We start from the raw sequence: 56,594 nt of genomic DNA, 5'->3' as shown, positions 1-56,594 counted from the left end.
GGGCGCGTACGAGGTCGGGTCGACCTGGATCTCCAGCCAGCCGGACCCGTCCCGGATGTCCTCCTCGGCCGCCTCGCGCACCAGGCGCACGATGTCCTCCGGCTCGCGCAGGCAGGACCGGGCCATGTCGTACAGCCGCTGGAAGCGGAACCAGCCCCGTTCGTCCGTGGCCCGCAGCTTCGGCGGCTCTCCGCCGGTCAGCGCCTCCGGCAGGTGGACGCCGTACTTGTCCGCGAGTTCGAGGAGGGTGGCGGGTCGCATGGACCCGGTGAAGTGCAGGTGCAGATGGGCCTTCGGGAGAAGAGAGAGATCGCGTACGTGCTCCATCGGTAGATCCTGCCTCAGCGGACGCCGGACCGGCAGGGGGTTTCCCCGATCGGGCGCTTGCCCGAACGCACGACGCACCCAGCCGGGACCGCGCGAGAGCCCGGGACCGCGGCCCGGGACCGCGGTCAGGAGCGCGCGGGAGCCCGGGACGTCGCGAGAGCCCGGGAACGTGAGCGGCGCCCGCCCCGGGGACCGGAACGGGCGCCGCCACCACGCGGGGGGCGGACTACGCCTTCGCCTCCGCCAGCAGCTTCTGGATCCGGGAGACGCCTTCCACCAGGTCCTCGTCGCCGAGCGCGTACGACAGGCGCAGATAGCCGGGGGTGCCGAACGCCTCGCCGGGCACGACCGCGACCTCGACCTCGTCCAGGATCAGCGCGGCCAGCTCCACCGAGGTCTTCGGGCGCTGCCCCCGGATCTCCTTGCCCAGCAGGCCCTTCACCGACGGGTAGGCGTAGAACGCGCCCTCCGGGACCGGGCAGACGACGCCGTCGATCTCGTTGAGCATCTTCACGATCGTCCGGCGGCGGCGGTCGAACGCCTTCCGCATCTCCGCCACCGCGTCCAGGTCGCCCGAGACGGCGGCGAGCGCCGCGATCTGAGCCACGTTGGAGACGTTGGAGGTGGCGTGCGACTGGAGGTTGGTCGCGGCCTTGACCACGTCCTTCGGGCCGATGATCCACCCGACGCGCCAGCCGGTCATGGCGTACGTCTTCGCCACGCCGTTGACCACGACGCACTTCTCGCGCAGCGCCGGGACCAGTTGCGGGAGGGAGGTGAAGCTCGCGTCGCCGTAGACCAGGTGCTCGTAGATCTCGTCGGTGAGCACCCACAGACCGTGCTCGGCCGCCCACTCGCCGATGGCCCGGGCGTCGGCCTCGCTGTAGACGGCGCCGGTCGGGTTGGACGGGGAGACGAAGAGGACGACCTTGGTCCGCTCCGTGCGCGCGGCCTCCAGCTGCTCCACCGAGACCCGGTAGCCGGTGGTCTCGTCGGCGACGACCTCGACCGGCACACCGCCCGCGAGGCGGATCGACTCGGGGTAGGTGGTCCAGTACGGGGCGGGGACGACGACCTCGTCGCCCGGGTCGAGGATCGCGGCGAACGCCTCGTAGATGGCCTGCTTGCCGCCGTTGGTCACCAGGATCTGCGCGGGGTCGACCTCGTAGCCGGAGTCCCGCAGGGTCTTCTCGGCGATCGCCTTCTTCAGCTCCGGCAGACCGCCGGCCGGGGTGTAGCGGTGGTACTTCGGGTTGCGGCACGCCTCGACGGCCGCCTCGACGATGTAGTCGGGCGTCGGGAAGTCGGGCTCACCCGCGCCGAAGCCGATCACCGGACGCCCGGCGGCCTTGAGGGCCTTGGCCTTGGCGTCCACGGCGAGGGTCGCGGACTCGGAGATCGCGCCGATGCGGGCGGAGACCCGGCGCTCGGTGGGAGAGGTTGCAGCGCTCATGCGGCCCATGCTCCCAGACCGCGAAGAGGCGCGGCACACAGGATTCGAAGAGCGGACAGGAGTGGTCGGAAGCGGACCCCCGCCCCCGCCGCGCGGGATCGTGTTCGACGCCGGGCCTGCGACCACGTACACTCAACCGTCGTTGGCCTTCACCAGCCACATCCGCACCGGGCACTTAGTGCATCCGGCCGGATGCGGTAGGTTGGGGGACGCAACAAAGGGTCGTAGCTCAATTGGTAGAGCACTGGTCTCCAAAACCAGCGGTTGGGGGTTCAAGTCCCTCCGGCCCTGCTACACACACCTATCGCCAGGATGTGTGCGCATGTACGTACTTCCATGCATCGCCGTGCGGCTCCACCGGGCGCGGCACGGCCACGACCCGGGAATCAGGTGAGAGATCGTGACGGACGCCGTGGGCTCCATCGACATGCCTGATGCCGAGGACGAGTCGCCGGACTCGAAGAAGCCCCGCAAGGGTGGCAAGCGGGGCAAGAAGGGCCCGCTCGGCCGCCTCGGGCTCTTCTACCGCCAGATCGTCGCGGAACTCCGGAAGGTCGTCTGGCCGACGCGCAGTCAGCTCACGACCTACACCACCGTGGTGATCATTTTCGTTGTCATCATGATCGGCTTCGTGCTCTTGATTGACTTTGGCTTCCAGGAAGCAGTCAAGTACGTCTTCGGCTGATCCGCGGAGGGCGCCGGCACTCGGCGCCCCTTTCGCATGTTCCACCCATCTGTATCCAGGAAGAAGCAGCCACCGTGTCTGACCCGAACCTGAACGACGCCGCACAGTCCGGCGAGAGCTTCGAGTCCCGCGAGGACGAGCTCGACATCGTCGAGGCGTCGGACGCGGTGGAGCCGGACCAGGCCGAGGCGGCCGACCTCGCCGCGGGCGAGCCGGCCGAGGAGGCCGCGCTGCACGTCGAGGGCGAGGCCGCCGCGGACACGGAACCCGCCGACGACGAGGCCGCAGAAGCCGAGGCCGTGGAGGCGGAGGGCGCCGCGGCGGACGCGGAGCCCGAGGCTCCGGTCGACCCGGTCGCCGCCCTGCGCGACGAACTGCGGGGCCTGCCCGGCGAGTGGTACGTCATCCACACCTACGCGGGCTACGAGAAGCGCGTGAAGGCCAACCTGGAGCAGCGCGCCGTCTCGCTCAACGTCGAGGACTTCATCTACCAGGCCGAGGTCCCCGAGGAAGAGATCGTCCAGATCAAGAACGGCGAGCGCAAGAACGTCCGGCAGAACAAGCTGCCCGGCTATGTGCTCGTCCGCATGGACCTGACGAACGAGTCCTGGGGCGTCGTCCGCAACACCCCCGGCGTCACCGGCTTCGTGGGCAACGCCTACGACCCGTACCCGCTGACCCTGGACGAGATCGTGAAGATGCTCGCCCCGGAGGCCGAGGAGAAGGCGGCCCGCGAGGCGGCCGAGGCCGAGGGCAAGCCGGCGCCCGCCCGCAAGGTCGAGGTGCAGGTGCTGGACTTCGAGGTCGGTGACTCGGTCACCGTCACCGACGGCCCGTTCGCGACCCTCCAGGCCACGATCAACGAGATCAACGCCGACTCGAAGAAGGTCAAGGGCCTTGTCGAGATCTTCGGCCGCGAGACCCCGGTCGAGCTGAGCTTCGACCAGATCCAGAAGAACTGAGTCTTTCTGGACGCAACGCTTCCGAACAGGTCAGACCTCCTGCTGAAGGCGGTCTGACCTGCTCGGTTTTTGGCCGCGCATCGATACCCGTTATCGTTGTGCGGTATGCCTCCATCCGGATGATCGGTTGGCAGGCGGATCACTCTCACTAGGACCCGGAGAGAGCACATGCCTCCCAAGAAGAAGAAGGTCACGGGGCTCATCAAGCTCCAGATCCAGGCCGGCGCGGCCAACCCGGCTCCGCCGGTCGGCCCCGCGCTCGGTCAGCACGGCGTCAACATCATGGAGTTCTGCAAGGCCTACAACGCCGCGACCGAGTCGCAGCGTGGCATGGTCGTGCCGGTGGAGATCACGGTCTACGAGGACCGTTCCTTCACCTTCGTGACCAAGACTCCGCCGGCCGCCAAGCTGATCCTCAAGGCCGCGGGTGTGAACAAGGGCTCCAGCGAGCCGCACAAGACCAAGGTCGGCAAGCTGACGCGGGACCAGATCCGTGACATCGCCAGCACCAAGATGCCGGACCTGAGCGCCAACGACCTCGACGCCGCCGAGAAGATCATCGCCGGCACCGCCCGTTCCATGGGCATCACGGTCGAGGGCTGACGCTCCCCGTTCACCCCCTCAGTGGCAGGGCCGGCGCGGCCCGGACCACGACTCCACACCTGCCAAGCGGCGACGCCGCCTGGTGTTACTCCACAGGAGAAGCAGTGAAGCGCAGCAAGGCCCTCCGCGGCGCGGACGCCAAGATCGACCGGGAGCGGAACTACGCCCCGCTCGAGGCCGTCCGTCTCGCCAAGGACACCGCCACCACCAAGTTCGACGGCACCGTCGAGGTCGCCTTCCGCCTGGGCGTCGACCCGCGCAAGGCCGACCAGATGGTCCGCGGCACCGTCAACCTTCCGCACGGCACCGGCAAGACCGCCCGGGTCCTGGTCTTCGCGACCGGTGACCGTGCTGCGGCCGCGGAAGCCGCTGGCGCCGACATCGTCGGCTCCGACGAACTGATCGACGAGATCTCCAAGGGCCAGCGCCTGAACGAGTTCGACGCGGTCGTCGCCACCCCGGACCTCATGGGCAAGGTCGGCCGCCTCGGCCGCGTGCTCGGTCCGCGTGGCCTGATGCCGAACCCGAAGACCGGCACCGTCACCATGGACGTCGCCAAGGCCGTCAACGACATCAAGGGCGGCAAGATCGAGTTCCGCGTCGACAAGCACTCGAACCTGCACTTCATCATCGGCAAGGTCTCCTTCGACGAGACGAAGCTGGTCGAGAACTACGCGGCGGCGCTGGAGGAGATCCTCCGTCTGAAGCCGTCCGCCGCCAAGGGCCGCTACATCAAGAAGGCGACCCTGACCACGACGATGGGCCCCGGCATCCCGCTGGACTCCAACCGCACCCGCAACCTCCTCGTCGAGGAGGACCCGGCCGCCGTCTGAGCGTTGACGGCAGCCGCGGGTCACCGCGTCTGAACACACCCGCCCCCACGGCCCGTTCGGGTCGTGGGGGCGGGTTTTTTCCCGACGTGTGGTGTCGGCGGCACGGGTTACCGTTCAAGAGAGAGCAAAAGACGAACAGGGGTGGGATCACGATGTCGGCAATCAGGCGCACAGGTGTCCGGAGGTCGGGGCTCGGGCGGACAGGCGTCGCGGTGGCGGTGCTCGCGGTGGTCGCGGGCGCCGCGGGCTGCCAGGGCGGCGACGAGAACGCGGCGTGGGTCCCGGCGGCCACGGGCAAGCTCCAGTCCCGTGAGGCGGCCACCAAGACCCTCAAGGCGGCCTACGAGCGGACCGCCGAGGCCAAGTCGGCCAAGGTCAGCATGAAGATGAGCATGCCGGCCGGTATCCAGGGCGCCGAGGTGGGCGACATGCGCATCAGCGGCGTCATGGGCTGGGACCCGGCCCTGATGGACATGACGGTCGAGGGGGACGCCTTCGAGGCCGAGCCGGACGGTCCGCAGAAGATGCGGATGGTCATGCGCGACGACGTCATGTACATGGACATGGGGGCGGCCGCCGCGGCCGAGATGGACGGCAAGCGCTGGATGAAGATGGACCTCGGCGCCATCGCGGAGCAGGCCGGGGACGAAGAGCTGAAGAAGCAGATGACCGGCGGCCTGGAGAACATGAACCAGGACCCGGCCCAGCAGCTCGCCCTGCTGCTCGACTCGCCGAACCTCAAGCACGTCGGCCCGCAGAAGGTCAACGGCGTGGACACCCAGCACTACAAGGGCTCGCTGACCCTGCAGGAGATGATCGACGCCAACAAGTCCCTCGTGCTCTCGGACGAGGAGCGCAAGGCGGTCCTGGAGGGCGCCGAGAAGGCCGGCGTCGAGGGCTACGACGTCGAGGTGTGGGTGGACGAGAAGGGCTACCCCTCCCGGATGGACGTGGGCATCGACAGCTCCCAGGGCGAGATCTCCCTGGTGACCGACTACACGGACTACGGCGCCAAGGCCGAGGTCGAGGCCCCGCCGGCGAGCGACACCGTCGACCTGATGGAAATGCTCGGCGATCTGGAGGGCGCGCTCCAGGAGGGCGCCGACGCGAGCGCGGACCCGGCGGTCTGACGCCCGTTCCGTGAGCCGGATCCGGCCCTCCGGGGCCGGATTTGCCTCGCGGGGAACCGTTCCCGTACTCTTCCCGGGAAGCCAAAGACCGCTGGTCGTTGCCGTGCTCTCCTTCCGGAGAACCGGTGGCCGAAGGATCCGCTCAGCAGCGGACGACCCGCGCAGGTGACTGTGGAGAGAGCTCCCGGGCGGTTCCGTCCGGTCGAGCGAAGCCCCGTGCGCCTGCGCCCGGGGCGTTTCGTTTTGTTCAGCCCCTTCTGAGCGGTCCTCATCACCCGGAAGGAGGCCGACGCTCTATGGCAAGGCCCGACAAGGCTGCCGCGGTGGCCGAGCTCGCGGAGCAGTTCCGCAGCTCGAACGCCGCCGTGCTGACCGAGTACCGGGGTCTCACCGTGGCACAGCTCAAGGAGCTGCGCCGTTCCCTCGGTGAGAACACCCAGTACGCCGTGGTGAAGAACACGCTGACCAAGATTGCGGCCCGTGAGGCCGGGATCGACTCGCTCGAGGACCAGCTTTTCGCCGGTCCGACGGCAGTCGCCTTCGTCACCGGTGACCCGGTGGAGTCGGCGAAGGGTCTTCGTGACTTCGCCAAGGACAACCCCAACCTGATCATCAAGGGCGGTGTCCTTGAGGGTAAGGCGCTGTCCGCCGATGACATCAAGAAGCTCGCGGACCTCGAGTCCCGCGAGGTTCTGCTCAGCAAGCTGGCGGGTGCCATGAAGGGCAAGCAGTCCCAGACTGCCGCGCTCTTCCAGGCGCTCCCCTCGAAGTTCGTCCGCACCGCGGAGGCGCTTCGTGCCAAGCAGGCCGAGCAGGGCGGTGCCGAGTAATTCGGCTCGCGCATTGACCGCCGCTCGCTGAGCGACGGTCGCAGCGGGCCGAAAGTACGCCCGCCTCACCAGTACCCCCGGCACCAGCCGAATTAGTGGAAGGACCGCCATCATGGCGAAGCTCTCTCAGGAAGACCTGCTCGCGCAGTTCGAGGAGATGACCCTCATCGAGCTCTCCGAGTTCGTGAAGGCGTTCGAGGAGAAGTTCGACGTCACCGCCGCCGCCCCGGTCGCCGTGGCCGGCGTCGCGGGCCCGGGTGCCCCGGCCGCCGAGGCCGTCGAGGAGAAGGACGAGTTCGACGTCATCCTCACCGGCGCCGGCGACAAGAAGATCCAGGTCATCAAGGTCGTGCGTGAGCTGACCTCCCTGGGCCTGAAGGAGGCCAAGGACCTCGTCGACGGCACCCCGAAGCCGGTCCTCGAGAAGGCCAACAAGGAAGCCGCTGACAAGGCGAAGGAGGCCCTCGAGGCCGCCGGCGCCTCCGTCGAGGTCAAGTGACCTCGCGAGTGAGCTGACGCCCGCGTGTAACGCGCGCGCACCGAAGGGCGATCACCCAATGGGTGGTCGCCCTTCGGCGTGCCCGGGGCGGGTGCCTTGAACCCGGCCCGGCGGCAGGTATGGTGATCTTCGCCGTGCGCCCCTCACGGCGGCCCGCGGGGCTCCCGGAGCAGCAGCTCAGGGACGGGGGGCCTTGACGAACCGCACGCAGCGCGCAATTCTCAGGACGCGTCGTCACAACGATCCGTATCCGAGGCATGGATCGGCGACCGAACGGGCAGTATCGATGTGCGCCTGACGGCGCACGGGGTTCGCGGAGATGAGAACAACGAGGGTCTCGAAAACCCGCACTGGACATCAGTGTGCCAAGTGGCTACACTGACCCTTTGCGCTGCCTGTTAGCTGCCTCCTGCCCGTCACCAGGGGCATGCCCATACCTGAGCATCGGTTGAAGAATCCCCTTTGAGCTGGGATTCCTCCCTCCGTGCACAGGATGGGACCGGTACGCGCGTAGTGAGTCCGAGCCCTCGGAAGGACCCCCTCTTGGCCGCCTCGCGCAACGCCTCGACCGCGAATACGAACAACGGCGCCAGCACCGCCCCGCTGCGCATCTCCTTTGCAAAGATCAAGGAGCCCCTCGAGGTTCCGAACCTCCTTGCGCTCCAGACCGAGAGCTTCGACTGGCTGCTCGGCAATGCCGCATGGAAGGCTCGTGTCGAGGCGGCTCTCGAAAGCGGACAGGACGTCCCCACGAAGTCCGGTCTGGAGGAGATCTTCGAGGAGATCTCCCCGATCGAGGACTTCTCCGGGTCGATGTCGCTGACCTTCCGCGACCACCGCTTCGAGCCCCCGAAGAACTCCATCGACGAGTGCAAGGACCGCGACTTCACGTACGCGGCCCCGCTCTTCGTCACCGCCGAGTTCACGAACAACGAGACCGGCGAGATCAAGTCCCAGACGGTCTTCATGGGCGACTTCCCGCTCATGACCAACAAGGGCACCTTCGTGATCAACGGCACCGAGCGTGTCGTGGTCTCGCAGCTCGTGCGCTCGCCGGGCGTCTACTTCGACTCCTCCATCGACAAGACGTCCGACAAGGACATCTTCACCGCCAAAATCATCCCGTCCCGGGGTGCATGGCTGGAGATGGAGATCGACAAGCGCGACATGGTCGGTGTCCGTATCGACCGCAAGCGCAAGCAGTCCGTCACCGTCCTCCTCAAGGCGCTCGGCTGGACGACCGAGCAGATCCTGGAGGAGTTCGGCGAGTACGAGTCCATGCGCGCCACCCTGGAGAAGGACCACACCCAGGGCCAGGACGACGCGCTGCTCGACATCTACCGCAAGCTCCGCCCGGGTGAGCCGCCGACCCGTGAGGCCGCTCAGACGCTGCTCGAGAACCTCTACTTCAACCCCAAGCGCTACGACCTCGCCAAGGTCGGCCGCTACAAGGTGAACAAGAAGCTCGGCGCGGACGAGCCGCTGGACGCCGGCGTGCTCACCACCGACGACGTCATCGCGACCATCAAGTACCTGGTCAAGCTGCACGCGGGTGAGACCGAGACGGTCGGGGAGAACGGCACCCAGATCGTCGTCGAGACCGACGACATCGACCACTTCGGCAACCGTCGTCTGCGCAACGTCGGCGAGCTCATCCAGAACCAGGTCCGCACGGGTCTGGCGCGGATGGAGCGCGTCGTGCGCGAGCGCATGACCACGCAGGACGTCGAGGCGATCACGCCGCAGACCCTGATCAACATCCGGCCGGTCGTCGCCTCCATCAAGGAGTTCTTCGGCACCAGCCAGCTGTCGCAGTTCATGGACCAGAACAACCCGCTGTCGGGTCTCACCCACAAGCGCCGCCTGTCGGCGCTCGGTCCGGGTGGTCTCTCCCGTGAGCGGGCCGGCTTCGAGGTCCGTGACGTGCACCCCTCGCACTACGGCCGCATGTGCCCGATCGAGACGCCCGAAGGCCCGAACATCGGTCTGATCGGCTCGCTCGCCTCCTACGGCCGGGTCAACGCCTTCGGTTTCGTCGAGACCCCGTACCGCAAGGTCACCGACGGCCAGGTCACCGACGAGGTCGACTACCTGACCGCCGACGAGGAGGACCGCTTCGTCATCGCCCAGGCGAACGCGACCCTCAACGACGACCTGCGCTTCGCCGAGGCCCGCATCCTGGTCCGCCGTCGTGGTGGCGAGGTCGACTACGTGCCCCCGGCCGAGGTCGACTACATGGACGTCTCGCCGCGCCAGATGGTGTCGGTCGCGACCGCCATGATCCCGTTCCTGGAGCACGACGACGCCAACCGTGCCCTCATGGGCGCGAACATGATGCGCCAGGCCGTTCCGCTCATCAAGGCGGAGGCGCCGCTCGTCGGCACCGGCATGGAGTACCGCTGCGCCACCGACGCCGGTGACGTCATCAAGGCGGAGAAGGACGGTGTGATCCAGGAGGTCTCGGCCGACTACATCACCGTCGCCAACGACGACGGCACGTACACCACGTACCGCGTCGCCAAGTTCTCCCGCTCCAACCAGGGCACCTCGGTCAACCAGAAGGTGATCGTCTCCGAGGGCGACCGCGTCATCGAGGGCCAGGTCCTCGCCGACGGGCCCGCCACGGAGAACGGCGAGATGGCGCTCGGCAAGAACCTGCTCGTCGCGTTCATGCCGTGGGAGGGCCACAACTACGAGGACGCGATCATCCTGTCGCAGCGCCTCGTGCAGGACGACGTCCTCTCCTCGATCCACATCGAGGAGCACGAGGTCGACGCCCGTGACACCAAGCTGGGCCCCGAGGAGATCACCCGGGACATCCCGAACGTCTCCGAGGAGGTCCTCGCCGACCTCGACGAGCGCGGCATCATCCGTATCGGTGCCGAGGTCGTCGCCGGCGACATCCTGGTCGGCAAGGTCACGCCCAAGGGCGAGACCGAGCTGACCCCGGAGGAGCGCCTGCTCCGCGCGATCTTCGGTGAGAAGGCCCGCGAGGTCCGCGACACCTCGCTGAAGGTGCCGCACGGTGAGACCGGCAAGGTCATCGGCGTGCGCGTCTTCGACCGCGAGGAGGGCGACGAGCTGCCCCCGGGCGTCAACCAGCTCGTCCGTGTCTACGTGGCCCAGAAGCGCAAGATCACCGACGGTGACAAGCTCGCCGGCCGCCACGGCAACAAGGGCGTCATCTCCAAGATCCTGCCGATCGAGGACATGCCGTTCCTGGAGGACGGCACCCCGGTCGACATCATCCTCAACCCGCTGGGTGTCCCGTCCCGAATGAACCCGGGACAGGTCCTGGAGATCCACCTCGGCTGGCTCGCCAGCCGCGGCTGGGACGTCTCCGGCCTCGCGGACGAGTGGGCGCAGCGCCTCCAGGCGATCGGCGCCGACGACGTCGCCCCCGGCACCAACGTCGCGACCCCGGTCTTCGACGGTGCCCGCGAGGACGAGCTGGCCGGCCTGCTCCAGCACACCATCCCCAACCGGGACGGTGAGCGGATGGTGCTGCCGACCGGTAAGGCCCGGCTCTTCGACGGCCGCTCCGGCGAGCCGTTCCCGGACCCGATCTCCGTCGGGTACATGTACATCCTCAAGCTCCACCACCTGGTCGACGACAAGCTCCACGCCCGTTCGACCGGTCCGTACTCGATGATCACCCAGCAGCCGCTGGGTGGTAAGGCCCAGTTCGGTGGCCAGCGATTCGGTGAGATGGAGGTGTGGGCGCTGGAGGCGTACGGCGCCGCCTACGCGCTCCAGGAGCTGCTGACGATCAAGTCCGACGACGTGACCGGCCGCGTGAAGGTCTACGAGGCCATCGTCAAGGGCGAGAACATCCCCGAGCCCGGCATTCCCGAGTCCTTCAAGGTGCTCATCAAGGAAATGCAGTCGCTCTGCCTCAACGTGGAGGTGCTGTCCTCGGACGGCATGTCCATCGAGATGCGCGACACGGACGAGGACGTCTTCCGCGCTGCGGAGGAGCTCGGTATCGACCTGTCCCGGCGCGAGCCGAGCAGCGTCGAAGAGGTCTGACGGGCCCGGCGGGGGAGCCATCCGGCTCCCCCGCTGTCCCCGGGACCGTACAGACCACTGATACAGAGCCCGTTTTCCGCTGACGCGGAGGGCACAACCCCGAAAGAGGGATTGACGAAAAAGTGCTCGACGTCAACTTCTTCGACGAGCTGCGGATCGGCCTGGCCACCGCGGACGACATCCGGACCTGGTCCCACGGCGAGGTCAAGAAGCCGGAGACCATCAACTACCGCACCCTGAAGCCCGAAAAGGACGGACTCTTCTGCGAGAAGATCTTCGGTCCGACCCGGGACTGGGAGTGCTACTGCGGCAAGTACAAGCGCGTCCGCTTCAAGGGCATCATCTGTGAGCGCTGTGGCGTCGAGGTCACCCGCGCCAAGGTGCGCCGCGAGCGGATGGGCCACATCGAGCTGGCCGCTCCCGTCACCCACATCTGGTACTTCAAGGGCGTCCCGTCCCGGCTGGGCTACCTGCTGGACCTGGCCCCGAAGGACCTCGAGAAGGTCATCTACTTCGCCGCGTACATGATCACGTACGTGGACGAGGAGCGCCGCACGCGCGACCTGCCGTCGCTGGAGGCCCACGTCTCCGTCGAGCGCCAGCAGATCGAGAACCGCCGTGACGCCGACCTGGAGGCCCGCGCCAAGAAGCTCGAGACGGACCTCGCCGAGCTGGAGGCCGAGGGCGCCAAGGCCGACGTGCGCCGCAAGGTGCGCGAGGGCGCCGAGCGCGAGATGAAGCAGCTCCGCGACCGCGCCCAGCGCGAGATCGACCGCCTCGACGAGGTGTGGAACCGCTTCAAGAACCTCAAGGTCCAGGACCTGGAGGGCGACGAGCTGCTCTACCGCGAGCTGCGCGACCGCTTCGGCACCTACTTCGACGGCTCGATGGGCGCCGCCGCGCTGCAGAAGCGCCTGGAGTCCTTCGACCTCGACGAGGAGGCCGAGCGCCTCCGCGAGATCATCCGTACCGGCAAGGGCCAGAAGAAGACCCGTGCGCTCAAGCGCCTCAAGGTCGTCTCCGCCTTCCTGCAGACCAGCAACAGCCCCAAGGGCATGGTGCTGGACTGCGTCCCGGTGATCCCGCCGGACCTGCGTCCGATGGTGCAGCTCGACGGTGGCCGCTTCGCGACCTCCGACCTCAACGACCTGTACCGCCGTGTCATCAACCGCAACAACCGCCTGAAGCGGCTTCTCGACCTCGGCGCGCCCGAGATCATCGTGAACAACGAGAAGCGCATGCTCCAGGAGGCCGTCGACGCGCTCTTCGACAACGGCCGCCGCGGCCGCCCGGTGACGGGCCCCGGCAACCGTCCGCTGAAGTCGCTGTCCGACATGCTCAAGGGCAAGCAGGGCCGCTTCCGTCAGAACCTCCTCGGCAAGCGTGTGGACTACTCCGCGCGTTCCGTGATCGTCGTCGGTCCGCAGCTCAAGCTGCACCAGTGCGGTCTGCCGAAGGCGATGGCGCTGGAGCTGTTCAAGCCGTTCGTGATGAAGCGCCTGGTCGACCTGAACCACGCGCAGAACATCAAGTCGGCCAAGCGCATGGTCGAGCGCGGCCGCACCGTGGTGTACGACGTCCTCGAAGAGGTCATCGCCGAGCACCCGGTGCTGCTGAACCGTGCGCCCACGCTGCACCGCCTCGGCATCCAGGCCTTCGAGCCGCAGCTGGTCGAGGGCAAGGCCATCCAGATCCACCCGCTCGTCTGCACCGCGTTCAACGCGGACTTCGACGGTGACCAGATGGCCGTGCACCTGCCACTCTCGGCGGAGGCGCAGGCCGAGGCCCGCATCCTGATGCTGTCCTCGAACAACATCCTCAAGCCGGCCGACGGCCGTCCGGTCACCATGCCCACCCAGGACATGGTGCTCGGCCTCTTCTTCCTCACCACGGACGAGGAGGAGCGCGAGGTCAAGGGCGAGGGCCGGTCCTTCGGCTCCACCGCCGAGGCGATCATGGCCTTCGACGCCCGCGAGCTGTCGCTCCAGGCGAAGGTCGACATCCGCTTCCCGGTGGGCACCATCCCGCCGCGCGGCTGGACGCCCCCGGCCCCCGAGGACGGTGAAGAGGACAACTGGCAGCCCGGTGACAGCTTCCGGCTGAAGACCACGCTCGGCCGTGCGCTCTTCAACGAGCTGCTGCCCGAGGACTACCCGTTCGTCGACTACTCGGTGGGCAAGAAGCAGCTCTCCGAGATCGTCAACGACCTCGCCGAGCGCTACCCCAAGGTCATCGTGGCGGCGACGCTCGACAACCTGAAGGCGGCCGGCTTCTACTGGGCGACCCGCTCCGGTGTCACCGTCGCCATCTCCGACGTCGTCGTGCCCGAGGCGAAGAAGGAGATCGTCGCGGGCTACGAGGCCCAGGACGAGACGGTCCAGAAGCAGTACGAGCGCGGTCTGATCACCAAGGACGAGCGCACGCAGGAGCTCATCGCGATCTGGACCAAGGCGACCAACGAGGTCGCCGAGGCGATGAACGCGAACTTCCCGAAGACCAACCCCATCTTCATGATGGTCAACTCGGGTGCGCGCGGAAACATGATGCAGATGCGTCAGATCGCCGGTATGCGTGGTCTGGTGTCGAACGCCAAGAACGAGACCATCCCGCGTCCGATCAAGGCGTCCTTCCGCGAGGGCCTGTCCGTGCTGGAGTACTTCATCTCCACGCACGGTGCCCGTAAGGGTCTGGCGGACACCGCCCTGCGTACCGCCGACTCGGGTTACCTGACCCGTCGTCTGGTGGACGTCTCGCAGGACGTGATCATCCGCGAGGAGGACTGCGGCACCGAGCGCGGCCTCAAGCTGCGGATCGCCGCCAAGGACTCCGAGGGCGTCCTGCGCAAGGCGGAGGACGTCGAGACCTCCGTGTACGCGCGGATGCTCGCCGAGGACGTCGTGGTGGACGGCAAGGTCATCGCGCCGGCCAACGTCGACCTCGGTGACGTGCTCATCGACCAGCTGGTCGCGGCCGGTGTCGAGGAGGTCAAGACCCGCTCGGTCCTGACCTGCGAGTCCGCGGTCGGCACGTGTGCCTTCTGCTACGGCCGTTCGCTGGCCACCGGCAAGCTGGTCGACATCGGTGAGGCGGTCGGCATCATCGCCGCCCAGTCCATCGGTGAGCCCGGCACCCAGCTGACGATGCGTACCTTCCACACCGGTGGTGTGGCCGGTGACGACATCACCCAGGGTCTGCCGCGTGTCGTCGAGCTCTTCGAGGCCCGTACCCCGAAGGGTGTCGCCCCGATCTCCGAGGCCGCCGGCCGCGTGCGGATCGAGGAGACCGAGAAGACCAAGAAGATCGTGGTCACGCCGGACGACGGCAGCGACGAGACGGCCTACCCGATCTCGAAGCGCGCCAAGCTCAAGGTCCGCGAGGGCGACCACGTCCAGGTCGGCGAGCCGCTGGCCTTCGGTGCGACCAACCCGCACGACGTGCTGCGCATCCTCGGCCAGCGCGCGGTCCAGGTCCACCTGGTCGGCGAGGTCCAGAAGGTCTACAACTCGCAGGGTGTGTCGATCCACGACAAGCACATCGAGATCATCATCCGGCAGATGCTGCGCCGGGTGACGATCATCGAGTCCGGCGACGCGGAGCTGCTGCCGGGCGAGCTGGTCGAGCGCTCGAAGTTCGAGACCGAGAACCGTCGTGTGGTCACCGAGGGCGGTCACCCCGCCTCCGGCCGTCCGCAGCTGATGGGTATCACCAAGGCGTCGCTGGCCACCGAGTCCTGGCTGTCGGCGGCGTCCTTCCAGGAGACGACCAGGGTCCTGACCGACGCGGCGATCAACGCCAAGTCGGACTCCCTGATCGGCCTCAAGGAGAACGTCATCATCGGTAAGCTCATCCCGGCCGGTACGGGCCTGTCCCGCTACCGCAACATCCGGGTCGAGCCGACCGAGGAGGCCAAGGCCGCGATGTACTCGGCCGTCGGCTACGACGACATCGACTACTCGCCGTTCGGCACCGGCTCCGGCCAGGCCGTCCCGCTGGAGGACTACGACTACGGTCCGTACAACCAGTAAGGCGCAGTGCGGCGAAGGGCGGTCATCCCACGGGGTGGCCGCCCTTCGTTTTGACCGATGTCCGTACGGTAGGTACGCTCAGACCTTGTGCCTGGGGTGTCCCCTGGGCTCGTGTGCGTGTCTACAGCCGCAGCGCGAGTCCCGATTCGGACGCCGTAATCTGCGCCCTCTTCCGCCTTCGGCGGGGGTCCGCAGTATTCGACACACCCGACCGCGTGGGTCGGCGACGTTCCAGGTTAGCTTCACTGACGGCACACAGAAACCGGAGAAGTAGTGCCTACGATCCAGCAGCTGGTCCGCAAGGGCCGGCAGGACAAGGTCGAGAAGAACAAGACGCCCGCACTCGAGGGTTCGCCCCAGCGCCGTGGCGTCTGCACGCGTGTGTTCACGACCACCCCGAAGAAGCCGAACTCGGCCCTCCGCAAGGTCGCGCGTGTGCGTCTGACCTCCGGTATCGAGGTCACGGCCTACATCCCGGGTGAGGGACACAACCTGCAGGAGCACTCCATCGTGCTCGTGCGTGGTGGCCGTGTGAAGGACCTGCCTGGTGTTCGCTACAAGATCATCCGCGGTTCGCTCGACACCCAGGGTGTCAAGAACCGCAAGCAGGCCCGCAGCCGCTACGGCGCCAAGAAGGAGAAGTAAGAATGCCTCGTAAGGGCCCCGCCCCGAAGCGCCCGGTCATCATCGACCCGGTTTACGGTTCTCCTCTGGTGACCTCGCTCATCAACAAGATCCTGCTGAACGGCAAGCGTTCCACCGCCGAGCGGATCGTCTACGGCGCCATGGAGGGGCTTCGTGAGAAGACCGGCGCCGACCCCGTCATCACGCTGAAGCGCGCGCTCGAGAACGTCAAGCCGTCTCTCGAGGTCAAGTCCCGCCGCGTCGGTGGCGCCACCTACCAGGTGCCGATCGAGGTCAAGCCCGGTCGCGCCTCGACCCTCGCCCTCCGCTGGGTCGTCGGTTACTCCCGCGCCCGCCGCGAGAAGACGATGACCGAGCGCCTGATGAACGAGCTGCTCGACGCCTCCAACGGTCTCGGCGCCTCGGTCAAGAAGCGCGAGGACACGCACAAGATGGCCGAGTCCAACAAGGCCTTCGCGCACTACCGCTGGTAGTCGCAACCCACATCGAGACCGAGAGAAGACTGAAGCCTTATGGCTACCACTTCGCTTGACCTGGCCAAGGTGCGCAACATCGGCATCATGGCCCACATCGACGCGGGCAAGACGACGACCACCGAGCGCATCCTGTTCTACACCGGTGTCAGCTACAAGATCGGTGAGGTCCACGACGGCGCCGCCACGATGGACTGGATGGAGCAGGAGCAGGAGCGCGGCATCACGATCACGTCCGCCGCGACGACCTGTCACTGGCCGCTCGAGGACGTCGACCACACCATCAACATCATCGACACCCCGGGTCACGTCGACTTCACCGTCGAGGTGGAGCGTTCGCTCCGCGTCCTCGACGGCGCCGTGACGGTGTTCGACGGTGTGGCCGGTGTGGAGCCGCAGTCCGAGACGGTGTGGCGCCAGGCCGACCGTTACGGTGTGCCCCGCATCTGCTTCGTCAACAAGCTCGACCGCACGGGCGCCGAGTTCCACCGCTGTGTCGACATGATCAAGGACCGCCTCGGCGCGACCCCGATCGTGATGCAGCTCCCGATCGGTGCCGAGGCCGACTTCAAGGGCGTCATCGACCTCGTTCGCATGAAGGCCCTCGTCTGGTCCGCCGAGGCGGCCAAGGGCGAGATGTACGACACCGTCGACATCCCGGCCACGCACGCCGAGGCGGCCGAGGAGTGGCGCGGCAAGCTGCTCGAGGCCGTCGCGGAGAACGACGAGGAGATGATGGAGCTGTACCTCGAGGGCACCGAGCCCACCGAGGAGCAGCTGCACGAGGCGATCCGTCGCATCACCATCGCCTCCGGCGTCTCCACCGGCACCACCGTCACCCCGGTGTTCTGCGGTACCGCGTTCAAGAACAAGGGCGTCCAGCCCCTGCTCGACGCCGTCGTGCGCTACCTCCCCTCGCCGCTCGACGTCGAGGCCATCGAGGGCCACGACGTGAAGGACCCCGAGCTGGTCGTCAAGCGCAAGCCGTCCGACGACGAGCCGCTGTCGGCCCTCGCGTTCAAGATCATGAGCGACCCGCACCTCGGCAAGCTCACCTTCGTCCGGATCTACTCCGGTCGCCTGGAGTCCGGCACCGCGGTGCTGAACTCCGTCAAGGGCAAGAAGGAGCGCATCGGCAAGATCTACCGCATGCACGCCAACAAGCGTGAGGAGATCGAGTCGGTGGGCGCCGGCGACATCGTCGCCGTCATGGGCCTGAAGCAGACCACCACCGGTGAGACGCTCTCCGACGACAAGGCCCCGGTGATCCTGGAGTCCATGGACTTCCCGGCGCCGGTCATCCAGGTCGCGATCGAGCCCAAGTCCAAGGGCGACCAGGAGAAGCTGGGTGTCGCCATCCAGCGGCTCGCGGAGGAGGACCCCTCCTTCCAGGTTCACTCGGACGAGGAGACCGGCCAGACCATCATCGGCGGTATGGGCGAGCTGCACCTCGAGGTGCTGGTCGACCGCATGCGCCGTGAGTTCAAGGTCGAGGCCAACGTCGGCAAGCCGCAGGTGGCCTACCGCGAGACGATCCGCAAGGCCGTCGAGCGCGTGGACTACACGCACAAGAAGCAGACCGGTGGTACGGGCCAGTTCGCCAAGGTCCAGATCGGCATCGAGCCGATCGAGGGCGGCGACGCGTCCTACGAGTTCGTCAACAAGGTCACCGGTGGCCGCATCCCCAAGGAGTACATCCCCTCGGTGGACGCGGGTGCTCAGGAGGCCATGCAGTTCGGCATCCTGGCCGGCTACGAGATGACCGGCGTGCGCATCATCCTCCACGACGGTGCGTACCACGAGGTCGACTCCTCCGAGCTCGCCTTCAAGATCGCCGGTTCGCAGGCCTTCAAGGAGGCCGCCCGCAAGGCCAGCCCCGTGCTGCTCGAGCCGATGATGGCCGTCGAGGTCACCACGCCCGAGGACTACATGGGTGAGGTCATCGGCGACATCAACTCCCGCCGTGGGCAGATCCAGTCCATGGAGGAGCGTCACAGCGCCCGGATCGTCAAGGGTCTGGTGCCGCTCTCGGAGATGTTCGGCTACGTCGGAGACCTCCGCAGCAAGACCTCGGGTCGCGCAAGCTACTCGATGCAGTTCGACTCCTACGCCGAGGTTCCCCGGAACGTCGCCGAGGAGATCATCGCGAAGGCCAAGGGCGAGTAACTCACCCGGGTTCCACGCTTTAGGCTTGACACCGTCCGCCGGGGGTTCGCCCCGATACCTTCAGGGGTGTGAACCCCGGCGGTCGGCTTCCCAGCAAAGATCACCTGGCGCCGATGAGTAAGGCGTACAGAACCACTCCACAGGAGGACCCCAGTGGCGAAGGCGAAGTTCGAGCGGACTAAGCCGCACGTCAACATCGGCACCATCGGTCACATCGACCACGGTAAGACGACCCTCACGGCCGCCATTACCAAGGTGCTGCACGACGCGTACCCGGACCTGAACGAGGCCTCGGCCTTCGACCAGATCGACAAGGCTCCTGAGGAGCGCCAGCGCGGTATCACCATCTCCATCGCGCACGTCGAGTACCAGACCGAGTCGCGTCACTACGCGCACGTCGACTGCCCCGGTCACGCGGACTACATCAAGAACATGATCACGGGTGCGGCGCAGATGGACGGCGCCATCCTCGTGGTCGCCGCCACCGACGGCCCGATGCCGCAGACCAAGGAGCACGTGCTCCTGGCCCGCCAGGTCGGCGTTCCGTACATCGTCGTCGCCCTGAACAAGGCCGACATGGTGGACGACGAGGAGATCCTGGAGCTCGTCGAGCTCGAGGTGCGTGAGCTCCTCTCCGAGTACGAGTTCCCGGGCGACGACGTTCCCGTCGTCAAGGTCTCGGCGCTCAAGGCGCTCGAGGGCGACAAGGAGTGGGGCCAGTCGGTCCTCAACCTCATGTCCGCCGTCGACGAGGCGATCCCGCAGCCCGAGCGTGACGTCGACAAGCCGTTCCTGATGCCGATCGAGGACGTCTTCACGATCACCGGTCGTGGCACCGTCGTCACCGGTCGTATCGAGCGTGGTGTCCTCAAGGTCAACGAGACCGTCGACATCGTCGGCATCAAGACCGAGAAGACCACCACCACGGTCACCGGCATCGAGATGTTCCGCAAGCTGCTCGACGAGGGCCAGGCCGGTGAGAACGTCGGTCTGCTCCTCCGTGGCATCAAGCGCGAGGACGTCGAGCGCGGCCAGGTCATCATCAAGCCCGGTTCGGTCACCCCGCACACCGAGTTCGAGGCCCAGGCCTACATCCTGTCGAAGGACGAGGGTGGCCGTCACACCCCGTTCTTCAACAACTACCGCCCGCAGTTCTACTTCCGTACCACGGACGTGACCGGCGTCGTGACCCTCCCCGAGGGCACCGAGATGGTCATGCCGGGCGACAACACCACCATGACCGTCGAGCTGATCCAGCCCGTCGCCATGGAGGAGGGCCTCAAGTTCGCCATCCGTGAGGGTGGCCGGACCGTGGGCGCCGGCCAGGTCACCAAGATCACCAAGTAAGTCCTGGTGGTTTGACCTGGTAGCTCGCTGAGCTGCACGAAGGGCCCCGCACCACGTGGTGCGGGGCCCTTCGCCATGCTGAGAGGGGGGAGTGGGATGCGGGACGGGGGGACGCCGGGGGGCGGGGCGTCGCGGACGTCGTCCGGCGAGGCGCCCGGCGGGGCGCCCGGCGGGGCGCCGGAGGCGGTGGCCGCAGGGGCGGTGCCGTCGGACATCGGGGTGCTGGTGGTCGAGGACCACGCCGTGGTGCGGTCCGGGCTGGCGGCGCTGCTCGACGGGGAACTGGGGATCCGGGTGGTCGGGGAGGCCGCCGACGGGGCGGCGGCGCTGGCGGAGGCCGGGCGGCTGCGGCCGGAGGTCGTCCTGCTGGACATCGACCTGCCCGTGCTGGACGGGATCTCGGTGGCCGCGCGGCTGACCGCTGGGGGGTACGGCTGCCGGATCCTGATGCTCACCGCGCTGGACCGGCCGGGGCATCTGGCGCGGGCGCTGGCCGCGGGGGCGTCCGGCTATCTGCTGAAGAGCGCCACCCCGGCGGAGACCGCGGACGCGGTGCGCCGGGTCGCCGGGGGTGGCCGGGCGGTCGATCCGCGGATGCGGGAGGGCCCGCGTGGGCGGCCCAGTCCGCTGACCGAGCGGGAGGCGGAGGTGCTGCGGCTGGCCGCGTCGGGCGCGCATGCGCGGGAGGTGGCCGCGGAGCTGTTCCTCAGCGTGGGGACGGTGCGCAACCGGCTCTCGGCGGCGGTGAGCAAGCTGCACGCGCGGACCCTGGTGGACGCGGTGCGGATCGCCGAGCGGTACGGGTGGTTGTAGGCGTTCCCCCGCGGGGGCGCGCGGAGGGGCGCGGAGGGCCCCGCACCGTCGCGCGGTGCGGGGCCCTCGTGTCGCCGGGAGGCGGGTGGTGCGGTGGTGCGCTGGAGCGGGTGCTCCGGAGCGGTCGTCGGCCGGCGGGATCAGACCCCGGCGATCGACCGGATCCAGGAGCGGTACGCCGTGACGTTGGTGTACGCCGTCGTCGTCTGGCGGTCGCTGGTGGAGGCGACGCCGACCTGGACGCCGCCCGCCATCATCGGGCCGCCGGAGTCACCACCGGCGGTGATGCCGTTGCCGCGCCGTGCGCAGATCGCCGAGCCGCCGTAGGCGTCACCGCAGCCGCCGGTGACCGTGACGTTCGCGACCTTCAGGTAGCGGGACTGGCAGTTGGCCTCGGAGCCGCACTGGGAGGTGGCGCCCCAGCCGTAGACCTGGACGCTCTGGCCGACGCGCACCGAGCCGGGCTGGCCGAGGGGGGAGTAGGTGGCCGACACGGAACGGTCGAGACGGACCAGCGCCAGGTCCGAGCTGTGCGTGTAGGTCTGGACGCCGTTGGCCACGGTGCCGCCGCTGTGCTGGTCCAGGCTGCCGATCCGGAAGGACAGCCCGCCGCCGGTGACGCAGTGCCGGGCGGTGAGGATCCAGGTCGGCGCGATGATCGTGGCCGAACAGGTCTCTCTGCCGTTCGAGAACAGCCGGGCCGCCCAGGGGCCGGACGATGCGTAGCCGCCGCCGATGATGGGCTGCGGGGCCTTGGTGGTCGGGGGAGCGGGCGCCGGAGCCGCGGTGGCGGTGGGGGCGAGGAGCGCGAGGACGGAGACCACGGCTGCCAGGAGCGCGGGGATGAGCCTTGATATGCGCAAGGTTCCTCGATTCGAAGGACACGCTGGGTGGGCGTGTGGGTGTGGGGGTTGGCGGCCCCTGAGGGCCGCGTCCGCGCCGAACTCCCTCCCGAGGGGCGGAAGTTCGTCATGGACATGGCCCAGAATTCCCGAGGAACGGTGAACGGGGTACTAACGCTTGGCCATAACACGGTGCTATACCCCCGGTGTTGATGCGCCGTCCCGCCGGGTGGCGGCGGGCACCGGGCCCCGCCACGGGCACTCCCGCGAGGGGCGCCCGCCCCGCCACACGGGCACCCCGGCCAGGGGCACCCGCCCCACGGGCGCACCCCGGCCACGCGCGTCAGCCCAAGGGCAGCGCGGCCGTCAGCGTGAACTCCCGTTCCGCGTGGCCCGTGCGCAGCGTCCCGCCCAGCGCGACCACCCGGCCCCGGAGGCCCGTGATCCCCGTCCCGCGCCGGCCCCCGCCGCCTCCGCCCGCCCCGGCGGTCCCGCCGCCTCCGCCGTCCCCGCCCTCCGCGAGGCCGGTGGGCACGCCGATCGCACCGTCGTTGCGCACGGTGAGCCGGACCTCCCCCTCCCCGGTGCTCAGCTCGATCGCGCAGTGACCGGCACGGCTGTGCTGGAGGACGTTGCCCACCGCCTCCCGCAGCACGGACCGCAGGCAGTCCGCCACCGCCCGGTCCGGCTCCACCCGGGCCGGCAGCGCCGTGCTCACCGCTATCCCGGAGGCCGTCAGCAGCCGCTGGGCGTGGGCGAACTCCTCGTCGAGCCGGACCCCGGACTCGGGCCCGCTGATCCGCCGGACGTCGTCCTGGGTCCGCCGCGCCAGGTCGACCGCCTCGGCCAGCGCGGACCGGGCCGCTTCCGGGGGCGCGCCGGGGCGCAGGGCCGCCTCGCCCTGGACCGCGATCGCGGCCAGCGAGGAGCCGACGAGGTCGTGCAGGTCCTGCCGGATACGCGCCAGGGTCCGCTGCTCGGCCAGCCGTGCCGCCTGCTCCCGGCTGCCGTGCAACCGGGCCGAGAGCAGGGCGAGATGGGCGACCGCGAAGACGGTGCTGGCAGTGATCGCGGTGCTCAGCAGCACGCTCGTCGGCCCGCGCGTGGTGTCGATCACGCCGCTGTGGACGAGGGCGGGCCCGCTCGCCCCGACGGCCAGGGCGAGGGGGACCGAGGTCGTCGGCGGCAGGATCAGCAGCACCGCGCCCGCGAGGAAGCCGAGCAGGCTCAGCCACGGGTAGCGGAAGAGCACCAGCGGGAGGTAGGTGAGCGCGGCCTGCACCAGGAGGAGCGCCCAGCGCCAGCGCTGCGGCAGCCGGTAGGGCGGCGGCGCGTACTGGCCCAGGAGCACGGCGGGCATCAGCACCAGCACGGTCAGCCCGGTGACCATCGTGCGGCGGCCGAGCGGGGAGTCCGCCATGTCGAGCGCGGTCAGCCAGAGCGAACCGACCACCAGGACCACCAGCGCGGCGAGGGCCACGCGGGAGCCCGGGGGCGGTGCCGTCCGCTGCCGTTCCCCGCGCCCCATGTCCGCCTCTCGCTCCCGCCCGACCGCCTGCCTGCCCAGCCGGCCACCTGCCCGCCCGTCCGGCCACCTGCCCGCCGTGCCGTCTCCCCGCCCGGCCGTCCGCCGTTCGCCCGCCCGCACGCACCGCTCGCGGACTCGTCCGCCCGGCCACCCGCCGCGCGGGCTCCGGACCGTTCTGCCGGTCCGTCACATCGCCGCTCCATTGTCCTTCCTGCGCGAAAGCGGAACCGGTACGGGGCGGGTGACCGGTGTGACGAAGATGTGCGTGACCGGTGAAATCTTCACTCCCGCCCCCGGTGGCCGACTGCTTTGATCGCGACCGTTCCATGTCCACGACAACGGAGAGTCACGAAGTGTCAGAGCACATACCCGTCTCCCGGACACCCGAGGAGTGGGAAGGCGAAGCGGTCGCCCTGCAGAGACGCAGACGTCTGCTGCCCCGGATCGCGGTCACGGCGGCCATGGTGCTGGCCGCCGAGTCCGCGCTCGTCGTCGCCACCACGGGCCAGGCCGTCGCCCTCACCCCCGAGCAGCCCCAGAAGGCCGCTGCCGCGCCCGCGGCCAGGGCCGTCACCGAGGCGGCGGACATCCCGTCGGCGAAGGTCGCCGCCCGGCTGTCCGGGAAGCGGGTGGAGGCGCTGTCCGAGCGGACCGAGACGTCCACCACCTGGGTGAACAAGGACGGCTCGCTGACCACCGAACTCGCCTCGGGCCCGGTGCGGTTCGAGGACGGTTCGGGCCGGTGGCGCGAGGTCGACGTCGAACTGCGGGAGAGCGCCGGCGCGGTCGAGGCCGTGGCGCACCCCGAGGGGCTGCGGCTCGCGGGCAAGGGCGGCGCGGTGCCGCGGTCGCTGGGCCAGGCGCGGAAGGCGCCCGCCCGGGACCTGGTCACCCTGGGTGAGGGCGAGGAGCGGATCACCCTCCAGTGGAAGGGCGGTCTGCCCGCTCCGGTGCTGGACGGCACCCGGGCCACCTATCCGGAGGCGCTGCCGGGCGCGGACGTGGTCGTGGAGTCGACCCGTACCGGCTTCGAGCAGTTCGTCGAGATCCGGAAGAAGCCCGCCGAGGGGTACACGTACACCCTCCCGCTGAAGGCGAAGGGCCTGACGGCGAAGGAGCAGCCGGACGGGAGCGTGCTGTTCACCGACCGGAAGAACCGCAAGCGCGCGGTGATGCCCGCGCCGGTGATGTGGGACGCGACCGTCGACAAGGTCTCCGGTGAGCACACCCGCCGGGTGCCGGTGGCGATGAAGGTCGTCCAGCGCAAGGGCACGATCGACCTGGTCGTCACCCCGGACGCGGAGTTCCTCGCCGACCCGGCCACGAAGTACCCGGTGACGGTGGACCCGTCGACCTCGGCGCTGTCGAACGTCTTCGACACCTACGTCCAGCAGGGCGAGACCCGTGACTGGTCGACCGATGTGGAACTGGACCTCGGCAACCCGGGGACCACCAACGGCAACGGGACCCCGCGCACCGCGCGTTCGTTCATCTCCTGGAACACCTCCCCGATCGCGGACGCCCTGGTCTCCAGCGCCAAGCTCTCGCTGTGGAACTTCCACTCCGGCCGGGGCAACTGTGTGGCCCAGCCGTGGGAGGTCTGGTCCACCGGTGCGCCGTCCACGTCCTCCCGCTGGACCTCCCAGCCGTCGTGGATCGCCAAGAAGGCCACGTCGGTGGAGACCAAGGGCGGACCGGGCTGCCCGTCGCATCCTGCAAACTGGATCAACGCCGACGTGACCACCCTGGTGCAGGAGTGGGCCTCCGCCAAGGCGGCGAAGTCCCACATGGGGCTGCGCGCCACGAGTGAGACGACCGTGGCGCAGTGGAAGCGGGTCAACTCCGCCAACGCGGCCACCAACGTGCCCAAGCTGACAGTCACCTACAACTACCGCCCGCGCACCGGGACCAAGCAGGAGGCCGGGCCCCCGTTCTTCTCCTACGGCGGCGCGTACACGGTCAACACCCTGACGCCCACCCTGCGGGACACCTTCGTCGACCCCAACGGCGACATGGTCCAGGGCGCGTACCAGATCTTCGACAGTGCCACCGACACCCAGGTCGGGGAGGTCCTGCGGTCCTCGTTCGTGGCGTCGGGGCAGGCCGCCTCGGTGACCGTGCCGGCCGGGGTGCTGGCCGAGGGGAAGACGTACAAGTTCCGCACCTCGCCCTACGACGGCACGCACTACAACACCGGCTGGTCGGCGTGGAAGACCTTCACCGTCGACACCAAGGCGCCCTCCGCCCCGACGAAGATCGTCTCCACCGACTACCCGACCGGGCAGTGGGTCAAGGGCGAGGGCCAGCCGGGCACCTTCACCGTGACCCCGCCGGCCGGGACCGACCACAACTGGCTGGAGTGGTCCCTCGACGGCGTGACCTGGACCAAGGTCGCCACCGGCGGTGCGTCCGCGGCGAAGGCCCTCTCCGTCACCCCGCCCAGGAACGGCAGCCACACCCTCCAGGTGCGGTCCGTGGACAAGGCGGACAACAAGTCGGAGGCGGCCGAGTACGTCTTCCACGCCGGTTCGGGCGGCTTCGTCCAGCCCGCGGAGGGTGAGCGCACCGCGCGGCGGCTGCCGCTGGTCGCCGAGGCCGAGGCCGGCACGTACGACGCCGTGTCCTTCTCCTGGCGCCGTTCCGAGGCGGACCCCTGGACGCGGATACCGGCCGGCGACGTCACCTCCGGCGGCACCCCGCTCACGGCCTGGCCCGTTCCGCTGACCGACGGCAAGAACGCCCCGCTCGTGTGGAACGCGACGAGCACCGTCGACCCCGACGGCACCGTCCAGATCAAGGCCGACTTCACCGGGCCCGACAATGCCTCCGGCAGCACCGTGCCCCTGACCGTCGTGGTCGATCGCAACGCCTCCGGCGCGGCGACGGACGAGGCCGGACCCGGCAGCGTGAACCTGCTGACCGGCGACTTCACACTGTCGGCCACGGACGCCTCCGCCTTCGGCATGTCCGTCACCCGCACCGCTTCCTCGCGGACCCCGACCGAGGGAGCGGCCCAGGAGGGCCAGGCGCCGATCTTCGGCAAGGAATGGGTCGCGGGCACGGCCGCCCAACTGACCGAGTCCGACTGGTCCCACGTCCGCCGGATCACCGACACCGCTGTCGCCGTGATCGACTCCGAGGGGGGAGAGACCCACTTCACCGCGAACGCGGCGCAGACCGGGTGGACCGCCGAGCCCGGGGCCGAGGACCTGACCCTCAAGGGCGCGGTCACCGGCTCGTTCACCCTGACCGACACCGAGGGCACGGTCACCACGTTCACCAAGCCCGACCCGCAGGTCCCGACCTGGCAGGTCTCCAGCACCCTCCTCGACGGCCTCACCAACTCCACCACCACCGTGGTGTCGCACAAGACCACATACGCCGGTCAACCCGTCGCCCGCCCGAAGTACATCATCGCGCCCACGTCCGCCGCGACGGCTGCCGAGTGCGCAGCCGACCCCGCGACCAAGGGCTGCCGGGTCCTGGAATTCCTCTACCCGCTCTCCACCACCGCCACCGAAGACACCTTCGGCGACAAGGTCGGACAGGTGAAGTCCATCCGCCTCTGGGCCACCGATCCCGGCGCCGCCAACTCGAAGGTCCTCTCGGTCAACTCCTACGCATACGACGCCCAGGGCCGACTGCGCGAATCCTGGAACCCACGCACCAGCCCGGTGCTCAAGACCGAATACACCTACGACACGGCGGGCCGGGTCACCGGACTGACCCCGCCCGGCGAGCTGCCGTGGACGTTCACCTATGGCAAGGCCGGCGACGCCGCCACCGCCGGTGACGGCATGCTGCTGAAGGCGTCCCGCCCCGGCCTGAAGCAGGGCACCCCCGACACCGTCGAGGGCACCGCCGCCACCAGCATCGTCTACGACGTCCCGCTGACCGGCTCGGCCGCCCCGTACAAGATGGGCACCGCGGACGTGAAGGCATGGGGCCAGCTCGACGCCCCGACCGACGCCACGGCCGTCTTCCCGGCAGACTCCGTCCCCGCTTCGCACTCAGGTCCCGCCCTCGCCGCGAACGCCTACCAGCGGGCCGGGCTGCACTACCTGGGCGTGTCCGGCCGCGAGGTCAACGCGGCCACCCCCGGCGGACACATCACCACCACCGAGTACGACCGCTTCGGCAACACGATTCGCGAGCTCTCCGCAAGCAACCGGGCCGTTGCGCTCGGCCTGAGCGCCGCCGACCGGGCCGTCCAGGCGGACCTGGGCATCGCCCAGCTCCCCTCCGCCGAGCGCGCAGATCTGCTCACCACGCGCGCCGACTACAACGACAACGGCACCAGAAAGCTGGAGGAGCGAGGGCCACTGCGCCGGGCCGAAATCACTGCTGACCTGAAGACAGGTACCACTGTCCTGGTCTCTGCTGGTTCGTCAGTAGCCGCTCGTGCATGGGCAACTTACGAGTACGACGCAGGTCGCCCAACTGATGGCACGGCAAGTGTCAAGGACCAGATCACCAAAGCGGCCACAGGGGCCGAAGTTCGTGAGCACCCAACTGCAATGGCTGACGCCCGCGTGGAGCAGTCGCTCTACGACTGGACCAAGGGGCTCCCGATCAAGATCGTTCAGGACCCAGACGGGCTGGACATCACCACGGCCGTGGAGTACGACAGTCAGGGACGCGTTGTTAAGCAGCAACGTCCAGGTGCCTCCGGCACTGACGCTGCGACCCGCGTGACAACGTACTGGACTGCAACCGGAACCGGCGCCTGCGCTGGCCGCCCGGAGTGGGCTGGCCTCGTTTGCTCAACCGGCCCCGCCGGTGCGATTACCGGCGGCGGCAACCAGCCATCAGCGCTCCCAACGACTACCACCGAGTACAACTGGTGGGGCACCCCGGCCAAGGTCACCGAAACCGCAAACGGGGTAACACGCACAACGGTCATGACGCACGACGGTGCAGGTCGCTCGACCAACGTGAAGATGACTGGAGGACAGGGCCAGGTAGTTCCCGAGTCCTCAACGCAGTACGACTCGAAGACTGGTCGTATTCTGAAGTCGGTTTCGGCGACAGGGGGCACAATTAGCCGAGCCTACGACCAGCTCGGCCGTCTTGTGTCGTACGTCGATGCTGATGGCGGAACGACGACGACTGAGTACGACTTGCATAACCGCCCTGTACAGGTCCAAGATTCGGCGCCATCTATGGTCAACTACTTCTACGACCACGCGGTTGAGCCGCGAGGCCTGGCCACAAAGACCACTGACTCCGTCGCTGGCACCTTCCAGGCCACGTACGATGCTGATGGCTCGGTCGCATCCGAGAAGTTGCCCGGGGGCTACACACTCAATGTCTCGCAGGGCACAACGGGTTCGATCACTGAACGCATATATACCCGGGAAAGTGATGGAGCCCTTGTCTACGCGGACACGGCGACTGAATCTGTTCATGGCCAGACCATCCGCCGTGCAGGCTGGTCTGCCCAGGCCTATCGCTATGATGCAATAGGCCGCCTGGCTACCGTCGAGGACACGTACGACACTGTCTGCACGAAGCGCGCCTACACCTTCGACTCTCGGACCAACCGCAAGTCTCTGACCACGGCGGCAGGTACGCCGGGAGCCGACTGCCCCACGACTGGAGGCACCACCACCAACCACACCTATGACAGTGCTGACCGCCTCGTAGACGAAGGGTATTCGTACGATGCGTTCAGCCGAACCGTAACCACACCAGGTCGTACATTCGCCTACTACGCGAACGACCTCGCATATCAGCAAACAGAGAACGGTAAGCGTCAAACATGGCAGCTTGACGCCATCCAGCGCTTCCGCTCCTGGAAGGTTGAGACGAGCAGCGGCGCGACCTGGACTCAGGCTGCATCAAAGGTCAACCACTACGACGGTGACGGCGACAGTCCTCGTTGGATCGTCGAAGATACGGCAACCGGCTCCCTAACCCGCAACGTGAGTTCCGCATCTGGTCTCTTGGCTGCCACAACAAGCAAGGTCGGGGACACTGTCCTCCAACTCACCACGATCCATGGTGATGTGGCGCTCCAATTGCCATTGGACACTATCAAGCCCCCGACGGCGCTGGACGTAGATGAATACGGCAGGAATCGGACTGAGCAGGAGTCCCCTCGATACAGCTGGCTTGGCGGCCATCAACGTTCCTCTGAAACTCCGAGCTCCGTCATGCTGATGGGGGTACGCCTCTACGATCCGAACTCCGGGCGATTCCTATCCAGTGACCCAGTTTATGGCGGAAATGCCAACGCTTATGAATACTGCGTCGGGGACCCGGTCGGATGCACGGACCTGACCGGCAAGGTCGGCGTGAGCTGGTGGCGACCCTGGTGGTCCCCCAATACGTACATGGTCAAGCTGAACCTCAATAAGCGTGAAACTAAATGGGTGGCATTCGGAACTGCGGCGGCCGGCGGATTCTTGAGCTGGGCCAAGGACCTGAAGTTCATTCCGAAGAGGTATCAAATCGCCATTCTTGCAGCTCGCGGGTATCTTTGGTACTTCGCGGTAGTAGCTGGATATGCCGTGGCGCGCGGAAAGTGCGTCTCCATAATCACGGGCGCGGTACAGTACGGAATAGGCTGGTATCCTATTCCGCCAACCATCTGGTCGCGCCGGTGCTAAGATGCCCCGCGGTAATCAGCAAGACGCGGCTTGACAATTGAAAATTGCGGGGCGCTCCAAGATACCTCGGAGCGCCCCGATCCAATAGTGGTATGGACTCCGGAGAGGCGTGCCCTGTCGCTTATGCTTTCGCGTGGGCTCCCCAGCAGGCCTACCGCTGGAGCCTATCCTGGTTCATACTGGATGCGTGAAGAATCATATCAGCACTCTGACCTCGGCTTTGGGTGTTGCCGCAGGCCTCCTCCTTCTCTATATCGCCATCACCGAGTATCGGGCAGGCGCTTCGATTGCTTGGATCGCGTTGGCAGGCTTCGTGTTGCTGAGCGCAGGCGTCGCACTCATACGAGACACCTTCCTGCTTGCACGTAAACGGCGAAGCGTGCGTGGAGATGTCAAGCGTTGACGGGTTTCAAACTTGAGCTGTCGGTGATGCCCTCGATCAGCCGTGAGAAGTCCGGCGAGCTGGATCGAGTTGATCGTGTCCGGACACCCAGCTCCTTCAGGATCAGGTCGCTCTCCAGCGAGCACACCGCGACCATCAGCGCCTGATGGCCCACCAGACGCCACGCCTGGGCCGCCCGCACCAGCAGGTCCAGGGTCGGGACGGTGAGGATCCTGCTATCGGGGAAGCAGTCTCGTGCTGTCCAGGCGGCGGTGTGGTCTTGCCGTCCGGTGGCCGAGGCGAGGGTGCCGCCGGCGCCCGGGGGGGGCGAATGGGGGTGCGTTCGGGGTGGCCGCCCGTGTGGCCACCCCGAACCGTTCCGTCGCGGACCTTCTCTCAGAAATGGCTGTAGCCGTATGTTCCTTGCCGTGCTGTACATCGTGGTCGGGCTGTCCCTCATAGCCCTCTATCTCTTCGATGTGATCTCCGCCGTTCCCTACCTGGTGTTCGCGATCGTCCTGGGCACCGGTCTTCTGGTCGCCGGCGTACGCCGCGCGGCGGGACGGGGGCGGGAGCGGTGAAGCCGGCCCGGCACCGAGGCTGAGCCGCGCTCCGGACTCCACCCGGGAAGGCAGGAATCAGGTGAACGAGAGTCGCAGCAACGCCAGGACCCTGCCGGTCCTGGCGGCCCTGGCCTTCGCGGCAGGGATCGCGTTCTGGGTGTTGGAGGGGGTGAGAGAGAGCACCGCGATGTTCGCCTGCTCGGCGGTCGTCTTCGCGGCCTCGTGGTTCTTCGCGGTACGCGCCGTCCGCGACCAGGACCGGGACTGACCGGTCGTTCCATGCGGATGATCCGCCCCCGTGCCCTCCCGGCACGGGGGCGGACGCGTCCGCCGGCCCGGCCCGCCCCACCCCCCGCCGCCGCACGGGTGGCAACTGCGCCCCGCCGCACCGGTGCTGAGAGCGCTGAGAACGCTCTCACGTACGATGCCGCCGTTGATCTTTTGATTCGACGTCATGTTCGACCAACAGGGGTGGGGAACCAGACGTGAGACGACCGGTACGGGTACGCAGAGCGGCGACGGCCGTGGCACTCGGGGCCGTGGTGGCCCTGAGCGCGCAGGGGGTGGCGGCCGGCGGGCCGCTGACGGAGACGGTACGCGCCGCCGCGGTGGCCGGACCGGGTGAGAAGGCGCGACACCAGGGGGGTGCCGACGTGTCGGACGGCCCGGTCCCAAGCCGGGTGCAGCGGCTCGCGCTGGCCGGGACCGGTGACGGCCGGGCCGCCCTCTCGCGGCGCGCCACCGGGGAGTTCGGTCTCCTCGGCGTCTCGTGGAACGAGGACCGCGCCGAGCTGGACGGACTGATCCAGGCCCGTACCCGCAGCGCGGAGACGGGCGCCTGGTCCGACTGGATCGAACTGGAGCCGTACAAGCCGGGCCTCGACGGAGACCGCCCCGGCGCGCGCGGTGCGACCGAGCCCGTGTGGGTCGGGCCTTCCGACGGCGCCGAGGTGCGGGTGAACGACCCGTCCGGCGAACTGCCCGCCGGGCTCCGGCTGGACCTGGTCGACCCGGGGAAGGCCACGGCGGAAGCCGCCACCGCCCGGGCCACGGCGGAAGGCGCCACCGCCCGGACGGCGGCCACGGCCACCGCCGGCGCCGCGGGAACCCCCGTTGCCGCCGAAGCCCCCGTTGCCGCGGCCGACGCCGTCGACCCCGGCCCGCCCTCCACCGTCCCCCAGCCGCCCGTGGTGACCCGGGCCGAGTGGGGCGCCGACGAGAGCCTCAACGACGAGGGCCCCGTCTACCTGCCGGACGCCACGGTCAAGGCCGTCTTCGTGCACCACACCACGAACGGCGTCTACGACTGCGCGCAGTCCGCCGAGATCGTCCGGTCGCTGCACGTCTACCACGTCAAGACCAACGGCTGGCGCGACCTCGGCTACAACTTCCTCGTCGACAAGTGCGGCACGATCTTCGAGGGACGGCAGGGCGGCATCGACCAGCCGGTCATGGGCGCCCACACCTACGGCTTCAACTCCGAGTCCAGCAGCGTCGCGATCATCGGTGACCACACCTCGGTCGAGGCGTCGAACGCCGCGCTGACCGCGTCCGCCCGGATGGCCGCGTACAAGCTGGGCCAGTACGGCGGCGACCCGGCCGGGACCGTGTCGCTGGTCGCGGGCGTCACGCAGAAGAGCTACACGGGACGGCAGTTCACCGCCGGCCAGCCGTACACCTTCGACCGGATCTCCGGCCACCGGGACGGCTACAACACCGAGTGCCCGGGCGCGAAGCTCTACCCGCAGCTCCCCGCGCTGCGCACACTGGCCGCCGGCCCCGTGCAGAACCTCGCGATCACCTCGGTCGGCGGCGCGGCGGTACCGGCCGAGGGCGGGTACGAGAGCCCCGGCCCGGTGACCCTCAGCTGGTCCACGAGCACGCCCACGTCGCTGATCAGCCGGTTCGAGGTGCTGGTGGACGGAGTCCCGGCGGCCACCGCGGCGGCCGGCGCACGCAGCGCCACGGCGGTCGTCCCGTCCGGCACCCACCAGGTCGCCCTGCGGGCCGTGCACCAGTCGGGACGCACGGCGGACACCGCCGCCGTCACCGTCACCGTCCCCCACCCGAAGACCTTCGTCCCGGTCACCCCGCAGCGGCTGATGGACACCCGGTCCGGGCTCGGCGTGCCCAAGGCGAAGATCGGGCCGAAGGGCACGGTCACCCTCCAGGTCACCGGCAAGGGCGGCGTCCCGGCCACCGGTGTGGGCGCCGTCGTCCTGAACGTGACGGCGACCCGGGTCACGGGCGGCAGCAGTTACGTCTCGGTCTACCCGAACGGCACCACCCGTACCGCCGCCTCGAACCTCAACGTGGCGGAGGGGGTGAGCGTCGCCAACCTCGTCGTCGTGCCGGTGGTCAACGGGAAGGTGGACTTCTACAACAACGCGAACAGCATCGACCTGCTGGCCGACATCACGGGCTACTACACGACCGGCGACCACGGCTCCCGGCACGTCAACACCGGCCCGGAGCGCGTGATGGACAGCCGCAGCGGACTCGGCGTGCCGAAGGCGAAGATCGGCGCCGCCGGGGTCGCCACCCTGCAGGTCGCCGGGGTGAACGGCGTCCCGGCCGAGGGTGTCACCGCCGTCGTGCTGAACGTGACGGCGACCGGAGCGACGGGAAGCAGCTACGTCTCGGTCTACCCGAACGGCACCACCCGCACGTCCGCCTCCACCCTCAACGTGATCGCCGGCCGTTCGGTGCCGAACCTCGTGATCGTGCCGGTGGTCAACGGGAAGGTCGACTTCTACAACAACGCGGGCAGCGTCGACCTCCTCGCGGACATCACCGGCTACTACTCCGTGGCCGGCGACGGCGCCCGGCACTACAACGCGGGCCCGAAGCGCCTGATGGACAGCCGGCTCGGCCTCGGCGTCCCGAAGGCACAGGTCGGCCCGCGCGGGGTGGTCACCCTCCAGGTCGCGGGTGTGGAGGGCGTGCCGGCCGACGCCAGCGCCGTGGTGCTGAACGTGACGGCCACGCGGGCCACGGACGCCACCTACATCTCGGTCTATCCGGACGGGACGACGCGCACCGCCGCGTCGAACCTGAACGTGGCCGCGGGGGTCACGGTGCCGAACCTGGTGATCGTGCCCGTCGTCAACGGCCGGGTCAGCTTCTACAACAACGCGGGCAGCGTCGACCTCCTCGCGGACATCACGGGGTACTTCGCCCCGTGACCGCGGCGGTGACCGACGCGGTGTGAGACGGCGGCGGGGCCCGTCCTGCTCTGCGCAGGACCGGGACCTCGCCGCCGTCCGCGTACGCCAGCGACACACCGGGCAGCCCCCGCAGCCGCTCCCGGCCCACCCGGGCGACGACCGCCGGACCCGGCGGCGACTGGCCGAGGCCGACCGCCCAGCGCCTGACCGGGCCGGACGCGTAGGGGCGCGGCCAGCCGGGCGCTCCGCACCGCCACAGCCGCCGACCGCAGCAGCACCCGGTCCAGCCGGCCAGTCCGGCCGGTCAGCGAGGCGACGGCCGCCAGCGGGTTGACGCGCGGGTCGCAGGTCGGGTTCGCGTGGTGCGCGGCGGGCGGCGCTTCGAGGGATTTACGGGTGTGCGCCACCGGGGTGAGGCGGGGTCGGTGGTCACGGCCGGGCGCCGGGGCGGCCCCTATCGTCCCGGTATGAAACCCAGGCCCGGACCGCTGCTGACCTCCGTGATGGTGTTGCTCACGCTGGCCACCGGAATGATCGAGGCGGTGTCCTTCCTGGCCCTCGGCCCCGTCTTCGCGGCCGTGCAGACGGGCAGCCTGCTGCTCCTGGGGTTCGCGATCGCGGGTGCGCCGGGCATCTCGGCGGTGGTCTCGGGGGCCTCCCTCGCCGGGTTCGCCTTCGGCGCGATCGCCGGCTCGCACCTCCAGTCGGCGATCGACGCACGTGGCAGACGCTGGTTCGACACCGCCCTGGTGGTGGAGGGGGTCCTGCTGGGGGTGGCGGCCCTGGTGATCTGGCGGGCGGGCATCGAGGGACCGGGCGGACCCGTGGACGGCCGGCACCTTGCGGCGATCGCGATGGTGGCGTGTGCCATGGGGGTGCGCAATGTGACCTCCCTGCGCGTCCAGGTGCCGGGCCTGCCGACGACCGTGGCGACCCGGGCCCTCACCGGTCTGCTGGTCGCACTGCCCCCGCTGGCAGCCGACACCAGGGTGGGTGGCGGTCTGGGCACGGAGGTCCGCCGGGTGGCCTCGATCGCCGCGATGCTGTCCGGCGCGCTCCTCGGGGCCTGGCTCCTGGAACGCGCCGTCCCCCCGGCCCTCGTCCTCGCCTTCCCGGCGGGCCTGGTCCTGGCCCTCGGCCTCGCCATCCTCGCGATCCCCCGCGACCGCACCTCCATCCCGGGCTGACGGCCTCAGCCCGCGTCGGGCACCGGCTCCGTGAAGATCGCCTCGGCGGTCGGGGCGGTCACGGCGTTGCGAAGCCAGTGCCGCAGCAGTTCGGGATCGGTGCAGCCGGTGATGCGCTCACGTGCGCCGTCCGGCACGTCGATGCCGCGCTGCTCCAGCACGAGCAGGACATCCTCGGCCCGGCTGCTGATCTGGCCTGCGGCCCGGATCTCCCCGGGGTGAGCTCCCCCGGGGCGCACCCCGGCATCACATGATCATCACGGTCTGCCGCGCCGCTTGTCCGGATGGCCGTGGATGCTATGAAATGTGCACATCATCAGTGCAGTCGACAGGGTGGGGAACGGGCGTGAGCACGGACAGACCGCAGCGCGGGCGGGGCCGCGGGCGCGGGGCGGCGGCGTGGGGGCGGGGGGTGGCAGCGGCGGTCGCCGTGGTGCTGCTCGCCGGATGTCAGCAACTGGCGGGCGGGGCCGGGGCGACGGAGCCGCTGGCGCCGGAGACCGCGCGGCCGAGCAGTGCGCCGCCCGAGGAGCTGTTCCCCGACCGGCCGACGCTGAAGGAGCCCTTCCGGGGGTCGCCCGCGGTGCGCTGGGCGGACGGGGCCGAGGGGATCCTGGCGCCCGAGGCGAAGGCCGTCGGCGGGATGACGAAGAAGCAGGTCGCGCACGCCCTGAGCAGTGCCCGGGAGTTCCTGGTCCTCGCCAACACCGACCCGGCCACCCTGCGCGGCGAGCGCCCCGAGAAGGCGCTCGCGCTGCTCGACCCGCTTCAGAAGGACGGGCGCGGGCGGCTTGCCGCGGCGCTGGCGAAGCCCACCGAGAAGAACGACCCGACCTACGCGATCAGCCGCTTCGACCCGGAGCACGTGCGCCTCGCGGGGGACACGGTCAAGACCCGCGGGCGGATGACCTTCGAGAAGGGGGACGCGCCCGGCCAGGTCCTGGTGCACGCGGACTACACCTTCGTCTACCCCGTCGTGCGGGCCGCCGCGGGGTCCACCGAGGTGGCCCGGACCGTGGTGCGGCGCGAGATGACCTTCGCGCTCTACGACCCCGCGAAGTTCGTCGCGACGGCCGGCCGCCTCAACGTCGTGTCGTGGATGTCGGACGTCGGCAACGACGACTGCGACAAGAAGGGCTACGGGTACTTCCGCCCGAAGTTCGACTCCGAACTCCTCGCCGACCCCGGTTCGGCCGCCCCCACGGGCCCCGAGGTGGACCCCTACGACCGCAGCGGCGGTCTGGACGGGCGTGGGGAGGAGTGCGGCACGGTCACCCGCACCTGAGCGGCGGACCAGCCCCGGCCGAGAGGCAGACCGGCCCCGGCCTGCGGCCCCCGGACCGGCCCCGGCCCGGGGCCCACGGCCTGGGCCGCGGCGGCGCTCCCGGGCCGGGGGACCCGCGCCTCAGCGCACACCCCCCGCGCGCCGGGGTTTGACACGCAACCCCCGCGGGGTAATCTCTTCGGCTCGATTGGCCAGGCGGCCGGGCCGTATGGCAGACTATCGGGGTTGCTCGGTTGAGTGCCGATGCTGCGCGCCTCCCGCCGGGGGGACCGGAAGCGAGTCCCACAGTACTCGTCGCCCCATGCTGTGCACCGCGAGGTGCAGGGGCGGACGTACGGGAATCTTCCGGGAAGTGTCAGCGGGGTACCGGCCAGGCGCCCGGTGGGAGCTCTTCCCCTGGTTCCGCGGTCCTCGGGCCCGCACCCCCTTGGTTGGGAAATCCTTCGGGAGATCTTCGTAGAGGGGCTGCGACACGCCCGACCGCGTGGGTCGGAGAAGAGAGCATCACCCTCCGGGTTCCAGAGCGTTGACGAGAGACAGGACTACGAAGTAGCCATGGCGGGACAGAAGATCCGCATCCGGCTCAAGGCCTACGACCACGAGGTCATCGACTCCTCGGCGAAGAAGATCGTCGAGACGGTGACCCGCACTGGTGCGTCGGTCGCGGGCCCGGTGCCGCTGCCCACTGAGAAGAACGTGTACTGCGTCATCAAGTCGCCGCACAAGTACAAGGACTCGCGCGAGCACTTCGAGATGCGCACGCACAAGCGCCTGATCGACATCCTCGACCCGACGCCCAAGACCGTTGACTCGCTGATGCGCCTGGACCTTCCGGCCGGCGTCGACATCGAGATCAAGCTCTGAGAGGCGCGGAAGAGATGGCAAAGCAGATCAAGGGCGTCCTGGGCGAGAAGCTCGGCATGACCCAGGTCTGGGACGAGAACAACCGTGTCGTCCCGGTGACCGTCGTCAAGGCCGGGCCCTGTGTCGTTACCCAGGTCCGTACGAACGACAACGACGGCTACGAGTCGGTCCAGATCGCCTTCGGCGAGATCGACCCGCGCAAGGTGAACAAGCCCCTCAAGGGCCACTTCGCCAAGGCCGACGTGACCCCGCGCCGCCACCTGGTGGAGCTCCGTACCTCCGACGCGAGCGAGTACACGCTCGGCCAGGAGATCACCGCCGAGGTGTTCGAGTCCGGCGTCAAGGTCGACGTCACGGGCAAGAGCAAGGGCAAGGGCTTCGCCGGTGTCATGAAGCGTCACAACTTCAAGGGCCTCGGCGCCGGTCACGGCACCCAGCGCAAGCACCGCTCCCCCGGTTCCATCGGTGGCTGCGCCACCCCGGGCCGTGTGTTCAAGGGCCTCCGCATGGCGGGCCGCATGGGCAACGAGCGGGTCACCACCCAGAACCTGACCGTTCACGCCGTTGACGCGGAGAAGGGCCTGCTGCTCATCAAGGGCGCGGTTCCTGGTCCGAACGGCGGCCTCGTCCTGGTCCGTACCGCGGCCAAGGGGGCCTGAGGTAACCGATGAGCACCATTGACATCCTTTCGCCGGCAGGCGACAAGGCCGGGACCGTCGAGCTCCCCGCGGAGATCTTCGACGCCAAGGTCAGCGTTCCGCTGATCCACCAGGTCGTCGTCGCGCAGCTGGCCGCTGCCCGTCAGGGCACGCACAAGACCAAGACCCGCGGCGAGGTCCGTGGTGGCGGCAAGAAGCCGTACCGCCAGAAGGGCACCGGCCGCGCCCGTCAGGGTTCGACCCGTGCGCCGCAGTTTGCCGGCGGTGGCGTCGTCCACGGCCCCGTGCCGCGTGACTACTCGCAGCGGACCCCGAAGAAGATGAAGGCCGCCGCCCTGCGCGGTGCCCTCACCGACCGGGCCCGTCACTCGCGCATCCACGTCGTCTCCGGCGTGGTCGAGGGCACGGCCTCCACGAAGGCCGCCAAGTCCCTGCTGGGCAAGATCTCGGAGCGCAAGAACCTGCTCCTGGTCGCCGAGCGCTCGGACGAGGCCGCGTGGCTGTCCGCCCGCAACCTGCCCCAGGTCCACATCCTGGAGCCGGGCCAGCTGAACACGTACGACGTGCTCGTCTCCGACGACGTGGTCTTCACCCAGGCCGCCTTCGAGTCCTTCGTGTCCGGCCCCAAGGCCGCCAACGACACCGAAGGGAGCGAGGCCTGATGTCCGAGGCCACGATCACCAGCAAGACCTTCTCCGACCCGCGCGACATCCTCGTGAAGCCGGTCGTGTCGGAGAAGAGCTACGCGCTGCTGGACGAGAACAAGTACACGTTCGTCGTCGACCCGCGTGCCAACAAGACCCAGATCCGGCAGGCCGTCGAGGCGGTCTTCCAGGTCAAGGTCACCGGGGTCAACACGATCAACCGCCAGGGCAAGCGCAAGCGCACCCGCACCGGTTTCGGCAAGCGTGCCAACACCAAGCGCGCCATCGTGACCCTTGCCGAGGGCGACCGTATCGACATCTTCGGCGGTCCGACCGCCTGACGGGCGGTCTGGATCGTCCGAATATCGGACGAGGACTGAGAAATGGGTATCCGCAAGTACAAGCCGACGACTCCGGGCCGTCGTGGCTCCAGCGTCGCCGACTTCGTCGAGATCACGCGGTCCACGCCGGAGAAGTCGCTGGTCCGCCCCCTGCACAGCAAGGGCGGCCGTAACAACACCGGTCGTGTGACCGTCCGTCACCAGGGCGGTGGCCACAAGCGCGCCTACCGCGTGATCGACTTCCGTCGTCACGACAAGGACGGCGTGCCGGCCAAGGTCGCTCACATCGAGTACGACCCCAACCGCACCGCGCGCATCGCGCTGCTCCACTACGTGGACGGCGAGAAGCGCTACATCATCGCGCCGCGTGGCCTGAACCAGGGCGACCGCGTCGAGAACGGCCCCGGGGCCGACATCAAGCCCGGCAACAACCTGGCGCTGCGCAACATCCCGGTCGGTACGACCATCCACGCCATCGAGCTGCGGCCCGGCGGCGGCGCGAAGTTCGCCCGCTCCGCGGGTGCCTCCGTGCAGCTGCTGGCGAAGGAGGGCCAGATGGCCCACCTGCGCATGCCGTCCGGTGAGATCCGCCTGGTCGACGTCCGCTGCCGCGCCACCATCGGCGAGGTCGGCAACGCCGAGCAGTCGAACATCAACTGGGGCAAGGCCGGCCGCAAGCGCTGGCTGGGCGTCCGCCCGACCGTTCGCGGTGTGGCGATGAACCCGGTTGACCACCCGCACGGTGGTGGTGAGGGCAAGACCTCCGGTGGTCGCCACCCGGTCTCCCCGTGGGGTCAGAAGGAGGGTCGTACTCGTTCTCCCAAGAAGGCGAGCAACAAGTACATCGTCCGCCGCCGCAAGACGAACAAGAAGCGCTAGGAGCGGGTTCAGATGCCGCGCAGTCTCAAGAAGGGGCCCTTCGTCGACGACCACCTGATCAAGAAGGTGGACGCCCAGAACGAAGCCGGCACCAAGAACGTCATCAAGACCTGGTCCCGTCGCTCGATGATCGTCCCGGCCATGCTGGGCCACACGATCGCGGTGCACAACGGCAAGACCCATGTCCCGGTGTTCGTCACCGAGTCCATGGTCGGCCACAAGCTCGGCGAGTTCTCGCCGACTCGCACCTTCCGCGGCCACGTCAAGGACGACCGGAAGTCGAAGCGCCGCTAACGCGGGGTGGAACGACTCATGACTTACATCGAAGGGACAACCATGGAAGCCAGGGCCCAGGCGCGGTACATCCGCGTCACGCCCATGAAGGCCCGCCGCGTGGTGGACCTCATCCGTGGCATGGACGCCACGGAGGCTCAGGCGGTCCTGCGTTTCGCCCCGCAGGCCGCGAGCGTGCCGGTGAAGAAGGTGCTGGACAGCGCCATCGCCAACGCCGCGCACAACTACGACCACACGGACGCCTCCTCGCTGGTGATCAGCGAGGCGTACGTGGACGAGGGCCCGACCCTGAAGCGGTTCCGTCCGCGTGCCCAGGGCCGTGCCTACCGGATCCGTAAGCGGACCAGCCACATCACCGTGGTCGTCAGCAGCAAGGAAGGAACCCGGTAATGGGCCAGAAGGTAAACCCGCACGGGTTCCGGCTCGGTATCACCACGGACTTCAAGTCCCGCTGGTACGCCGACAAGCTGTACAAGGACTACGTCAAGGAAGACGTCGCCATCCGTCGGATGATGACGTCCGGCATGGAGCGCGCCGGCATCTCCAAGGTCGAGATCGAGCGCACCCGTGACCGTGTGCGGGTGGACATCCACACCGCGCGTCCGGGCATCGTCATCGGCCGCCGTGGCGCCGAGGCCGACCGCATCCGCGGCGACCTCGAGAAGCTCACCGGCAAGCAGGTGCAGCTCAACATCCTCGAGGTCAAGAACCCCGAGGTCGACGCTCAGCTCGTGGCCCAGGCCGTGGCCGAGCAGCTGTCCTCCCGCGTCTCCTTCCGCCGTGCCATGCGCAAGAGCATGCAGTCGGCGATGAAGGCCGGCGCCAAGGGCATCAAGATCCAGTGCGGTGGCCGTCTCGGCGGCGCCGAGATGTCCCGCTCGGAGTTCTACCGCGAGGGCCGTGTGCCGCTGCACACGCTCCGCGCGAACGTCGAGTACGGCTTCTTCGAGGCCAAGACGACCTTCGGCCGCATCGGCGTGAAGGTCTGGATCTACAAGGGCGACGTCAAGAACATCGCCGAGGTCCGCGCCGAGAACGCTGCTGCCCGCGCCGGCAACCGCCCGGCCCGTGGCGGCGCCGACCGTCCGGCCGGCCGCGGCCGCGGTGGCGAGCGTGGCGGTCGCGGTCGCAAGCCGCAGCAGGCTCAGGCTGCCGAGGCCCCCAAGGCCGAGGCTCCCGCCGCCGCTCCGGCTGCTGAGAGCACCGGAACGGAGGCCTGACCGACATGCTGATCCCCCGTAGGGTCAAGCACCGCAAGCAGCACCACCCCAAGCGCCGCGGTATGGCCAAGGGTGGCACCACGGTCGCGTTCGGCGAGTACGGCATCCAGGCCATGACTCCGGCGTACGTGACCAACCGCCAGATCGAGGCGGCTCGTATCGCGATGACCCGCCACATCAAGCGTGGCGGCAAGGTCTGGATCAACATCTACCCGGACCGTCCGCTGACGAAGAAGCCCGCCGAGACCCGCATGGGTTCCGGTAAGGGTTCGCCCGAGTGGTGGGTGGCGAACGTGCACCCGGGCCGGGTCATGTTCGAGCTGTCCTACCCGAACGAGAAGATTGCGCGTGAGGCTCTGACTCGTGCGGCGCACAAGCTGCCGATGAAGTGCCGGATCGTCAAGCGCGAGGCAGGTGAAGCGTGATGTCGGCCGGTACCAAGGCGTCCGAGCTGCGCGAGCTGGGCAACGAGGAGCTTGTTGCCAAGCTCCGCGAGGCCAAGGAAGAGCTGTTCAACCTCCGCTTCCAGGCGGCGACGGGCCAGCTCGAGAACCACGGCCGGCTGAAGGCCGTCCGCAAGGACATCGCCCGGATCTACACCCTGATGCGTGAGCGTGAGCTGGGCATCGAGACGGTGGAGAGCGCCTGATGAGCGAGAACAACGTGACCGAGAACAAGACCGCGCGCAACGCCCGCAAGACCCGTGAGGGTCTGGTCGTCAGCGACAAGATGGACAAGACCGTCGTCGTCGCCGTCGAGGACCGCGTCAAGCACGCGCTGTACGGCAAGGTCATCCGCCGTACCAACAAGCTCAAGGCCCACGACGAGCAGAACGCTGCCGGCATCGGCGACCGCGTCCTCCTGATGGAGACGCGGAAGCTGTCCGCCACCAAGCACTGGCGCGTCGTCGAGATCCTCGAGAAGGCCAAGTAATCGCTCGAAGGGGTAACCCTTCGAGTTCGTTCCGCCAGGCTCGGCGGGGGTGCGCTCCACGAGGAGCGGCCCCCGCCGGGAACCGGCAGACAATCAGGAGATAGACGTGATCCAGCAGGAGTCGCGGCTGCGCGTCGCCGACAACACTGGTGCCAAGGAGATCCTTTGCATCCGTGTTCTCGGTGGTTCCGGCCGCCGCTACGCGGGCATCGGTGACGTCATCGTCGCCACCGTCAAGGACGCGATCCCCGGTGGCAACGTGAAGAAGGGTGACGTCGTCAAGGCGGTCATCGTTCGCACCGTCAAGGAGCGCCGCCGCCAGGACGGCTCGTACATCCGCTTCGACGAGAACGCCGCCGTCATTCTGAAGAACGACGGCGACCCTCGCGGCACCCGTATCTTCGGCCCGGTCGGCCGTGAGCTGCGCGAGAAGAAGTTCATGAAGATCATCTCGCTCGCGCCGGAGGTGCTGTAAGCATGAAGATCAAGAAGGGCGACCTGGTCCAGGTCATCACCGGTAAGGACAAGGGCAAGCAGGGCAAGGTCATCGCGGCCTTCCCCCGCGAGGACCGTGTCCTGGTCGAGGGTGTCAACCGGGTCAAGAAGCACACCAAGGCCGGTCAGACCGCTCGCGGTTCGCAGACCGGCGGGATCGTGACGACCGAGGCCCCCGTCCACGTGAGCAACGTTCAGCTCGTCGTGGAGAAGGACGGCAAGAAGGTCGTGACCCGCGTCGGTTACCGCTTCGACGACGAGGGCAACAAGATCCGCGTTGCCAAGCGGACGGGTGAGGACATCTGATGGCGACCACCACCACTCCGCGTCTGAAGACGAAGTACCGCGAGGAGATCGCGGGCAAGCTGCGTGAGGAGTTCTCCTACGAGAACGTCATGCAGGTTCCCGGCCTCGTCAAGATCGTGGTCAACATGGGTGTGGGCGACGCCGCCCGCGACTCCAAGCTGATCGACGGCGCGATTCGCGACCTCACCACGATCACCGGTCAGAAGCCGGCCGTCACCAAGGCCCGCAAGTCCATCGCGCAGTTCAAGCTGCGTGAGGGTCAGCCGATCGGTGCCCACGTCACGCTCCGTGGCGACCGCATGTGGGAGTTCCTGGACCGCACCCTGTCGCTCGCGCTCCCGCGCATCCGCGACTTCCGCGGTCTGTCCCCCAAGCAGTTCGACGGCCGTGGCAACTACACCTTCGGTCTCACGGAGCAGGTCATGTTCCACGAGATCGACCAGGACAAGATCGACCGCGTCCGGGGTATGGACATCACCGTGGTCACCACGGCGACCAACGACGACGAGGGCCGTGCCCTTCTGCGTCACCTCGGCTTCCCGTTCAAGGAGGCGTGAGCGAGATGGCGAAGAAGGCTCTGATTGCCAAGGCTGCTCGTAAGCCCAAGTTCGGTGTGCGTGCCTACACCCGCTGCCAGCGCTGTGGCCGCCCGCACTCCGTGTACCGCAAGTTCGGCCTGTGCCGCGTGTGCCTCCGTGAGATGGCTCACCGTGGCGAGCTGCCGGGCGTGACCAAGAGCTCCTGGTAATCCCCTCGTTGGGATGACCGGAGTCTCTCGGTAAGCAGTGGGTCGGCGGAAGGCCCTCCCTCACATGCCGTAGGCTTGTGGGGTTGGGCGTCCGCCGCCCGTCACGACTTACTACGCCGTAGGTCCCCGCGCCGCACCCGTCCCGCCCCTGTGTGGGGAGAGGGATGGCGCATACAGGAAACCCCGGCGAGAGAGGCCGAAGGCCAATTCATGACCATGACTGATCCGATCGCAGACATGCTGACGCGTCTGCGTAACGCGAACTCGGCGTACCACGACTCCGTGGCCATGCCGCACAGCAAGATCAAGTCGCACATCGCCGAGATCCTCCAGCAGGAGGGTTTCATCACCGGCTGGAAGGTCGAGGACGCCGAGGTCGGCAAGAACCTCGTCCTGGAGCTGAAGTTCGGCCCGAACCGTGAGCGTTCGATCGCCGGCATCAAGCGCATCTCCAAGCCGGGTCTGCGTGTTTACGCGAAGTCCACCAACCTGCCGAAGGTCCTCGGCGGCCTGGGCGTGGCGATCATCTCCACGTCCCACGGTCTCCTGACCGGCCAGCAGGCGCAGAAGAAGGGCGTGGGTGGGGAAGTCCTCGCCTACGTCTGGTAGTCGGGAACGGAGGAAAAGCTCATGTCGCGTATCGGCAAGCTCCCCATCCAGGTTCCCGCCGGTGTGGACGTCACCATCGACGGCCGTACGGTCACCGTGAAGGGCTCCAAGGGCACCCTCACGCACACCGTTGCCGCGCCGATCGAGATTGTGAAGGGCGAGGACGGCGTTCTCAACGTCACCCGTCCCAACGACGAGCGTCAGAACAAGGCCCTGCACGGCCTGTCCCGCACGCTGGTGGCGAACATGATCACCGGCGTGACCCAGGGTTACACCAAGGCGCTCGAGATCAGCGGTGTCGGTTACCGCGTCGCCGCGAAGGGCTCCAACCTGGAGTTCCAGCTCGGTTACAGCCACCCGATCCTGGTGGAGGCCCCCGACGGGATCTCCTTCAAGGTCGAGTCGCCGACCAAGTTCTCGGTCGAGGGCATCGACAAGCAGAAGGTCGGCGAGGTCGCCGCGAACATCCGCAAGCTGCGTAAGCCCGACCCGTACAAGGCCAAGGGCGTCAAGTACGCGGGCGAGGTCATCCGCCGCAAGGTCGGAAAGGCGGGTAAGTAAGCCATGGCATACGGCACGAAGATCGCTAAGGGCGACGCCTACAAGCGCGCCGCGAAGCAGCGCCGTCACATCCGCATCCGCAAGAACGTGTCGGGTACGGCGGAGCGTCCGCGCCTCGTCGTGACGCGCTCGAACCGGAACATCGTCGCCCAGGTCATCGACGACCTGAAGGGTCACACCCTGGCGTCGGCGTCCACCCTGGACGCTTCGATCCGCGGTGGCGAGGGCGACAAGTCCGCGCAGGCCAAGCAGGTCGGCGCCCTGGTCGCCGAGCGCGCCAAGGCCGCCGGTGTCGAGGCCGTCGTGTTCGACCGTGGTGGCAACAGGTACGCCGGGCGCATTGCCGCTCTGGCTGACGCCGCCCGCGAGGCCGGGCTGAAGTTCTGAGCCCCGGTTCCGGGACTAACGGACGTAACAGAGAGAGGTAATCCAATGGCTGGACCCCAGCGCCGCGGAAGCGGTGCCGGTGGCGGCGAGCGGCGGGACCGGAAGGGTCGCGACGGTGGCGCCGCCGCCGCCGAGAAGACCGCGTACGTTGAGCGCGTTGTCGCGATCAACCGCGTCGCCAAGGTTGTGAAGGGTGGTCGTCGCTTCAGCTTCACCGCGCTGGTCGTGGTGGGCGACGGTGACGGCACCGTGGGTGTCGGTTACGGCAAGGCCAAGGAGGTGCCGGCCGCCATCGCCAAGGGTGTTGAGGAGGCCAAGAAGCACTTCTTCAAGGTCCCCCGTATCCAGGGCACCATCCCGCACCCGATCCAGGGTGAGAAGGCTGCCGGCGTCGTCCTGCTCAAGCCCGCCGCCCCCGGTACCGGTGTTATCGCCGGTGGCCCGGTGCGTGCCGTGCTGGAGTGCGCGGGCGTGCACGACATCCTGTCGAAGTCGCTCGGCTCGGACAACGCGATCAACATCGTTCACGCGACCGTGGCGGCCCTCAAGGGCCTGCAGCGTCCCGAGGAGATCGCGGCCCGCCGTGGTCTGCCCCTCGAGGACGTCGCCCCCGCGGCTCTGCTGCGTGCGCGTGCGGGAGCGGGTGCGTGATGGCCCGTCTCAAGATCACGCAGACCAAGTCGTACATCGGCAGCAAGCAGAACCACCGTGACACCCTGCGTTCGCTCGGGCTCAAGCGCCTGAACGACGTGGTCGTCAAGGAGGACCGCCCCGAGTTCCGCGGCATGGTGCACACCGTCCGCCACCTCGTGACGGTCGAGGAGGTCGACTGACATGGCGGAGCAGAACCCGCTGAAGGTCCACAACCTCCGTCCTGCCCCGGGCGCCAAGACCGCCAAGACCCGTGTGGGTCGTGGTGAGGCGTCGAAGGGTAAGACGGCCGGTCGTGGTACCAAGGGCACCAAGGCCCGTTACCAGGTTCCGGAGCGCTTCGAGGGTGGGCAGATGCCCCTCCACATGCGCCTCCCGAAGCTCAAGGGCTTCAAGAACCCGTTCCGCACCGAGTTCCAGGTCGTGAACCTGGACAAGCTCGCGGCCCTGTACCCGCAGGGTGGCGAGGTCACCGTGGCCGACCTGGTCGCCAAGGGTGCCGTGCGCAAGAACCAGCTCGTCAAGGTCCTGGGCCAGGGCGAGATCTCCGTGGCGCTGCAGGTGACGGTCGACGCCGTCTCCGGCTCGGCCAAGGAGAAGATCACCGCCGCCGGCGGTACCGTCACCGAGCTCGTCTGAGACGAGTCGATGGCCTGAAACGCGACCGGGGATGCCTCCCAAATGGGGCATCCCCGGTTGGTCGTTCCTAGGGGGGCACGGTCGCCGGTAAGGTGGCGTGCACTGTTAACTTCAGTCCGGTGTGCCTCGGGAGGCCCACCGGGCGCGTTTGCCCTGATTCGTATTCGTCGAACCTCAAGACCGTCACCTCTGACGCAGTAGCGCGGGGGTCGCAGGAGGCACCGTGCTCACCGCGTTCGCCCGGGCGTTCAAGACGCCCGACCTGCGCAAGAAGCTGCTCTTTACTCTTGGCATCATCGTGCTGTACCGGCTCGGCGCGCACATCCCCGTGCCCGGTGTCAGCTATCAGAACGTCCAGATCTGTGTGGAACAGGCGTCAAAGAACGGCGGCAGTCTGCTGGGTCTCGTCGATCTGTTCAGCGGCGGCGCTCTCCTCCAGATCACCATCTTCGCGCTCGGTGTGATGCCGTACATCACGGCGAGCATCATCCTCCAGCTCCTGACCGTGGTGATTCCGCGGCTCGAAGCGCTCAAGAAGGAGGGGCAGTCCGGTACCGCGAAGATCACGCAGTACACGCGTTACCTGACGATCGCCCTCGCCGTCCTCCAGGGCACCGGCCTGGTGGCCACCGCCCGCAGCGGCGCCCTCTTCAGCGGCTGCCGGGTGGCCAACGAGATCGTGCCCGACCGCTCGATCTTCACCACGGTCATCATGGTCGTCACCATGACCGCGGGAACCGCCGTCGTGATGTGGCTCGGTGAGCTCGTCACCGACCGCGGTATCGGCAACGGCATGTCGATCCTCATGTTCATCTCGATCGCCGCCGGCTTCCCGGGCGCCCTGTGGGCCATCAAGGAGAGCGGCAAGCTGGCGAACGGCTGGATCGAGTTCGGCACGGTGATCCTGATCGGCTTCGCCATGGTGGGCCTCGTCGTCTTCGTCGAACAGGCCCAGCGCCGTATCCCGGTGCAGTACGCGAAGCGCATGATCGGCCGCAGGTCCTACGGCGGTACGTCCACGTACATCCCGCTGAAGGTGAACCAGGCGGGTGTGATTCCCGTCATCTTCGCTTCCTCGCTGCTCTACATCCCGGCCCTCGTCGCCCAGTTCTCCAGCGGCCAGTCCGGCTGGAAGACCTGGATCGAAGCCAACCTGGTGCAGCCCGACGGCCCGTTGTACATCTCGTTGTACTTCGTGCTGATCGTGTTCTTCGCGTTCTTCTACGTGGCGATCTCGTTCAACCCCGACGAAGTTGCCGACAACATGAAGAAGTATGGTGGGTTCATCCCGGGCATCCGGGCCGGTCGTCCCACTGCCGAGTACCTGAGCTACGTGCTCAACAGGATCACTTGGCCGGGCTCGCTGTACCTGGGTCTGATCGCTCTCGTGCCGACAGTGGCGTTGGCAGGCTTCGGCGGTGCCAATGCCAACTTCCCGTTCGGCGGCACCAGCATCCTCATCATCGTGGGTGTGGGTCTTGAGACCGTGAAGCAGATCGAGAGCCAGCTCCAGCAGCGTAATTACGAAGGGTTCCTCCGCTGATGCGAATCGTCCTCGTCGGACCGCCCGGTGCCGGGAAGGGAACGCAGGCTGCCTTCCTCGCGAAGAACCTGTCCATTCCGCACATCTCCACGGGCGACCTGTTCCGCGCCAACATCTCCCAGGGCACCGAGCTCGGCAAGCAGGCCAAGGCGTACATGGACGCCGGCAACCTGGTGCCGGACGAGGTGACCATCGGGATGGCCAGGGACCGCATGGGTCAGTCCGACGCGGCGAACGGCTTCCTGCTGGACGGCTTCCCGCGCAACGTGGGCCAGGCCGAGGCGCTCGACGAGATGCTGAAGGGCGAGGGCGTCGAGCTGGACGCCGTCCTCGACCTGGAGGTCCCCGAGGACGAGGTGGTCAAGCGCATCGCCGGCCGCCGGGTGTGCCGCAACAACAGCGCGCACGTCTTCCACGTCGTCTACACCCCGCCGAAGTCCGAGGGCGTGTGCGACGAGTGCGGGGGCGAGCTGTACCAGCGCGACGACGACTCCGAGGAGACCGTCCGCAAGCGGCTGGAGGTCTACCACACCCAGACCGAGCCGATCATCGACTACTACCGGGCCCAGGGCCTGGTCGTCACGATCTCGGCGCTCGGCCAGGTCGCCGATGTGACCGCCCGTGCCATGGAGGCCCTCCAGCCCGGCAAGGCCGCCTGAGCCTCCCGCGCGAACCCCGATTCGGCCGCGGTGTCCCGAGGACGCCGCGGCCTTATCGTTGAGCCAGTTCCCCCTCAGCCCCGCCCCCTCCGGAAAGGCCCCCGCCGCAATGGTGCAGATCAAGACCCCCGAGCAGATCGCGAAGATGCGCGAGGCGGGACTGGTCGTCGCCGCCATCCACGCGGCGACCCGTGAGGCTGCCGTCCCCGGTGCGACCACCCGCGACCTCGACGAGGCCGCCCGCAAGGTGATCTCCGACCACGGCGCCAAGTCGAACTTCCTCGGCTACGGCGGCTTCCCCGCCACGATCTGCACCTCGGTCAACGAGGTCGTCGTCCACGGCATCCCGGACGAGAAGACGGTCCTCAAGGACGGGGACATCATCTCGATCGACGCGGGCGCCATCGTGGACGGCTGGCACGGGGACGCGGCCTACACGGCCTTCGTCGGCACCGGTCACGCCCCGGAGCTGATCGAGCTCTCCCGGGTGACCGAGGAGTCGATGTGGGCCGGCATCGCGGCGATGAAGAACGGCAACCGGCTGGTCGACGTCTCCCGCGCGATCGAGACCTACATCCGCCGCCAGCCCCGACCGGCGACCGGCAAGTACGGGATCATCGAGGACTACGGCGGCCACGGCATCGGCACCGAGATGCACATGGACCCGCACCTGCTGAACTACGTCTCCCGCAAGCGCGGCCGCGGCCCCAAGCTGGTCCCCGGCTTCTGCCTGGCGATCGAGCCGATGGTCTCCCTCGGCACCCCGCACACCGAGGTCCTTTCCGACGACTGGACCGTCGTCACCACCGACGGCACCTGGTCCTCCCACTGGGAGCACTCCGTGGCCCTGACGGAGGAGGGTCCCCTGGTGCTGACGTCCCCCGACGGCGGCCGGGCCAAGCTGGCCGAGCTGGGCGTCACCGCCGCCCCGGACCCAGCGGGCCGCGGCTGACCTCCCGGGCTCCCGGGCCGCGACGGGCCTTTGGGCCCCGGGCCGGGACGCGAGGGCTGCCGACCCGGACGCGCGGGCCCCGGGCCGGGACGTACGGGCCCGCCCGCCCCGGCCGCGTAACGATCACCGGCGGTGGGCATGCTTGACGGATTCGTCTTTTCGAAGGCCCTGACGTAGACTGATGCGTCGGCTCTCGTGTATCCGTGTGTCCGCACCCGGAACGAGGGTCGATCAAGGTAGCCGATTCGAAGGGCGTAGCGTGGCCAAGAAGCAAGGTGCCATCGAAATCGAGGGCACCGTGATCGAGTCCCTCCCGAACGCCATGTTCAAGGTGGAGCTCCAGAACGGTCACAAGGTCCTCGCGCACATCTCCGGCAAGATGCGCATGCACTACATCCGCATCCTTCCGGACGACCGGGTCGTGGTGGAGCTCTCTCCCTACGACCTGACGCGTGGCCGGATCGTCTACCGCTACAAGTAGATCTTGTCGCACCCCCTCTCGCGGGGTGGCGGCACTGACCCGGAGAACCTCACATCCCATGAAGGTCAAGCCGAGCGTCAAGAAGATCTGCGACAAGTGCAAGGTGATCCGCCGTCACGGCCGGGTCATGGTCATCTGCGACAACCTGCGCCACAAGCAGCGCCAGGGCTGACGCACGACCACCTGCAGCACACTCGCAGTTTTCGCGCGACGCACGTAACACCATGTACATACGCAGGGTCCGCCTGGCTTCGGCCGGCGACACCTCCGGTGGAGGCCGGAGACCTGGTCGTACCACCCCGCTCGCGGGGTCGGCGGCCACGGAACGACCTTGCGGAAGACCTCCGACTACATCAGGAGCCATGAATGGCACGCCTTGAAGGCGTTGACCTTCCGCGCGACAAGCGCATCGAGGTCGCCCTCACCTACGTCTTCGGCATCGGGCGCACGCGGTCCCAGGAGACCCTCGCCGCCACCGGTGTCGACCCGAACACCCGCGTTCGTGACCTCGCCGAAGAGGACCTGGTCAAGATCCGCGAGTACGTGGACGTCAACTTCCAGACCGAAGGTGACCTCCGCCGCGACATCCAGGCCAACATCCGCCGCAAGGTCGAGATCGGCTGCTACCAGGGTCTGCGCCACCGCCGCGGCCTGCCGGTCCACGGCCAGCGCACCAGCACGAACGCGCGTACCCGCAAGGGCCCGCGTCGCGCGATCGCCGGCAAGAAGAAGCCGGGCAAGAAGTAGTCCTCAGCGGACATCTGTCCACGGTCTTCGCTGCAGGACCGACCACCTCCCGTAGGAGTTAAGAGATGCCCCCCAAGGGACGTCAGGGCGCAGTCAAGAAGGTGCGCCGCAAGGAAAAGAAGAACGTCGCTCACGGCCACGCGCACATCAAGAGCACGTTCAACAACACGATCGTCTCGATCACCGACCCCTCGGGCAACGTGATCTCCTGGGCCTCCGCCGGCCACGTCGGCTTCAAGGGCTCGCGCAAGTCCACCCCCTTCGCCGCGCAGATGGCCGCCGAGTCGGCCGCCCGCCGCGCGCAGGAGCACGGCATGCGCAAGGTCGACGTCTTCGTCAAGGGTCCCGGCTCCGGCCGTGAGACCGCGATCCGCTCGCTCCAGGCCACCGGCCTGGAGGTCGGCTCGATCCAGGACGTCACCCCCACCCCGCACAACGGCTGCCGTCCGCCGAAGCGCCGCCGCGTCTGACGCACGGCGCGGGCCTCGCGGCCCGGCTGCTGGACCAGGGTGTTCCGGGCGGTACGTCCCTTTCGGGGCGTGCCGCCCGTACCCTGTATCAGAGGACGTCAAATAGCGGGCGTCCACGACTGAAGGAAGTCACACCATGCTGATCGCTCAGCGTCCCTCGCTGACCGAAGAGGTCGTCGACGAGTACCGCTCGCGGTTCGTCATCGAGCCCCTGGAGCCGGGCTTCGGCTACACGCTCGGCAACAGCCTCCGTCGCACCCTCCTCTCCTCGATCCCGGGTGCGGCCGTCACGTCCATCCGCATCGACGGTGTCCTGCACGAGTTCACCACCGTGCCGGGCGTCAAGGAGGACGTCACCGACCTCATCCTCAACATCAAGCAGCTGGTCGTCTCCTCGGAGCACGACGAGCCGGTCGTGATGTACCTGCGCAAGCAGGGCCCCGGCCTGGTCACCGCCGCGGACATCGCGCCGCCGGCCGGTGTCGAGGTGCACAACCCCGATCTGGTCCTCGCCACCCTGAACGGCAAGGGCAAGCTGGAGATGGAGCTGACCGTCGAGCGCGGTCGCGGCTACGTCTCCGCCGTCCAGAACAAGCAGGTGGGCCAGGAGATCGGCCGTATCCCGGTCGACTCCATCTACTCGCCGGTTCTCAAGGTCACCTACAAGGTCGAGGCGACCCGTGTCGAGCAGCGCACCGACTTCGACAAGCTGATCGTCGACGTCGAGACCAAGCAGGCCATGCGCCCGCGTGACGCCATGGCGTCCGCCGGCAAGACCCTGGTCGAGCTGTTCGGTCTGGCGCGCGAGCTCAACATCGACGCCGAGGGCATCGACATGGGCCCGTCCCCGACGGACGCCGCCCTCGCCGCGGACCTGGCGCTGCCGATCGAGGAGCTGGAGCTCACGGTCCGCTCCTACAACTGCCTCAAGCGTGAGGGCATCCACTCCGTGGGTGAGCTCGTGGCGCGCTCCGAGGCGGACCTGCTCGACATCCGCAACTTCGGCGCGAAGTCGATCGACGAGGTCAAGGCGAAGCTGGCCGGCATGGGCCTGGCGCTCAAGGACAGCCCGCCCGGATTCGACCCGACCGCCGCCGCCGACGCCTTCGGGGCGGACGACGACGCGGACGCCGGGTTCGTCGAGACCGAGCAGTACTGATCTCCGTCCCGAGACGGTACTGCCGCCGCGGTCGGCCGTGGCCGACCGCGCCCACGCGGCGCAGCCGCACAGGCAGCACCGCCCCGCGCCCCTGACGGTGCGCCCTTCCGGGGGCGCACCCTGACGGGGGGCGCGGGTCTCCGACAGGTAACCGCCTGCTCGGATACTGACACCGGTACCTGGTACGGCCGGTGCAGACACCAAGGAGAAACACCATGCCGCGTCCCACCAAGGGAGCCCGTTTCGGTGGCAGCGCCGCTCACGAGAAGCTGCTTCTCGCGAACCTGGCGAAGTCGCTGTTCGAGCACGGCCGCATCACCACGACCGAGGCGAAGGCCCGCCGCCTGCGTCCGGTCGCCGAGCGCCTGATCACCAAGGCGAAGAAGGGCGACATCCACAACCGTCGCCTGGTGCTGCAGAGCATCACGGACAAGGGTGTCGTGCACACCCTGTTCACCGAGATCGCTCCGCGTTACGCCGAGCGTCCCGGCGGTTACACCCGCATCACCAAGATCGGCAACCGTCGTGGCGACAACGCCCCGATGGCCGTGATCGAGCTGGTCGAGGGTGAGATCGCCAAGAAGGCGACCGTCGCCGAGGCCGAGGCCGCCACCAAGCGTGCGGTCAAGGAAGACGCCCTCAAGAAGGACGAGGCCGCCGAGGCCACGACCGACGAGGCCGTCGAGGCGAAGTCCGAGGACGCCGCCGAGGAGTCCAAGGACGCCTGAACCCGGCTCCGGGCCCCCGCGGCCCGGTCCCGGTTCGCCGAACGGGTCCGTCCCCTCACGGGGGCGGGCCCGTTCCGCATGGTGCGCGGGGTGCGGCGCGCCGTACGCGAGTTGAGAGGATGGTCGCGTGAGCGACGAGGTGGAGCCCGGGTTCGTCCGGGTGCGGCTGGATCTTTCGTACGACGGCACGGACTTCTCGGGCTGGGCCAAGCAGGCCGGCGGCCGGCGCACGGTGCAGGGGGACATCGAGGACGCCCTGCGCACGGTGACCCGCTCGGGCACCACGTTCGAGCTGACCGTGGCCGGGCGGACGGACGCCGGGGTGCACGCGCGCGGCCAGGTCGCGCACGTCGACCTGCCGGTGGAGCTGTGGGCCGAGCACCGGGAGAAGCTGCTGAAGCGGCTGGCCGGGCGGCTGTCCCGGGATGTGCGTGTCTGGCGGGCCGAGGAGGCCCCGGCGGGGTTCAACGCCCGCTTCTCGGCGATCTGGCGCCGCTACGCGTACCGGGTCACCGACCACCCCGGCGGGGTGGACCCCCTGCTGCGCCAACATGTCCTGTGGCACGACTGGCCGTTGGACGTGGACGCCATGAACGAGGCCGCCGCCCGGCTGGTGGGGGAGCACGACTTCGCGGCGTACTGCAAGAAGCGCGAGGGCGCCACGACCATCCGCACCCTCCAGCGGCTCGACTGGGAGCGGGACGCCTCGGGGGTGCTCACCGCGACCGTGCGGGCGGACGCCTTCTGCCACAACATGGTGCGCTCCCTGGTGGGCGCACTGCTCTTCGTCGGCGACGGGCACCGGCCGGTGGACTGGCCCGCGAAGGTGCTGGCCGCCGGGGTGCGGGACTCGGCCGTCCATGTGGTGCGCCCCCATGGGCTGACCCTGGAGGAAGTGGGCTACCCGGCGGACGAGTTGCTGGCCGAGCGGAACAGGGAGGCGCGCAACAAGCGTTCTCTGCCCGGGAGTTCCGCCGCCGCGCCGGCCGCACGCGGCTGCGCCGGCTGCGACTGAGGGCGCTGCGCCTGAGCGGGCCGCGAGCCGGGGGTGCCGTGTAACGGGGTGTCGGGTGCAGGGGTGCCGTGTGCCGGGGTGCCGGGTTCAGGGGGCGCCGGGCGGAGGGCGCCGGCTACCCGGCCGGTGCGGTCGCTGCGGCCGACGCCTGGGCCTCGCCGCGCCGGACGATCTGCCGGAACGCGAACTCCCCGATGTCGTCCCCGGTCCGGTACGCGGCGGTGTCCTTGGTGGTCACCGACTTGGCCGTGGTGTACCCGGTGAGGGTGAAGTAGGCGTACCGGCCATAGGAGTTGTAGGTGTTGCGGCAGACCGGGCCGCCCTTGCAGAAGCCGGAGACGCCCTTGCCGGGCAGCGGGGCGACCCCGCCCCGGGCCTCCTGGACGACCTTCTTCGCGGTCTTCTCGTTCTCGAAGGTGGCGACGCCGACCGTGACCGCGATGCCGTCCCGGAGGTAGGTCGCGCGGAACACCTGCTCGCAGCCGTTGCGTTCCAGCACCCCGCCGAGGGCGCCGGTGGTGACGGAGGCGCAGGTGCCGGTGCGGGTGGTGAGGCCCTTGGTGTAGACGCGCTCCCCGTTGCCCATGGTGAGCTTCGCGCCCGGGAAGAGGGTGTCGGCGCTGAGCGGGGCCGTGTCCTTCTTGCGGTCGGAGACGAAGTCCTTCGGGTTCGGCGGGGGGAGCGGGGCGACCGAGGAGAAGGACGGCTGGGGCTGGGTGGTGTCCTGCGGGAGCGTGGGGGCGGTCGGCAGGGTGCTGTTCTCGCCGGAGGCCGTCGCGCCGCCGTTGTCCTTGTTGGAGGAGACGATCGCGGTCGCGACGGCGCCCGCTATCAGGGCCGTCGCGAGCCCTCCGCCGCCCACCATCAGCCAGCGCCGGCGGCGGGTGCGCGCGGCGGAGGCGTCGGCGAGGGCGGCCCAGTCGGGGGTGCCCGGGTCGGAGCCGTACCGCCCCTGCGAGCCCCCGTACCGGCTCCGGTCGTCGTCGTAGGAGCCCTGCCCGTAGGAGTCGGGACCCTGCCCGTAGTCGGGACCCTGGCCGTAGGGGTCGGGGCCCTGGCCGTAAGGGTCCTGCTGCTGTCCGCCGGAACCCCACTGAGGTCCCCCCTGCCCAAAGCTCATGCCGCGCATCCTAAACCTGTTGGGCCGAGTGGGCCGGGGCGGTGACAATCGGTCGCATGGGACATGTGGAGGCGGCACATCTGGAGTACTACCTTCCGGACGGGCGGGTGCTCCTCGGGGACGCGTCGTTCCGGGTCGGCGAGGGCGCGGTCGCGGCCCTGGTCGGCGCCAACGGCGCGGGCAAGACGACCCTGCTGCGCATCCTCTCCGGTGAACTCCGGCCGCACGGCGGCTCGGTGACGGTGACCGGGGGGCTCGGTGTGATGCCGCAGTTCGTCGGCTCGGTGCGGGACGAGCGGACCGTACGGGACCTGCTGGTCTCCGTCGCCCAGCCGCGTGTCCGCCAGGCCGCCGCCGCGGTGGACGCGGCCGAGCACGCCGTGATGACCGTCGACGACGAGCGGGCGCAGATGGCGTACGCGCAGGCGCTGAGCGACTGGGCGGAGGCACGCGGCTACGAGGCGGAGACCGTCTGGGACATGTGCACGACGGCCGCGCTGGGCGTCCCGTACGAGAAGGCGCAGTGGCGGCAGGTGCGCACCCTCTCCGGCGGTGAGCAGAAGCGGCTGGTGCTGGAGGCCCTGCTCCGCGGCCCGGACGAGGTGCTGCTGCTGGACGAGCCGGACAACTACCTCGACGTCCCCGGCAAGCGGTGGCTGGAGGACCGCCTGAAGGAGACCCGCAAGACCGTCCTCTTCGTCTCCCACGACCGGGAGCTGCTCTCCCGGGCGGCCGAGCGGATCGTCAGCGTGGAGCCCGGCCCGGCCGGCTCGGACGTGTGGGTGCACGGCGGCGGCTTCGCCACCTTCCCCGAGGCGCGCCGGGAGCGGTTCGCCCGCTTCGAGGAGCTGAAGCGCCGCTGGGAGGAGGAGCACGCGCGGCTGAAGGCCCTGGTGCTGCGGCTGCGGCAGCAGGCGGCGAACAGCCCCGACATGGCCTCCCGCTACCGGGCGATGCAGACCCGGCTGCGCAGGTTCGAGGACGCGGGCCCGCCGCCGGAGCCGCCGCGCGAGCAGGACATCCGGATGCGGCTGCGCGGCGGGCGCACCGGGGTGCGGGCCCTGACCTGCGAGAACCTGGAGCTGACCGGTCTGATGAAGCCCTT

The 56,594-nt window shown here is 68.7% G+C and carries 60 protein-coding genes and 1 tRNA gene (2 of these 61 only partly in view); 54 read left to right on the top strand and 7 right to left on the bottom strand.

Features of this window, described 5'->3' with window-relative positions; translation table 11 throughout:
- Window positions 1-327 carry the beginning of an adenosine deaminase gene (locus C593_RS0111960; protein ID WP_018847527.1) on the bottom strand. 717 nt of this gene lie to the left of the window's left edge, so the window shows 327 of its 1,044 coding nt (coding positions 1-327); the start codon lies at window positions 325-327; the stop codon falls past the left edge of the window.
- Between the two features lie 226 nt (window positions 328-553).
- Entirely contained in the window at window positions 554-1,780 is a 1,227-nt protein-coding gene (locus tag C593_RS0111955; RefSeq protein WP_018847526.1) for a pyridoxal phosphate-dependent aminotransferase, read from the bottom strand.
- A 218-nt stretch (window positions 1,781-1,998) separates the two neighbouring features.
- On the opposite strand from C593_RS0111955, the gene C593_RS0111950 reads away from it, so the two are divergent.
- From C593_RS0111950 to C593_RS0111880, 15 genes are all read left to right on the top strand, one after another.
- Window positions 1,999-2,071: transfer RNA gene (locus C593_RS0111950), tRNA-Trp, on the top strand.
- 109 nt (window positions 2,072-2,180) lie between these two features.
- The gene (gene secE / locus C593_RS0111945; protein WP_018847525.1) at window positions 2,181-2,465 is read left to right on the top strand and encodes a preprotein translocase subunit SecE; all 285 of its coding nucleotides are present in this window, start codon (window positions 2,181-2,183) and stop codon (window positions 2,463-2,465) included.
- A gap of 74 nt (window positions 2,466-2,539) precedes the next feature.
- Window positions 2,540-3,427 (top strand): transcription termination/antitermination protein NusG, encoded by an 888-nt coding sequence (gene nusG / locus C593_RS0111940; protein WP_018847524.1) that lies wholly within the window; start codon window positions 2,540-2,542, stop codon window positions 3,425-3,427.
- Window positions 3,428-3,595: 168 nt separating this feature from the next.
- Window positions 3,596-4,030 carry a 50S ribosomal protein L11 gene (rplK, locus tag C593_RS0111935; protein WP_018847523.1) on the top strand — a complete coding sequence of 145 codons (435 nt, stop codon included), beginning with the start codon at window positions 3,596-3,598 and terminating at the stop codon, window positions 4,028-4,030.
- A 104-nt stretch (window positions 4,031-4,134) separates the two neighbouring features.
- On the top strand, window positions 4,135-4,863 hold the full coding sequence (gene rplA / locus C593_RS0111930) for a 50S ribosomal protein L1 (RefSeq protein WP_018847522.1): 729 nt from the start codon (window positions 4,135-4,137) through the stop codon (window positions 4,861-4,863).
- 152 nt (window positions 4,864-5,015) lie between these two features.
- On the top strand, window positions 5,016-5,993 hold the full coding sequence (locus C593_RS0111925) for an SCO4651 family lipoprotein (protein WP_051093670.1): 978 nt from the start codon (window positions 5,016-5,018) through the stop codon (window positions 5,991-5,993).
- A 296-nt stretch (window positions 5,994-6,289) separates the two neighbouring features.
- Window positions 6,290-6,823: a 50S ribosomal protein L10 gene (gene rplJ / locus C593_RS0111920; RefSeq protein WP_018847520.1), complete on the top strand. Its 534-nt coding sequence runs from the start codon at window positions 6,290-6,292 to the stop codon at window positions 6,821-6,823.
- A 112-nt stretch (window positions 6,824-6,935) separates the two neighbouring features.
- The gene (rplL, locus tag C593_RS0111915) at window positions 6,936-7,322 is read left to right on the top strand and encodes a 50S ribosomal protein L7/L12 (RefSeq protein ID WP_018847519.1); all 387 of its coding nucleotides are present in this window, start codon (window positions 6,936-6,938) and stop codon (window positions 7,320-7,322) included.
- A gap of 543 nt (window positions 7,323-7,865) precedes the next feature.
- The gene (gene rpoB, locus C593_RS0111910; protein WP_018847518.1) at window positions 7,866-11,351 is read left to right on the top strand and encodes a DNA-directed RNA polymerase subunit beta; all 3,486 of its coding nucleotides are present in this window, start codon (window positions 7,866-7,868) and stop codon (window positions 11,349-11,351) included.
- A 122-nt stretch (window positions 11,352-11,473) separates the two neighbouring features.
- Complete coding sequence (locus C593_RS0111905) at window positions 11,474-15,376, top strand: DNA-directed RNA polymerase subunit beta' (RefSeq protein WP_018847517.1); 3,903 nt, start codon at window positions 11,474-11,476, stop codon at window positions 15,374-15,376.
- Window positions 15,377-15,649: 273 nt separating this feature from the next.
- Entirely contained in the window at window positions 15,650-16,021 is a 372-nt protein-coding gene (rpsL, locus tag C593_RS0111900; protein WP_003948652.1) for a 30S ribosomal protein S12, read from the top strand.
- A 2-nt stretch (window positions 16,022-16,023) separates the two neighbouring features.
- Complete coding sequence (gene rpsG, locus C593_RS0111895; protein ID WP_006347241.1) at window positions 16,024-16,494, top strand: 30S ribosomal protein S7; 471 nt, start codon at window positions 16,024-16,026, stop codon at window positions 16,492-16,494.
- A gap of 39 nt (window positions 16,495-16,533) precedes the next feature.
- The gene (fusA, locus tag C593_RS0111890; RefSeq protein WP_018847516.1) at window positions 16,534-18,660 is read left to right on the top strand and encodes an elongation factor G; all 2,127 of its coding nucleotides are present in this window, start codon (window positions 16,534-16,536) and stop codon (window positions 18,658-18,660) included.
- A 153-nt stretch (window positions 18,661-18,813) separates the two neighbouring features.
- The gene (gene tuf / locus C593_RS0111885) at window positions 18,814-20,007 is read left to right on the top strand and encodes an elongation factor Tu (protein ID WP_018847515.1); all 1,194 of its coding nucleotides are present in this window, start codon (window positions 18,814-18,816) and stop codon (window positions 20,005-20,007) included.
- A 96-nt stretch (window positions 20,008-20,103) separates the two neighbouring features.
- Window positions 20,104-20,820: a response regulator transcription factor gene (locus C593_RS0111880; protein ID WP_018847514.1), complete on the top strand. Its 717-nt coding sequence runs from the start codon at window positions 20,104-20,106 to the stop codon at window positions 20,818-20,820.
- 140 nt (window positions 20,821-20,960) lie between these two features.
- Here the strand turns inward: C593_RS0111880 and C593_RS0111875 are convergent, their stop codons facing one another.
- Window positions 20,961-21,683: a trypsin-like serine protease gene (locus tag C593_RS0111875; RefSeq protein ID WP_026277602.1), complete on the bottom strand. Its 723-nt coding sequence runs from the start codon at window positions 21,681-21,683 to the stop codon at window positions 20,961-20,963.
- Window positions 21,684-22,005: 322 nt separating this feature from the next.
- On the bottom strand, window positions 22,006-23,190 hold the full coding sequence (locus C593_RS0111870; RefSeq protein ID WP_018847512.1) for a histidine kinase: 1,185 nt from the start codon (window positions 23,188-23,190) through the stop codon (window positions 22,006-22,008).
- 461 nt (window positions 23,191-23,651) lie between these two features.
- Between C593_RS0111870 and C593_RS0111865 the strand changes: the two genes are divergently transcribed.
- Both C593_RS0111865 and C593_RS31600 read left to right on the top strand, forming a co-directional pair.
- A complete protein-coding gene (locus C593_RS0111865; protein ID WP_106434632.1) occupies window positions 23,652-29,801 on the top strand; it encodes a DNRLRE domain-containing protein in 6,150 nt (2,049 codons plus the stop codon).
- Window positions 29,802-29,988: 187 nt separating this feature from the next.
- The gene (locus C593_RS31600; RefSeq protein WP_078521411.1) at window positions 29,989-30,204 is read left to right on the top strand and encodes a hypothetical protein; all 216 of its coding nucleotides are present in this window, start codon (window positions 29,989-29,991) and stop codon (window positions 30,202-30,204) included.
- Here C593_RS31600 and C593_RS33705 read toward each other — a convergent pair.
- Window positions 30,194-30,358, bottom strand: coding sequence for a hypothetical protein (locus C593_RS33705; protein WP_486591116.1), 165 nt, complete (start codon window positions 30,356-30,358; stop codon window positions 30,194-30,196). The two genes, C593_RS31600 and C593_RS33705, sit on opposite strands and share 11 nt — an antisense overlap.
- A 253-nt stretch (window positions 30,359-30,611) precedes the next feature.
- Between C593_RS33705 and C593_RS32995 the strand changes: the two genes are divergently transcribed.
- The 4 genes from C593_RS32995 (at window position 30,612) to C593_RS0111840 (ending at window position 35,100) form a co-directional block, all read left to right on the top strand.
- Window positions 30,612-30,764 carry a hypothetical protein gene (locus C593_RS32995; protein ID WP_158686829.1) on the top strand — a complete coding sequence of 51 codons (153 nt, stop codon included), beginning with the start codon at window positions 30,612-30,614 and terminating at the stop codon, window positions 30,762-30,764.
- A gap of 61 nt (window positions 30,765-30,825) precedes the next feature.
- A complete protein-coding gene (locus C593_RS0111850) occupies window positions 30,826-31,014 on the top strand; it encodes a hypothetical protein (RefSeq protein WP_018847509.1) in 189 nt (62 codons plus the stop codon).
- A 217-nt stretch (window positions 31,015-31,231) separates the two neighbouring features.
- Window positions 31,232-33,931, top strand: a complete 2,700-nt coding sequence (locus C593_RS30985) for an N-acetylmuramoyl-L-alanine amidase (protein ID WP_078521409.1) — start codon at window positions 31,232-31,234, stop codon at window positions 33,929-33,931.
- Between the two features lie 449 nt (window positions 33,932-34,380).
- Window positions 34,381-35,100 carry a YoaK family protein gene (locus C593_RS0111840; RefSeq protein WP_037745596.1) on the top strand — a complete coding sequence of 240 codons (720 nt, stop codon included), beginning with the start codon at window positions 34,381-34,383 and terminating at the stop codon, window positions 35,098-35,100.
- 5 nt (window positions 35,101-35,105) lie between these two features.
- On the opposite strand, the gene C593_RS0111835 is transcribed toward C593_RS0111840, so the two are convergent.
- Window positions 35,106-35,339: a hypothetical protein gene (locus C593_RS0111835; RefSeq protein ID WP_018847507.1), complete on the bottom strand. Its 234-nt coding sequence runs from the start codon at window positions 35,337-35,339 to the stop codon at window positions 35,106-35,108.
- A 107-nt stretch (window positions 35,340-35,446) separates the two neighbouring features.
- On the opposite strand from C593_RS0111835, the gene C593_RS0111830 reads away from it, so the two are divergent.
- The 32 genes from C593_RS0111830 to truA all read left to right on the top strand — a co-directional run bounded on the left by C593_RS0111830 (window position 35,447) and on the right by truA (window position 54,369).
- Window positions 35,447-36,385 (top strand): hypothetical protein, encoded by a 939-nt coding sequence (locus tag C593_RS0111830; RefSeq protein WP_158686828.1) that lies wholly within the window; start codon window positions 35,447-35,449, stop codon window positions 36,383-36,385.
- Window positions 36,386-36,940: 555 nt separating this feature from the next.
- The gene (gene rpsJ, locus C593_RS0111825) at window positions 36,941-37,249 is read left to right on the top strand and encodes a 30S ribosomal protein S10 (RefSeq protein ID WP_003948644.1); all 309 of its coding nucleotides are present in this window, start codon (window positions 36,941-36,943) and stop codon (window positions 37,247-37,249) included.
- 14 nt (window positions 37,250-37,263) lie between these two features.
- On the top strand, window positions 37,264-37,908 hold the full coding sequence (gene rplC / locus C593_RS0111820; RefSeq protein ID WP_018847505.1) for a 50S ribosomal protein L3: 645 nt from the start codon (window positions 37,264-37,266) through the stop codon (window positions 37,906-37,908).
- Window positions 37,909-37,916: 8 nt separating this feature from the next.
- Entirely contained in the window at window positions 37,917-38,570 is a 654-nt protein-coding gene (gene rplD / locus C593_RS0111815) for a 50S ribosomal protein L4 (protein ID WP_018847504.1), read from the top strand.
- Window positions 38,570-38,893 (top strand): 50S ribosomal protein L23, encoded by a 324-nt coding sequence (rplW, locus tag C593_RS0111810; RefSeq protein WP_018847503.1) that lies wholly within the window; start codon window positions 38,570-38,572, stop codon window positions 38,891-38,893. The genes rplD and rplW overlap by 1 nt, the downstream gene beginning before the upstream one ends.
- 42 nt (window positions 38,894-38,935) lie before the next feature.
- Window positions 38,936-39,772, top strand: coding sequence for a 50S ribosomal protein L2 (gene rplB, locus C593_RS0111805; RefSeq protein WP_018847502.1), 837 nt, complete (start codon window positions 38,936-38,938; stop codon window positions 39,770-39,772).
- Between the two features lie 12 nt (window positions 39,773-39,784).
- Window positions 39,785-40,066: a 30S ribosomal protein S19 gene (gene rpsS / locus C593_RS29475; RefSeq protein WP_017949661.1), complete on the top strand. Its 282-nt coding sequence runs from the start codon at window positions 39,785-39,787 to the stop codon at window positions 40,064-40,066.
- Between the two features lie 42 nt (window positions 40,067-40,108).
- Window positions 40,109-40,456, top strand: a complete 348-nt coding sequence (gene rplV, locus C593_RS0111790) for a 50S ribosomal protein L22 (RefSeq protein ID WP_026277599.1) — start codon at window positions 40,109-40,111, stop codon at window positions 40,454-40,456.
- On the top strand, window positions 40,456-41,286 hold the full coding sequence (gene rpsC / locus C593_RS0111785) for a 30S ribosomal protein S3 (RefSeq protein ID WP_018847500.1): 831 nt from the start codon (window positions 40,456-40,458) through the stop codon (window positions 41,284-41,286). Before rplV ends, rpsC begins: the two co-directional genes overlap by 1 nt.
- Window positions 41,287-41,291: 5 nt before the next feature.
- A complete protein-coding gene (rplP, locus tag C593_RS0111780; RefSeq protein WP_005313579.1) occupies window positions 41,292-41,711 on the top strand; it encodes a 50S ribosomal protein L16 in 420 nt (139 codons plus the stop codon).
- Window positions 41,711-41,935: a 50S ribosomal protein L29 gene (gene rpmC / locus C593_RS0111775; RefSeq protein ID WP_017949657.1), complete on the top strand. Its 225-nt coding sequence runs from the start codon at window positions 41,711-41,713 to the stop codon at window positions 41,933-41,935. The genes rplP and rpmC overlap by 1 nt, the downstream gene beginning before the upstream one ends.
- Window positions 41,935-42,219 carry a 30S ribosomal protein S17 gene (rpsQ, locus tag C593_RS0111770; RefSeq protein ID WP_018847499.1) on the top strand — a complete coding sequence of 95 codons (285 nt, stop codon included), beginning with the start codon at window positions 41,935-41,937 and terminating at the stop codon, window positions 42,217-42,219. The genes rpmC and rpsQ overlap by 1 nt, the downstream gene beginning before the upstream one ends.
- A gap of 106 nt (window positions 42,220-42,325) precedes the next feature.
- On the top strand, window positions 42,326-42,694 hold the full coding sequence (rplN, locus tag C593_RS0111765) for a 50S ribosomal protein L14 (protein ID WP_003956455.1): 369 nt from the start codon (window positions 42,326-42,328) through the stop codon (window positions 42,692-42,694).
- A gap of 2 nt (window positions 42,695-42,696) precedes the next feature.
- Entirely contained in the window at window positions 42,697-43,020 is a 324-nt protein-coding gene (rplX, locus tag C593_RS0111760; RefSeq protein ID WP_018847498.1) for a 50S ribosomal protein L24, read from the top strand.
- The gene (gene rplE / locus C593_RS0111755) at window positions 43,020-43,577 is read left to right on the top strand and encodes a 50S ribosomal protein L5 (protein WP_018847497.1); all 558 of its coding nucleotides are present in this window, start codon (window positions 43,020-43,022) and stop codon (window positions 43,575-43,577) included. Before rplX ends, rplE begins: the two co-directional genes overlap by 1 nt.
- A gap of 5 nt (window positions 43,578-43,582) precedes the next feature.
- Window positions 43,583-43,768, top strand: a complete 186-nt coding sequence (locus C593_RS0111750) for a type Z 30S ribosomal protein S14 (RefSeq protein ID WP_003956452.1) — start codon at window positions 43,583-43,585, stop codon at window positions 43,766-43,768.
- Between the two features lie 210 nt (window positions 43,769-43,978).
- On the top strand, window positions 43,979-44,377 hold the full coding sequence (rpsH, locus tag C593_RS0111745) for a 30S ribosomal protein S8 (RefSeq protein WP_018847496.1): 399 nt from the start codon (window positions 43,979-43,981) through the stop codon (window positions 44,375-44,377).
- 21 nt (window positions 44,378-44,398) lie between these two features.
- Window positions 44,399-44,938 (top strand): 50S ribosomal protein L6, encoded by a 540-nt coding sequence (rplF, locus tag C593_RS0111740; protein ID WP_018847495.1) that lies wholly within the window; start codon window positions 44,399-44,401, stop codon window positions 44,936-44,938.
- A gap of 3 nt (window positions 44,939-44,941) precedes the next feature.
- Entirely contained in the window at window positions 44,942-45,325 is a 384-nt protein-coding gene (gene rplR, locus C593_RS0111735) for a 50S ribosomal protein L18 (RefSeq protein WP_018847494.1), read from the top strand.
- Window positions 45,326-45,370: 45 nt separating this feature from the next.
- Window positions 45,371-45,976 (top strand): 30S ribosomal protein S5, encoded by a 606-nt coding sequence (gene rpsE, locus C593_RS0111730; protein ID WP_018847493.1) that lies wholly within the window; start codon window positions 45,371-45,373, stop codon window positions 45,974-45,976.
- Window positions 45,976-46,158 carry a 50S ribosomal protein L30 gene (gene rpmD, locus C593_RS0111725; RefSeq protein WP_005313525.1) on the top strand — a complete coding sequence of 61 codons (183 nt, stop codon included), beginning with the start codon at window positions 45,976-45,978 and terminating at the stop codon, window positions 46,156-46,158. The genes rpsE and rpmD overlap by 1 nt, the downstream gene beginning before the upstream one ends.
- A 1-nt stretch (window position 46,159) precedes the next feature.
- Window positions 46,160-46,615, top strand: a complete 456-nt coding sequence (gene rplO, locus C593_RS0111720; RefSeq protein ID WP_018847492.1) for a 50S ribosomal protein L15 — start codon at window positions 46,160-46,162, stop codon at window positions 46,613-46,615.
- A 223-nt stretch (window positions 46,616-46,838) separates the two neighbouring features.
- Window positions 46,839-48,158, top strand: coding sequence for a preprotein translocase subunit SecY (gene secY / locus C593_RS0111715; RefSeq protein WP_018847491.1), 1,320 nt, complete (start codon window positions 46,839-46,841; stop codon window positions 48,156-48,158).
- Window positions 48,158-48,817, top strand: coding sequence for an adenylate kinase (locus C593_RS0111710; protein WP_018847490.1), 660 nt, complete (start codon window positions 48,158-48,160; stop codon window positions 48,815-48,817). The genes secY and C593_RS0111710 overlap by 1 nt, the downstream gene beginning before the upstream one ends.
- Before the next feature lie 109 nt (window positions 48,818-48,926).
- A complete protein-coding gene (gene map, locus C593_RS0111705) occupies window positions 48,927-49,769 on the top strand; it encodes a type I methionyl aminopeptidase (protein ID WP_018847489.1) in 843 nt (280 codons plus the stop codon).
- Window positions 49,770-50,028: 259 nt separating this feature from the next.
- Window positions 50,029-50,250, top strand: a complete 222-nt coding sequence (gene infA / locus C593_RS0111700) for a translation initiation factor IF-1 (RefSeq protein ID WP_003956442.1) — start codon at window positions 50,029-50,031, stop codon at window positions 50,248-50,250.
- A gap of 58 nt (window positions 50,251-50,308) precedes the next feature.
- Entirely contained in the window at window positions 50,309-50,422 is a 114-nt protein-coding gene (gene rpmJ / locus C593_RS0111695; RefSeq protein WP_003956441.1) for a 50S ribosomal protein L36, read from the top strand.
- A gap of 194 nt (window positions 50,423-50,616) precedes the next feature.
- Window positions 50,617-50,997, top strand: a complete 381-nt coding sequence (gene rpsM, locus C593_RS0111690) for a 30S ribosomal protein S13 (protein ID WP_018847488.1) — start codon at window positions 50,617-50,619, stop codon at window positions 50,995-50,997.
- A gap of 65 nt (window positions 50,998-51,062) precedes the next feature.
- Window positions 51,063-51,467, top strand: coding sequence for a 30S ribosomal protein S11 (rpsK, locus tag C593_RS0111685; RefSeq protein WP_017949643.1), 405 nt, complete (start codon window positions 51,063-51,065; stop codon window positions 51,465-51,467).
- A 136-nt stretch (window positions 51,468-51,603) separates the two neighbouring features.
- Complete coding sequence (locus C593_RS0111680) at window positions 51,604-52,626, top strand: DNA-directed RNA polymerase subunit alpha (protein WP_003956430.1); 1,023 nt, start codon at window positions 51,604-51,606, stop codon at window positions 52,624-52,626.
- A 215-nt stretch (window positions 52,627-52,841) separates the two neighbouring features.
- On the top strand, window positions 52,842-53,354 hold the full coding sequence (gene rplQ, locus C593_RS0111675) for a 50S ribosomal protein L17 (RefSeq protein WP_018847487.1): 513 nt from the start codon (window positions 52,842-52,844) through the stop codon (window positions 53,352-53,354).
- Window positions 53,355-53,481: 127 nt separating this feature from the next.
- Window positions 53,482-54,369, top strand: a complete 888-nt coding sequence (truA, locus tag C593_RS0111670) for a tRNA pseudouridine(38-40) synthase TruA (protein ID WP_018847486.1) — start codon at window positions 53,482-53,484, stop codon at window positions 54,367-54,369.
- 115 nt (window positions 54,370-54,484) lie between these two features.
- Here truA and C593_RS0111665 read toward each other — a convergent pair whose 3' ends face one another.
- On the bottom strand, window positions 54,485-55,489 hold the full coding sequence (locus tag C593_RS0111665) for a hypothetical protein (protein WP_018847485.1): 1,005 nt from the start codon (window positions 55,487-55,489) through the stop codon (window positions 54,485-54,487).
- A 56-nt stretch (window positions 55,490-55,545) separates the two neighbouring features.
- Between C593_RS0111665 and C593_RS0111660 the strand changes: the two genes are divergently transcribed.
- Window positions 55,546-56,594 carry the 5' portion of an ATP-binding cassette domain-containing protein gene (locus C593_RS0111660; protein WP_018847484.1) on the top strand. The gene runs 571 nt beyond the window's last position, so the window shows 1,049 of its 1,620 coding nt (coding positions 1-1,049); it begins with the start codon at window positions 55,546-55,548; its stop codon lies beyond the right edge, outside the window.

This window comes from Streptomyces sp. CNT372, from assembly GCF_000377145.1.
This window is presented reverse-complemented; position numbering and strand designations above follow the sequence as displayed.

Bases quoted from the DNA above. Each gene is read 5' to 3' on its own strand.
- C593_RS0111955 (WP_018847526.1), bottom strand. From the start codon at position 1,780: ATGAGCGCTGCAACCTCTCCCACCGAGCGCCGGGTCTCCGCCCGCATC.
- rplO (WP_018847492.1), top strand. From the start codon at position 46,160: ATGGCGGAGCAGAACCCGCTGAAGGTCCACAACCTCCGTCCTGCCCCG.
- rplP (WP_005313579.1), top strand. From the start codon at position 41,292: ATGCTGATCCCCCGTAGGGTCAAGCACCGCAAGCAGCACCACCCCAAG.
- rplC (WP_018847505.1), top strand. From the start codon at position 37,264: ATGGCAAAGCAGATCAAGGGCGTCCTGGGCGAGAAGCTCGGCATGACC.
- rpsC (WP_018847500.1), top strand. From the start codon at position 40,456: ATGGGCCAGAAGGTAAACCCGCACGGGTTCCGGCTCGGTATCACCACG.
- C593_RS0111865 (WP_106434632.1), top strand. From the start codon at position 23,652: ATGGTGCTGGCCGCCGAGTCCGCGCTCGTCGTCGCCACCACGGGCCAG.
- rplL (WP_018847519.1), top strand. From the start codon at position 6,936: ATGGCGAAGCTCTCTCAGGAAGACCTGCTCGCGCAGTTCGAGGAGATG.
- rpmD (WP_005313525.1), top strand. From the start codon at position 45,976: ATGGCCCGTCTCAAGATCACGCAGACCAAGTCGTACATCGGCAGCAAG.
- C593_RS0111750 (WP_003956452.1), top strand. From the start codon at position 43,583: ATGGCGAAGAAGGCTCTGATTGCCAAGGCTGCTCGTAAGCCCAAGTTC.
- C593_RS0111840 (WP_037745596.1), top strand. From the start codon at position 34,381: ATGAAACCCAGGCCCGGACCGCTGCTGACCTCCGTGATGGTGTTGCTC.
- fusA (WP_018847516.1), top strand. From the start codon at position 16,534: ATGGCTACCACTTCGCTTGACCTGGCCAAGGTGCGCAACATCGGCATC.
- rpsH (WP_018847496.1), top strand. From the start codon at position 43,979: ATGACCATGACTGATCCGATCGCAGACATGCTGACGCGTCTGCGTAAC.
- rpsK (WP_017949643.1), top strand. From the start codon at position 51,063: ATGCCCCCCAAGGGACGTCAGGGCGCAGTCAAGAAGGTGCGCCGCAAG.
- rpsS (WP_017949661.1), top strand. From the start codon at position 39,785: ATGCCGCGCAGTCTCAAGAAGGGGCCCTTCGTCGACGACCACCTGATC.
- rplX (WP_018847498.1), top strand. From the start codon at position 42,697: ATGAAGATCAAGAAGGGCGACCTGGTCCAGGTCATCACCGGTAAGGAC.
- rplR (WP_018847494.1), top strand. From the start codon at position 44,942: ATGGCATACGGCACGAAGATCGCTAAGGGCGACGCCTACAAGCGCGCC.
- rplD (WP_018847504.1), top strand. From the start codon at position 37,917: ATGAGCACCATTGACATCCTTTCGCCGGCAGGCGACAAGGCCGGGACC.
- C593_RS0111710 (WP_018847490.1), top strand. From the start codon at position 48,158: ATGCGAATCGTCCTCGTCGGACCGCCCGGTGCCGGGAAGGGAACGCAG.
- C593_RS0111870 (WP_018847512.1), bottom strand. From the start codon at position 23,190: ATGGGGCGCGGGGAACGGCAGCGGACGGCACCGCCCCCGGGCTCCCGC.
- map (WP_018847489.1), top strand. From the start codon at position 48,927: ATGGTGCAGATCAAGACCCCCGAGCAGATCGCGAAGATGCGCGAGGCG.
- C593_RS0111665 (WP_018847485.1), bottom strand. From the start codon at position 55,489: ATGAGCTTTGGGCAGGGGGGACCTCAGTGGGGTTCCGGCGGACAGCAG.
- C593_RS0111925 (WP_051093670.1), top strand. From the start codon at position 5,016: ATGTCGGCAATCAGGCGCACAGGTGTCCGGAGGTCGGGGCTCGGGCGG.
- rpsG (WP_006347241.1), top strand. From the start codon at position 16,024: ATGCCTCGTAAGGGCCCCGCCCCGAAGCGCCCGGTCATCATCGACCCG.
- rplW (WP_018847503.1), top strand. From the start codon at position 38,570: ATGTCCGAGGCCACGATCACCAGCAAGACCTTCTCCGACCCGCGCGAC.
- C593_RS0111880 (WP_018847514.1), top strand. From the start codon at position 20,104: ATGCGGGACGGGGGGACGCCGGGGGGCGGGGCGTCGCGGACGTCGTCC.
- rplK (WP_018847523.1), top strand. From the start codon at position 3,596: ATGCCTCCCAAGAAGAAGAAGGTCACGGGGCTCATCAAGCTCCAGATC.
- rpmJ (WP_003956441.1), top strand. From the start codon at position 50,309: ATGAAGGTCAAGCCGAGCGTCAAGAAGATCTGCGACAAGTGCAAGGTG.
- rplE (WP_018847497.1), top strand. From the start codon at position 43,020: ATGGCGACCACCACCACTCCGCGTCTGAAGACGAAGTACCGCGAGGAG.
- C593_RS0111680 (WP_003956430.1), top strand. From the start codon at position 51,604: ATGCTGATCGCTCAGCGTCCCTCGCTGACCGAAGAGGTCGTCGACGAG.
- rplV (WP_026277599.1), top strand. From the start codon at position 40,109: ATGGAAGCCAGGGCCCAGGCGCGGTACATCCGCGTCACGCCCATGAAG.
- rpsE (WP_018847493.1), top strand. From the start codon at position 45,371: ATGGCTGGACCCCAGCGCCGCGGAAGCGGTGCCGGTGGCGGCGAGCGG.
- rpsQ (WP_018847499.1), top strand. From the start codon at position 41,935: ATGAGCGAGAACAACGTGACCGAGAACAAGACCGCGCGCAACGCCCGC.
- rpmC (WP_017949657.1), top strand. From the start codon at position 41,711: ATGTCGGCCGGTACCAAGGCGTCCGAGCTGCGCGAGCTGGGCAACGAG.
- rpsJ (WP_003948644.1), top strand. From the start codon at position 36,941: ATGGCGGGACAGAAGATCCGCATCCGGCTCAAGGCCTACGACCACGAG.
- rplF (WP_018847495.1), top strand. From the start codon at position 44,399: ATGTCGCGTATCGGCAAGCTCCCCATCCAGGTTCCCGCCGGTGTGGAC.
- rplJ (WP_018847520.1), top strand. From the start codon at position 6,290: ATGGCAAGGCCCGACAAGGCTGCCGCGGTGGCCGAGCTCGCGGAGCAG.
- rplQ (WP_018847487.1), top strand. From the start codon at position 52,842: ATGCCGCGTCCCACCAAGGGAGCCCGTTTCGGTGGCAGCGCCGCTCAC.
- rpsM (WP_018847488.1), top strand. From the start codon at position 50,617: ATGGCACGCCTTGAAGGCGTTGACCTTCCGCGCGACAAGCGCATCGAG.
- rplB (WP_018847502.1), top strand. From the start codon at position 38,936: ATGGGTATCCGCAAGTACAAGCCGACGACTCCGGGCCGTCGTGGCTCC.